We start from the raw sequence: 56,807 nt of genomic DNA on the forward strand, positions 1-56,807 counted from the left end.
AGCCGGCGGTGTTGGGCAAGAGCGTATAGCGCGCAGGCGACACGGTATCCAGCAGGTTGGGTGCGTCCGCATCCTGGCCGAGGTTGGTACGGCGTACGGCAAAAGTGACAATCTCGGCGCCGCTTTCGGCAATCGCCGCACCGGTTTCGTCGACGTCTTTATATTTGCCGGTGCCAACGAGCAGGCGAGAGTTGAACTCGCGGCCGGCAATTGTCAGCGGCGTGTCGATGAGCTGTGTCATGGTGAACTCCTTAAAAGTGAACGCTGCAAAAACGCTAGCCGCCGCCAATGGCGTGGACGATTTCGATCTCATCGCCCTCGGCTAAGTGTGTCTCGGCGAGCTGGCTTTTGGGCACAATCGCTTCGTTAATTTCGACAGCGATGCGGCGGTCGCTAAGCCCCAACTGCTCAACCAAGTCAGCGGCTGAGGCAGGGGTGTCGACGGTACTTTCAAGTGTGTACGGCTCGCCATTGAGGCGAATCTGAATAGTGGACATGGCGTTGGGCACGAGTTGGCGGGTGCATGTATCCGTTAATATGGGCGCTATTGTAGCGGTTTCAACGCGGTCAAACAGCTATAAAACACCACACAAAGGCAGATGAGGAGATAATCGGTGCAGCAAGTGAATAAGTGGGCTTGGGTCGGCGTGGCGCTCTCCGGGGCGATAACGGTGGCGCTAGGCGCTTACGCCGCCCATGGGCTGAGTGCTCGCGTCAGTACTAATCTGGTCAGCGCGGTGGAAACCGGTGTGCGCTATCAAGCGTGGCATACGCTTGCCATTATGGTGCTTTTGGTGTGGCAAAGCGTGCGTCCGCTCGCCGGGCAGCGTTGGGTGATAGCTCTATGGGCGCTCGGCGTTGCGTGTTTTTCTGGCTCGCTTTACCTAATGGCGTTGGTCGGGCTGAATTTGGGAATTATCACTCCCTTCGGCGGATTGCTACTGATCGCGGGTTGGTTGACGCTTGCAGGTACGGCCTTGTTAAGTGACCGCTAGCTGGCGGCTTTATTCACGACAGCAGCATACGCAACGGCATCCATAGCCCCATGGCAATCATTATTAGGTTTTCAGTGAGCGAGACAAAGCCTAGAGGCACGTTGCTGTTGCCGCCTACACAGGCGCATTTGAGCTCGCGCTTATCAATATATACAGCTTTAAAGACGGAAACGGCCCCCACGGTACCGACAAATAGTGCCAAAGGGGCGGCGATCCAGATAAGAGCGCCTGCCACCATGAGAACGCCAGCCAGCGTCTCGGCATAGGGGTAAACGTAGCTATAGGGGACGTAGCGCTGGGCGAGCAGGTCGTAGTTGAGAAACATATTGCTGAAGCTTTCGACATCTTGCAGCTTCTGCAGGCCTAACAGCGCCATGGCCGTGGCGATGGCGTACTCTGGCATACGGATGGATAATAGCGTGCCTTGAGCCGCCCAGCTGATGGCCAAACCGATGAACAGCGCCGTGGCAAAAATCGCGATAACCGGGCGATAGGTGGTGGCATCGGCATCCGGAACACCCATCCCCAAATACTCGCGGAGCGCTTCGTAGCCGCCGACATGCTCATCGCCGACGTAAACTTGCGGGGTGGTATCGACGTTTTCCCGCTCTTTAAACGCCTCGATTTCTTCCCGCGAGGTCAAGGGGTTGTCCTTTACTTCAAAGCCTTTGCGCTTGAGTAGATCGACGGTCTTCATACCAAAAGGGCAAAGATGATCGGGCGTTTTCATCCGGTAAACATGCGCAATAGGGCGATTGCTGGATTCCATTTTCAGCCTCCTTGAGGGGTATTCCTTGCGATTACGACTCCTTTTTCAGCTTAGTCGCTGGTGCCGCCCTTAGGTCAAGTTTTCGCGATGGCCGCCCGGAGGCTAAGCCTTATCCGGCAGAACGTAGCTTGCCGTGACGTGGATCACCGGCTTGGACTCATCGGCGGCGGAGACAATCAGCACTTCGCCTACTGCGAGGCGGCGGCCGAGTTTGATGAGTTTGGCGTGGGCGATGATGTCGTGTTCACCCGAGGCGGCGCGCAGAAAGTGGCAGTTCAAGTCGCTGGTCACGGCCATCGGCTCGGGGCCGATTTGCGCCAGAATCGCGACATAAAGCGCGACATCGGCGAAGCCCATCATCGTCGGGCCGGAAACCCGGGGGCCGGGGCGCAAATGCTCATGGCCGATGTTGAGCCGCATGGTGGCGCACATTTCACCCACGCTTTCGATTTTGCCCATGTGCTGGGGGAAGACGTCATCGAGAAAGTGCTCGATTTGTTCAACGGTCATGACGGTCATTGTTATTTTCCTTTCATTGTTCTTTGTTTCTTACTGGAACGTAAACGTTAACTTTGCCCTAAGCTAAACAAAAGCCCCTTAAGGTGCGAGGCCTTAAGGGGCTGATAGCGACTATGGTCTAGTGCGCTCTGTCGGGCCTAGCGATTACTTCGCTTTGTGGACCTGGCGCCATTCGTGCAGCAGCGGCTCTGTGTAGCCGGATGGCTGTACGCGGCCTTTGAAGATCAAATCCGAGGCGGCTTTAAACGCCGTGGAGTCGTCAAAGTTAGCGCTCATGGCAGTGTACGTCGGGTCACCGGCGTTTTGCTCATCGACGACTTTGGCCATACGCTTCAAGGTCTCTTCGACGCGCGGTGCATCCACGATGCCGTGATGCAGCCAGTTGGCAATATGTTGGCTTGAGATACGCAGTGTGGCGCGGTCTTCCATCAGGGCGACGTTGTGGATATCTGGCACCTTAGAGCAGCCCACACCGTGCTCAACCCAGCGCACAACATAGCCAAGAATACCCTGGCAGTTGTTATCCAGCTCTTGCTGAATCTCGTCATCCGACCAGTTGGTGTTTTCCGCTACCGGTACGGTGAGCAGGTCATCCAGGTAGTCCGGCTCGCCCAGGCCTTCGAGCTCGCGCTGAACGTCGGTGACGTTCACCTGATGGTAGTGCAGCGCGTGCAGGGCCGCCGCGGTGGGCGACGGCACCCACGCGGTGTTGGCACCGGCTTTCGGGTGGCCGATTTTCTGCTCCAGCATGTTGTGCATCAAATCGGGCATCGCCCACATCCCTTTGCCGATCTGGGCGCGGCCACGTAGACCACAGGCGAGGCCAACCTGGACGTTGTTCTTCTCATAAGACTGAATCCACGCGGCGCTTTTCATATCGCCCTTGCGCACCATCGGGCCGGCTTCCATCGCGGTGTGCATCTCGTCGCCGGTGCGATCGAGGAAGCCGGTGTTGATGAACACCACGCGCGAGGTGGCCTCGGCGATACACGCCTTGAGGTTGACGGTGGTGCGGCGCTCTTCGTCCATGATGCCCATTTTCAGGGTGTCGCGGCTCATGCCGAGGATATCTTCCACACGACCAAAGATCTCGTTGGAGAAGGCGACTTCTTTGGGGCCGTGCATCTTGGGTTTGACGATGTACACCGAGCCTGTACGCGAGTTGCGCGGTTGGTCGGCATCTTTCTTAAGATCGTGCAAGGCAATCAGCGAGGTCATGACCGCATCGAGCAGGCCTTCCGGCAGTTCGTTGCCGTTTTCATCCAAAATCGCTGGCGTGGTCATCAAATGGCCGACGTTACGCACGAACATCAGCGAACGGCCAGGCAAGGTAACGCTGCTGCCATCGGTGGTTTGCCAGGTGCGGTCGGCGTTGAGCTGACGCTTGAAGGTCTTATCGCCTTTCTCGATATTCTCTTCCAGGTCGCCCTTCATCAGGCCGAGCCAGTTGGTGTAAACGCCAACTTTGTCTTCTGAATCCACCGCGGCGACGGAGTCTTCGCAGTCCATGATGGTTGTCAGTGCCGCTTCGACGACGACGTCTTTCACATGCGCCGGGTCGGTTTTGCCGATTGAGTGTTCCGCGTCGACCTGAATTTCAACATGCAGGCCGTTGTTGGCCAGTAGGATCGTGTCGGGCTTGGACACTTCGCCGGTAAAGCCAATCAGCTTACCCGGGTCTTTCAGACCGGTTTCGCGGCCGCCTTCCAGCGTTACGATCAAGTGCTCGTCGCGGATGGCATACTTCACCGAGTCACGGTGCGAGCCGGTGGCCAGCGGTGCGGCGCGGTCGAGCACGCCACGGGCGTAGGCGATGACTTTTTCGCCGCGCTTGGGGTTAAAGCTTGTCCCCTTCTCGGCGCCGTCTTCTTCGGAGATGGCATCGGTGCCGTAGAGCGCGTCGTACAGACTGCCCCAGCGCGAATTGGCGGCGTTCAGGGCGTAGCGGGCATTGCTCACCGGTACAACCAGCTGCGGGCCAGCTTGCACGGCGATTTCCCGGTCAACATTGGCCGTGGTGGCCTTAACGTTGGCGGGGGCGTCCGTGAGATAACCTATCTCTTTCAAAAAACCGCGGTAGGTCGGCATGTCTTTCACCGGGCCGGGGTTTTCGCGATGCCAGGTGTCGAGCTTTTCTTGTAGCGCGTCGCGTTCTTCAAGTAGCTGCTGATTTTTGGGGGTCAAATCGTGAAACAAGGCATCCACGCCAGCCCAGAAAGCGTCTTGGTCGACGCCGGTACCCGGCAATGCTTGTTCGTTGATGAAACGGTCTAGATCGGTTGCCACCTGTAAACGGTGGCGCGTGATACGCTCGCTCATAGGGAGTTCTCCTGTTTAGGGCATTAAGCTTGCTCGTTAGGGCCTACTTAATGCGGTAGAATGATTTATGGAAAATACTTCCACATCTGTGATGGCATGTAAACAGCGTAGACCGTAAAGCGCGACGATGCTCGACCAAAAGATAGGGCTTGACCCAAAGATCGGTCAGGCAGCGTTGCCAAACGAAGCCGTGGGAGTAGCGAAAGCGTGAACATGCACGATTTTCATCACCTGGAAGCGCTATTTCGCCGCGCACCAGGAGAGGCGACGTTATCTCGGTTGCAGCCGGGCGGCGCTTTGGCACAAGCGCTGGAAGGTTACTTTTGCCATTACGGGCTGAGTGCGCTACTCAGCGATACCCGCGAAGTGCACGCCGGCTTTCTGGATACCGGGCGCTTTTCGCTCTGGTGCCAGGTGTGGAGCCCGCCCGAGCCAGTGGGCACGGCGTTTGTGGTACACGGCTACTTTGATCATCTGGGGCTTTACCGTCATCTGCTGGAACGCTTGTTAGCGCAAGGTTGGCGTGTGGTGCTGTGGGATCTGCCGGGCCATGGACTTTCGAGCGGCGCTCGCGCCTCAATCGACGATTTTGCTGACTACCAACACTGCTTAACGGCGCTGCAGGCCCGCTTGCGCGAGGAAAACCTAGCGCCAACGCCGTGGTTAGGGGTGGGGCAGAGTACGGGAGCGGCCATTTTAGCGACCCATGCGTTAAGCCAAGGGGAGCCTTCTCCGTGGGCGGGGCTGGTGCTATTGGCGCCGCTGGTGCGGCCTTGGGGCTGGCATCAATCGAGTTGGCTGCATTTGATCGCGAGCCCGTTTGTTAAAGAAATCCCACGTAAGCACCGGGCTAACTCTAACGATGAGGCGTTTACTGTCTTTTTACGCGATCACGACCCGCTTCAACCCGACAAGCTCAGTGTGGCGTGGATAAGCGCGATGCGCCGTTGGATGCCGCAGCTTTTGGCGCGAGAACCGGTCTCCGTACCGACGCTTATCCTGCAGGGCGAACAGGATCTCACCGTCGATTGGGCGTGGAACTTGCAGATTCTGGCAAAGAAATTTCCTCAAGCAGAAATTCACCGTCATCCTGCGGCGCGCCACCACTTGGTCAATGAGACTGAACTTATCCGCGGGGAGTTATTTGTCGCCATTGACGTCTTTGTCGACAGGCTATCGCGACCATAGTTTGTACAACCGCTGTCGGTGACGGAAGATACCGTGATGTTCTCACCATGATGATGGATGACAAGGAGACAAAAATGGCACAACCGAAAGTGATGGTATTTGCTGGAAGCGCTCGGGTCGGTTCGCTCAACAAACGCTTTGCGAAGCTTGCCGCCGAACGCCTGGACGTGTTGGGCGGCGCGGCCACGTTCGTGGATTTGAACGACTACCCCTGCCCGCTATTCGATGAAGAGATCGAAGCGCAAGGCACACCGGAAAATGTGCTTAAACTGCGTGAGCTGCTCGCCGAACACGATGGCGTATTGATCGCCTCACCCGAATACAATGGCTTTATCACGCCCCTTTTGAAAAACACCTTGGATTGGCTCTCGCGCCCGCATGGTGATACCCCCGGCCTGGCGCTCTTTGCGGGCAAGCCCGCGGGGCTGATTGCCGCCTCGCCTGGGGGCTTAGGCGGTATTCGCGCGCTGCCGGTTGTGCAGCACTTGCTGCACAACCTCAACCTAGTGGTGATTCCGCCCGCGATGTCGCTCCCCGGCGCCGCCGACGCATTTGACGACAATGGCGCCCTGAAAGACGAGGCTAAAGCCCAACAGCTCGACGCCCTTTGTCTACGTCTTATTAAAGCGATGCGCTAACGTCGTTTTAGACTCCGCTTAACCACCCTTCAATAGCCTATCCAGTTGGCGGTAGCCGATGGCTTCGATCAAGTGCGGCTGGGTAGGTTTGGGTTCCCCTTGCAAGTCGGCAAGCGTCAGCGCGACGCGCAGTACGCGGTGGTAGGCGCGGGCGGAGAGTTTGAGTTTTTCGAGAACCCCGGCGAGCCAGGCGCGCTCGTTATCGTCTAGTGCGCAGGCGGCCTCCAACGCTTTGCCGCTGAGCTCGCTGTTGAGCGCGCCACGGGCCATTTGGCGCTCCCGGGCGGCCATTACCCGCTCGCGCACCGCGCTAGAGGGTTCGCCTTCGGTTTGTGCCGTCAGCTGCTCTGGCGGCAGCGCCGGAACTTCCACTTGCAGGTCGATGCGATCAAGCAGTGGGCCGGAAAGCCGCGCCTGATAGCGCTGAATCTGGCTAGCGGTACACTGGCAGCGTTGGCGCGGGTCGCCCAAGTGCCCGCAGGGGCACGGGTTCATGGCGGCAACCAATTGAAATTGGGCGGGAAAACGCCGTTCGTGACTGGCGCGAGCCAAATGAATTTCCCCCGTTTCCAGTGGCTGGCGCAAAACCTCTAACACGTGGCGGGAAAATTCCGGTAGCTCATCAAGAAACAGCACGCCCTTGTGCGCGAGCGAAATTTCGCCGGGTTTGGGCTTTGAGCCGCCGCCGACCAGCGCGGCGGCGCTGGCACTGTGATGGGGTTGGCGAAACGGACGCTGCCCCCAGTGCTCGTCAAGCGATAGCCCACACACTGAACGCACGGCGGCCACTGCGAGGGCGTCTTCTTCAGAAAGCGGCGGCAGAATGCCGGGCAGGCGGCTCGCCAACATGGTTTTGCCGGTGCCAGGCGGGCCAGCGAAAAGCAGATTGTGACCTCCCGCAGCGGCGACTTCCAGCGCGCGGCGCGCCTGCTGCTGGCCGCGGACTTCTGAGAGGTCGGCCATGGGCGCTTTGGCGGTGGGCGGTACACTCAGCCGGTGTGGGGGAATGCGCTCCTGGTCAAGCAGGTGAGACACCACTTCCCACAGCGAATCGGCGGGCAGCACCGGCAGCGATTCACCCGCGAGCGCGGCTTCATCGGCGCAGGGGCGGGGTACAATCAGCGTACGCCCAGCGGCTTTGGTGGCAAGTGCGAAAGGCAGTACGCCGGGTACGGCGCGCAGTTTGCCATCCAGCGCTAACTCGCCCGCGCACTCCATGCCTTCCAAGGCTTCGACGGGGACCTGGCCCGAGGCGGCCAGAATACCCAGCGCAATGGGCAAATCGAAACGTCCGCCCTCCTTGGGTAAATCTGCAGGCGCTAGGTTTAAGGTGATGCGCCGGGTGTTGGGGAAATCAAAGCCCGCATTAACGAGTGCACTGCGTACCCGCTCGCGGCTCTCTTTAACGGCGGCTTCGGGCAAGCCGACGAGCGTGAGCCCCGGGAGTCCATTGGCGAGGTGGACTTCCACCTGCACCGGCGGTGCTTCCAGGCCTAGCCCCGCCCGGGTGGCCACAATGGCTAATGTCATGATGTGCGCTCCTTCGCATTAACAACTTACCGATGCAGCCAACTTAGCCTATTTCGCCTTGGCTGGGTAGCAGAGCAAGCGCAGCAGCGTCAAAACGCCCGAGTGATGGCACTTTAGCGCATTAGTCGTCATGTTGTGTCTCTAGCGCGGTTACCAGCGTACGCGCGAAGCGCTGCGCTGAAGGCAGTGCACCAAAACTCCACACTGGTGGTAACGTGATCACCCTCTCCTCGCGCACGCTTGGCAAGTGCTGCCATAAGCCGCTTTTTGCAAGCTGCTCTTCGACCCCGGCAGGCAGCGGCTTGACCACCACCAGTTGGGCATCGGGGTGCGCCGCTAACGCTTCAATCCCCACCAGCGAAAATCCCCAGGCGTTGGTGGATTGATCCCAGGCATTGGGCAGTTCCAGTTGCTCCAGTACGGCGTTATATAAGCTGTTTTCCCCAAACACCCGCACATGGCGGGCGTCCATGAACTGCACCATGAGTAGTGGTGAGGTCTCCGGCCGGGATTCACGTAGGGTGGCTATCAAGGCTTGGGTGTCTTCGATCAGCTGCTCGGCCTGGGGCTGGTGCTCGGTTAACTCGCCTAACTGGCGGGTCAGCGTTTGCATCTCTTGCCAGGTATCGGTGCCGGGGGAGTAGAGCGCGAATGAGGTGACTGGGGCGATTCGCTCCAGGCGCGGCGTCAAACCGGAAAACATAGGGGAAATCAGCGTCTGCTCTGGGGGCGCCTGGGCCAGAAGCTCCAGGTTGGGCTGGGTGCGAAGTCCCATATCGGTGGTGCTTTCGGGTATGCGCGGCTCGCCCACCCATTGGTGGTAGTCACTCTGCTGGGCGACGCTGCTGACAGGCGCGTCAATCGCCAGCAAAGTTTCGGCAATCGTCCAGTCCAGCGTTGCCCACTGCGAGGATGCCAAACTGCTTTGCGGACCAACTAACATCAACAAAAAGTACGTAATGAAAGCCGGTAAAAGGCGTAACGGCATGCGCATCAAACCATCACCGCCGTGTCGGTCATCCGAAAGCCTGCGGCATTGACGTCAAACATGGTGGCTCTCCTGCCCGTTAACGCAGCGATATGTGGACTCGTTGGCAAGACGGATTCTAATCAAATAAAACTATTTATCAAACGCATTTGTGTATGAGGATGGTTAGCGTTGCCATTTTTAATGGCAGTGATTATCATTTAATACCGAGTAATCACCCACAACGATATCAACAGAGGCCTGCGTCTCATGTTTTACTCTTTGTTCACCGTTGTTTCACCGTCCCCGCAATTAGCACCGCATAAACCGCTGGCCATCGCCATTCGATGGGCGCTGTGCGCCTCAGCGGCCGGTAGTTTTGCTCTTGGTGCGTCGCCTGTGCTGGCCCAAGAGGAGAAGGGAGAAAACGACACCATGGTGGTGGTCGGCTCGCGCACGCCCACCCAGATCAACCAGATCCCTGGCACTGTGTGGATGGTTGACGATGCGCAGCTACAAGAGCAGATCGAAAGCGGCGCCGATCTAAAAACTGCGCTGGGCAAGTTAGTGCCGGGACTCGACCTTGCTCCCCAAGGGCGCACTAACTATGGTCAGAACCTGCGCGGGCGCAGCGTACAGGTGCTGATTGATGGTGTTTCGCTTAATAGCTCCCGAGGCTTGTCTCGTCAATTCGATTCTATCGATCCCTTTAACATCGAACGCGTGGAGGTTCTCTCCGGTGCAAGTAGCCTCTATGGCGGCGGAGCCACCGGTGGGATCATCAATATCATTACACGCAAGGGCGATGCAGGTGGTCCCGCTTGGCGCACCGAGGTCGGTCTCACCACGAGCTTCAATGCCAGCGACGATTTCAATAAACGCATCGCTCAATCCGTCAGTGGTGGCAACGAGCGGGTTCAGGGGTACCTCGGTGTAGCGCTGCGAGACAATGGACGTCATTATGACGGCAACGGCGACGAGATTTTTCCAGACATTGCCCAGACTGATCTGCAGGATAATCGCAGCATTGACGTGCTGGGTAACCTAAACGTGAACCTAGCTGCCGACCAGACACTGGAGCTCGGCGCGCAGATTTATCGTTCACGCTTCGAGGGGGATCGCGGGGTCTACTTCCCCAACCTGGATGCCGCTACCCCCAATCTTGATGACGCTAAGATCCGCGATGGATATCAATCGGATCGTGATCCGGCCACTGATCGCCACATGGTCAACCTGCAGTATCATCACGCCGATCTACTGGGCCAGAATTTCTATCTGCAAGCCTTCCATCGCGAAGAGGAAGCCAGCTTCCAGGCGTTCCCTTACCCGGTTAGCGGCGGTTCCGAGTTTCGCGCGTCTAAGCAAAATACCAAGTTGAGCGGATTAAAGGCGCTATTTGATGTTGAGCTGACCGGCAGCGTCTCGCTCACCTATGGTACGGACTATGATCGCGAGCGCTTCGATGCTAACCAGATGATCTTTGACAAGAGCGACTCGGATGCCACCGGCGGGCTCGTTCAAGACGCTGTCAATGTCGTGCCGCGCTATCCTGATTATCGGGTCGATACGCTCGCGGCTTTTGCCCAGGGTGATTGGCAGGCGACAGAGAATCTCGCACTCTCAGCGGGCGTGCGGCGACAGCACACGGATGTTGAGGTGGGCGACTTCAATGCCATTCCCGGCGGTGAGAACGATTATGATGCCACACTGCTAAACGCCAGCGCCTTATATGACTTCGGCAACGGCCATCAGAATTGGCTGCGCTACAGCCAAGGCTTCGAGCTGCCCGACCCGGCCAAGTACTATGGCAAAAGCGCCGAGGTCAGTGTCGCCGAAAACCCGCTATCCGCCATCGAGACGGACCAGATCGAACTCGGCTGGCGTTACCAGGGCGGCGATTGGATGACGCAGGCTGCGCTTTATTATGCTTGGTCCGACAAGGCCGTCGAAAATGCCCAGGACCTGAGCGTCACGGTGGTTGACGACAAAAAGCGTGATTATGGACTCGAGGGTGCTGTAACCCGCTACTTCGACAACGGCTTTGAAGTTGGCGGCACGCTGCATCTGGTGCGTTCCGAACAAAAAGCCAATACGGGCAGCTGGAAGAAGCGCGATGCCCGCTATGCCTCTCTTTCCTCCGCCACGGCCTTTATCGGCTGGACAGACTACGTGCGCTCGGCGCGCCTGCAGGCCAACCACGCCTTTGATCTGGAAGACGCCGCCGACCGTGAAATCGATGGCTATACCACCCTTGATCTCGCGCTGAGCAAGCAGACGGATGTTGGCAAGTTCAGCCTCGGCGTGCAGAACCTGCTTGACGAGAGTTACTCCACGGTTTGGGGACAGCGCGCCACGATGTTTTATTCGCCCTATTATGGTCCAGAATATCTCTATGATTATCAGGGGCGAGGTCGTACCTACAACGTGACTTGGTCGCTGGCGTACTGAGGCGGCCCGTCGCTATCACTTCTAATCCACGATCGTGATCAGTATACCGCCGCCCGAGCCTTGCCGGGGGCGGTGTTTGAAAGGAATAAGAGTTTGTAGGGAATGAAAAACACTTCATTGTTAATCTAAATAGTAATAATTACTATGTGCGAATTGCCTGGATGGTATCGCCCGCTGCAACTCCTTGTCGTCCCTGAACAGAGGCATGTCCTGATGTCCCCCTCCCGTATTATTGTCGGCTTACACCCGCTGACATTCGCTATTCGCTGCGCCTTCGGTATTACTGCCGCTGGTGCCTTTGCCACCCTACCAATTCAGGCTCAAGCCCAAGAAGAGATAGGAGAAAACGACACCATGGTGGTGGTCGGCAGCCTGGCGTATCGCTGGTGAGTTTGACCCGCGGCACCGTTCGCCAACATACCCCGCGCGATCTGCAGGTCTATGGTCGGCGTTATGGTCTGGAGTACCGAGTGCCAGCACTTTCACTTCAGGCCGATGTACCAGTGTTGCGTGGCGTGGTGCAGGAGCGTGTTTTAGGGCCGGGGATGCAACTGGTCGCCTCCGATGTGGAGGTGTTGCATCGCTACGAATCCTGTTCCCGGACGACGTCTCCGCTATCCATCATCGTCCTACTGGAAGGGCATGCCGAGGTTAACTTGGCGCGCGAAACCCTGGCTCTTACACCGGGCATGGCCTTGAGTGTTCGCCTTGATGCTTATCATGGCTTACAGGCTGTCCAGCCGGCAGGTCAGCGCCTGCGCGCCCTTACCCTGGGGCTCGACGAGACGCGCCTGAACCAGCTGGGCGAGAGGGCTTCAAACGAGCATAACTCGCGCATGCGCTCTTGGCACCTGCCGCCTGCTTTGCGCGAAAGCCTGGAACAAGCCCTGGCAGTGCCTCTGGCAAGCCCAGCGCAGGGCTTGCTTCTTGAAGGCCTTGGGTTGCAACTGTTGGCCCATGGTCTCTTTCCTGGGGAGCCCGCCAAGGGCATTTCGTTTTCAGCCCCCGGTGAGCGTCAGCGCCTGGAACGGGTGCGCGATACTCTGCGCCATGACCCAGCCCAGTCTTACTGCCTTGAGGCCTTGGCCGAGCTGGCCGTTATGAGCCCTGCCAGCCTGAGACGTAAGTTCCGCGCAGCCTTTGGCTGCTCGGTGTTTGATTATCTGCGCGAATGCCGGTTGAGCCTAGCCTGCGGCTACCTTCACAAGGGGTACAGCGTACAGCAGGCGGCGCACTTCTCCGGCTATCGTCACGCTAGCAACTTCGCCACCGCCTTTCGGCGTCGCTTTGGTTACTCGCCAAGTTCCCTGTCGCGTATAAGCTGAGCACCGCGCATAGCCGGTTGAGCATCTTGCATACCTTGTTTGGCCTTCAAAAAGTAACAATTCTCATTACACGCGAAACCCTTTTCACTATGCAGGAAACGTCCCTATGCCGATTCCACGCCCTGTGGCGCTGGCGGTATCGCTTGCCGCTTCAAGTACTGTCCTGACGGCCAACGCCCAACAAAATGACGAACTCGACCCGCTTACCGTCACGGCTCAGGCGGCCACGAAGACTGAGACACCGTTCGTCGAGACACCCCAGACGGTATCCGTGATTGAACGCGAGACCTGGGAGACGAGGGGAGCCGAGACCGTCCAGCGTGCCGCCAGCTACACGCCCGGCGTCTACACCAACCAGATCGGCGCCTCCAATCGTTACGATTACCTCGTCCTGCGCGGCTTCACCGATGGCAGCGTCAGCAACACCTATCTGGATGGTCTCAAGGTGATGAGCGATGGCGGCTCTTTCAACTCGCTAGTCATTGATCCCCACTTCCTGGAGAGCATCGAGGTGGTCAAGGGGCCGGCCTCGGTGCTCTACGGGCGTGCCTCACCCGGCGGCCTGGTAGCCCAGACCCGAAAGCGCCCCGAATTCGAGCATAGCGGCGAGTTGCGGCTTGGCGTAGGTAATAACGACCATCGCAGCGTTGCCTTCGATCTCACCGGGCCACTGGATGCCGAGCGTCGCGTCGCCTTCCGCTTGACCGGCCTCGGCCGCGCCGCCGATACCCAGTTCGGCCCCGCGGAGGAGCAGCGCTATGCCTTGGCGCCACAGCTGACCTGGGACATCACTGATGCCACCAGTCTCACCCTGCACGCTTATCTGCACCAGGATCCGGAAGGCGGGTATCACTCGGGATTGCCCTTCGAGGGCACGGGCGAGGATCGCAACGGCCGCCGGATTGCCAACACCTTCTTTGAGGGCGAAGACGATTTCGATAAGTTTGAGCGCGACCAGACCATGCTCGGCTATGAACTGGCGCATCGCTTCAGCGATAACCTGACCGGCCGTCAGTCGTTGCGCTACACGGAATCTGACGTCGAACTCGAGCAGGTCTATGCTTTCGGCTGGGCCAATGCCACCGAGCTGAATCGCTACTACTCCAGCGGCGACGAATCGCTTCAGGCGCTAGCAGTGGACAATCAGCTTGAAGCGAACCTGACCACCGGCTTTGTGGAGCATACATTGCTGGCTGGTCTTGACTACCAGCAGCGGGACAATGACGTCGTCTGGGGCTCGGGTGCGTTTCCTGCCATCGATGCTTTCGACCCGCAATATGGCGCCGACCCCACTGCCATGTATGCGGACAACCGCCGCCAACGCGAGCTCGAACAAACTGGCGTTTATCTCCAGGACCAGCTGGCCCTGGGCAACTGGCGCCTGAACCTGGGTGGTCGCCACGATTGGGTGGATATTGCCAATACCGATCACGACAGCGGGGCTAAGAGCGAGCTGGACGACACCCAGTTCAGTGGTCGCGCAGGCGTGCTCTATTTATTTGACAATGGCCTGTCGCCCTACGTCAGCTACACCACTTCCTTCAGTCCCAATTCTTCCGTCGACCAGAATGGTGATCTGATAGAACCTTCCGAGGGCGAGCAGGTCGAGACCGGGCTGAAATACCAACCGGTTGGTACCCAGGATCGTTACAGCCTGTCGCTCTTCCACATTACCCAAGAGAACCTGGCGACTAAGCGTGCCAGTGAGACCTTCTTCCGTGCCACCGGCGAGATTGAGTCGCAGGGCGTTGAATTGGAAGCGCAACGCCAGCTTACCGACAACGTAAGTCTGCAGGCCGGCTACAGCTATACCGACGTGACCCTCGAGAAGACCAGTGATGCCAACGAGGGCAATACTGACAACTGGGTGCCCCGTCACAAGGCTTCGGTATGGGGTCAGTACCGCTTCCAGGAAGGTGCCCTCGCGGGCTTGGATGCTGGCCTCGGCGTACGTTACTACGCTGACATCTACGTAGACGAGGCCAATACCGAGAAGCTGCCTGACTACACCCTGGTGGATACCACCCTGGGCTATGACCTGAAAAAGGTGGGTCTTGACGGTGTTTCGGCGCGGCTCAATGTTTCCAACCTGCTCGACGAAGACTATGTAGGCGGCTGCAATAATCTGAACTTCTGTTACTTCGGCGCCGAACGCAGCGTCAAAGCGACAGTCAGCTACAACTTCTGAGCCTAATTAGCGCTCTCAAACGGCCCTTCGGGGCCGTTTTGGCATGTTACTTATCTTTAGAACGTTGGTCTTCAGAACGCTGCTCTTCGGCACGGGAGCTTTCTGGGCCGTTTTCTGCGGTGTCGCTTTCGCTGGGCGTTGGTTCGCTCGTGCGCCCTTCTTTGGCATCGATAGCGGCCTCCAGTGCAGCAACTTGGCCTTCCAGCGCTTCGACGCGAGAGCGGGTGCGCTGCAGTACGTCCATCAAGATGTCGAAATCCTCCCGCGAGACAAGCTCCAGGCGATCAAAAGCGCCGCGCACGACTTGATGCACCCCTTTTTGAATATCTTCCGGCGCTTGCGAGGCGTTCTGCAGGCGGTCGCCGATTTGCTGCGCCAGCTGGCCGATACGGTCGTGAGGCATCATGGCTCTCTCCTTTCTCAGTGGTAAGTCACTCCCGTAAGGATACGCAACCCGGGGCTTTCGCGCATGCTCCCGGCGGTGAATCGGGCAAAATTATCGTGTGGAATTCGCTGCATTGTAATGGTGCAGGGCAGTTGGGGCTTTGCGTTTTTTTGGTGCGTTAGAAAAACATGTGACGCGGCATGGTGCTTTTTATGGCATACACAGCCTAAATGATGGTTTTTATATTTTTGTTTTTGAAAGATTTTTTTTTATGTGGCACGCAATACGCATTAGGCAGGGCAAGCACCTGGCGCAGGCAGCCCATGCTGCTTTTGCCAGCACTTGTTAACCACGCAAGGGAGATACGGGATGAAACTCATCACCGCCATCATCAAGCCGTTCAAGCTCGACGACGTGCGCGAAGCGCTGGCCGATAACGGCGTTCAAGGCATTACCGTGACCGAGGTAAAAGGCTTTGGCCGTCAGAAAGGCCATACCGAGCTTTATCGTGGCGCGGAATACGTTGTCGACTTTTTACCCAAAGTCAAAGTAGAGGTCGCTGTCGATGACTCGCGCCTGGAAACAGTACTCGATGCTATCTGCAGCGCGGCGAACAGCGGCAAAATTGGCGACGGTAAAGTGTTCGTTACGCCGCTGGAAGACGTGATCCGCATTCGTACCGGTGAGCGTGGCGGTGACGCCGTATAAAGCTCGCCAACGCCTCTTTTCTAGTCAGATGGAGAACTTCATATGAATGAGTTTGCTGAGCTGAGTTACGCGCTCGATACCTTTTATTTCTTAATCTGCGGTGTGTTGGTGATGTGGATGGCCGCCGGCTTCTCCATGTTAGAAGCAGGGCTTGTGCGCTCCAAAAACACCGCCGAAATCCTGACCAAAAACGTCGCGCTGTTTGCGATTGCGTGCACTATGTACTTGGTGGTGGGCTATTACATCATGTACTCCAGCAGCGCAGGCGGCTTTTTGCCCAACTTAGGCTTCTTGCTCGGCGGTGAAAATAGCGTCGATGCGGTAACCGCGGGCGGTGACGACGCGCCGTACTACTCTATGCGCGCTGACTTCTTCTTCCAGGTGGTCTTTGTGGCGACGGCCATGTCGATTGTGTCTGGTGCGGTGGCCGAACGCATGAAACTCTGGGCGTTTCTTGCCTTCACGGTGGTGATGACCGCCTTTATCTACCCGGTGTCTGGCTACTGGACTTGGGGTGGTGGCTGGCTCTCGGCCGTTGGTTTCTCTGACTATGCCGGTTCAGGCATCGTCCACTTAGCCGGTGCTGCCGCTGCCTTCGCAGGTGTGCTGGTGCTCGGGCCGCGCAAAGGCAAGTACGGCAAAGACGGCTCTATCCGCGCGATTCCTGGCGCCAACTTGCCGCTCGCGACACTGGGTACCTTCATCCTGTGGATGGGTTGGTTTGGCTTCAACGGTGGCTCTGAGCTGAAAGTTTCCGATGTGTCCTCGGCCAACAACATGGCGCAGGTGTTGGTGAACACCAATGCCGCCGCTGCGGGTGGTGTGATTGCCGCGCTGATTCTGGCCAAGCTGTGGTTCCGTAAGGCGGATCTCACCATGGCGCTTAACGGTGCGCTGGCCGGGCTGGTAGCGATCACGGCTGAGCCGCTGGCGCCTTCTGCCATTGGCGCGATGCTGATCGGTATGGTCGGTGGCGTGATCGTGGTGGCTTCCATCGTGATGCTCGATAAGCTCAAGTTGGACGACCCCGTCGGTGCGATCTCAGTACACGGCGTGGTCGGTATCTGGGGCTGTCTGGCGGTGCCGCTCTCTAATGACGGTGCCAACTTCGGCGCGCAGATCATCGGTATCGTCGGTATCTTCGCCTGGGTCTTCATTGCCAGCCTGATCGTTTGGCTGATCATCAAGGCGATCATGGGCGTCCGCGTGAGCGAAGAAGAAGAATACGAAGGTGTCGATATCGCCGAGTGCGGTCTCGAAGCCTACCCTGAGTTTGGCGTGGGGAAGTAATTTCCTAGCGCTAACCGAGTGAGCTGGCGTGCTCCTCTTGGCCTCCCTTCGGGGAGGCTTTTTTATTCTTGTGCGATGGCGGTGTATGCTTGATAGGTTAACGTAAACGTGTGACTCACAAGCGCTAGAGGACATCTTCCATGAAACTAATTTCTGCCATTATCAAGCCGTTCAAGCTTGATGACGTGCGCGAATCGCTCTCCGATATCGGTGTGCAAGGTATTACCGTGACGGAAGTGAAAGGCTTTGGCCGCCAAAAAGGCCACACCGAGCTCTACCGAGGCGCCGAGTACGTGGTGGATTTCCTGCCCAAGGTGAAGCTGGAAGTGGCCGTGGACGACGACATGGCCGAGCAGGTGATCGATGCCATTACGCAGGTAGCGAATACCGGCAAAATCGGCGATGGCAAAATCTTTGTCATGCCGCTTGAGCAGGTGATCCGTATTCGTACCGGTGAAACGGGCAAAGACGCGGTTTAAATTTGTGAACTGTGAACTGTAAGAAGTGAGTAGGGAGTGGTGAGTAGTAAGTAGGGAGTAGTAAGTAGTAGAAAGTAGTAAGTGGTAGGAAAAAGTAGTACGTAGCACAAAGCCCCTGTGGATCATCTCCAGCAGGGGCTTTGTATGCGTGATGCGATCATTATAGCGGCTAGACTTTTTCTATTCACCACTCACCACTTACCACTCACCATTGACGCCTCACTTCTCGACAAACGCACGTTCAATAACGTAGTCACCCGGCTCGCCCATGCGTGGCGAGATATTCAAGCCAAGCTCATCGAGCAGGGCGCTGGTGTCGTCGAGCATGGCGGGGCTGCCGCAGATCATAGCGCGATCCTGGCGTGGGTCGATGGGCGGAAGGCCGGTGTCTTCAAACAGCTTGCCGGTACGGATATGGTCAGTGAGACGGCCCATGGTGTGGAAATCTTCACGCGTTACCGTGGGGTAGTAAACGAGCTTCTCGGCGATTTCTTCGCCCAGGTACTCATGGGCTGGCAGCTCCTTGGTGATAAAGTCGGCGTAAGCCAGCTCGGAGACTTCGCGCACGCCGTGGACCAGCACGACTTTTTCAAACCGTTCGTAGACTTCCGGGTCTTGAATCAGGCTCAGGAAAGGCGCAAGGCCGGTGCCGGTGGATAGCATGTACAGGTTGCGGCCGGGCAGCAGGTCATCGGTCACTAGCGTGCCGGTGGGCTTGCGGCTGACCATGATTTGGTCGCCCACTTTTAAGTGCTGCAAACGCGAGGTGAGCGGGCCATCTGGCACCTTGATGCTGAAAAACTCCAAATGGTCTTCATAGTTGGGGCTGGCGATGGAGTAGGCGCGCATCAAGGGTTTACCGTTGACTTCCAAACCAATCATTACAAATTGGCCGTTTTTAAAGCGCAGGCTGCGCTCGCGCGTGGTGCGAAAGCTGAATAGCGTGTCATTCCAGTGGTGAACACTGAGCACTTCTTCCAAGGCAAATTTGCTCATAATGGCTCCTCATGTATGCCGCGCTAACGCACCGGCTCAATATGCTTAAAAAGAATAAGAAATAGTTTAAGTGTTGCTGCTAAGTCTAAAAAAGCATGGTATATCTGTTAAGCGAATTATATTGATAACGTTTATCTAGTATATAGATATAGGTCAGTTTTTATGCACTTTACCTTGCGCCAGCTTGAAGTCTTTGTGGCGGTGGCACAGCACGAAAGTGTTTCCCATGCAGCAAAGGCATTGTCGCTTTCCCAATCCGCCGCGAGCACGGCGCTGGCTGAGCTTGAGCGCCAGTTCGATTGCCTGCTGCTTGATCGTTTGGGCAAGCGCTTAAAGCTCAATGCGCTAGGCTTTCAACTGTTACCCAAAGCGGTCGCGCTGCTTGATCGTGGTGAGGAGATTGAAGAGCTGCTACGCGGCCAAAAGGGCGTGGGAGAGCTGGATGTGGGGGCCACGCTCACTATCGGCAACTACTTGGCGACACTGCTGATTAGCGACTTCATGCAGCGCCACCCAGGGAGCCGGGCGCGGTTGGCGGTGCGTAATACCCGCCATATTATCGAGGGGGTGCGCCAGCACACGCTCGATGTCGGCCTGATTGAAGGGCTGTGCGACGATGAGCGGATTATTAGTCAGCCTTGGGTCGAAGACGAGCTGTGCGTGTTCTGCTCACCGCGACATCCGCTTGCCGGACGCGAGCATTTAGAGCTCGATGAGTTACTGCGCGAGGACTGGATCATGCGCGAGGAGGGCTCTGGCACGCGGCTAACCCTGGAGCAGGCCGCCCGCCATCGCCGGGGGCGTTTTAACACCTTGCTTGAGCTTGAGCACACCGAAGGCATTAAGCGGGCGGTGGAGTCCGGCTTGGGGATTGGCTGTATCTCCCGGCTCGCGCTGCGCGACGCCTTCCGGCGTGGGAGCTTGGTACCGCTACCCACGCCGGAGCTCGATTTGAAGCGTCAGTTCACGTTTATTTGGCACCGACAAAAGTACCTCACCACCGGGGTACGCGAGTTTTTGCGCTTGTGCCGCGAAATGACCGCGGGCGCCAAGCGCAGCGATGACATTACACTGCCGCCAATTCCCTAGTCGCCCCAAGGCGTTTAGATTGCGCTAAGCTTTGCCCAGCCATTTCCCCAGACCCAGAGCGTTCTCCAGAGCTGTTCTCAACACCTTCCCCAACGCTTGGCGCCAATGACGCCGGTGAGTGTTGAGCCAGTTTTTGAAATGGATTTTGAGACAGCTTGAAGCTGCTAATGGTGCCCGCCAGGTGATCGGCCTGTTGTTTCAGCTGTTCAGCGGCGGTGGCGGATTCTTCCACCATGGCGGCGTTCTCTTGGGTCATGTGATCCAACTCAGCAACTGCGGTGTTAACTTGTTTAATGCCATCGCTTTGCTCACTGGTCGCGGCGTTGATTTCCTCAAGTACATCGCTCACCCGGGTAATATGCACGACGATATTTTCCATGGTAGCGCCTGCATTTCGCACCAAAGTAGTGCCGTTATTCACCTTGCTTTGAGAGTCTTCAATCAGTTTTTTAATATCGTTGGCGGCATCGCTACTGCGTCCCGCCAATTTGCGTACCTCATCAGCGACTACGGCAAAGCCGCGGCCATGCTCGCCAGCACGGGCGGCTTCCACCGAGGCGTTGAGTGCCAGCAGGTTGGTTTGAAACGAAATACTGTTCATTAACGTGACGATGTCACCGATCTTATCCGACGCGTGGGTAATGTCTTCCATGGTGGTCACTACATTCGCTACGACCTTTCCGCCTTCGTTGGCTACCCCTGAGGCGGTTTGAGAGAGCTTATTGGCTTCCTGTGCCGAGGCAGCGGTGTGTTGCACGGTGCTGGTAGAGGCAGATGTTTTAGCAACAGCGCAGTGACGGCGATAATAGCCAGCAGTGTCATCGACGAGGACTTCACGATGGCGCGCAGGCCGGCGGTGGCCTCGTGTTCGTCCAAGGCCACGCCGAGCTCCCAATTGGTGCCGGCGATGGGGGTTACCGATAGCCGCTTGGTCTGCCCGTCGACCTGAACGGACTCCCAGGCCTCTTGGGTAGCGCTCAGCTGTTCGATAGCGGCGGGGGTCAAGGCCTCGCTGATTTGGCTCAGCGGCTCAGGTCAGCGCAGCGTCGGGGTGAGCGATTAACGCCTCGCCACCGATAACGCCATATAGGTGCCCATCACGCTTCACCGGCGTGGCAAAGGTCACCACCATGCGGCCACTGTTAGCGTCCACGTAGGGCAGCGAGACAAAAGTTCTATCCTTTTCCGTGGCCGTTTGGTACCAGGCGCGCTGGCGTGGATCATAGTCATCGGGCGGTATACAGCCATCAGAAGACAGGTGACTGCCATCGGGTTGACCGTAATAGGCGGCGATAAACCCGCCTGACTGGGCTAACTGTTTGAGGGGGGCGAGTGAGTCATTTTCGATCACGGGCGTGCGAGCCGCTTCCAGCATGGCGGCGCGGGCGGCCACCCATTCTTCGATAGCCAGGGCGTTACCCTGTGCGATGGATATCAGTTGCCGGGTATCTTAGGTCACGTTAATGAAGGACTCATGACGACGCGGGGCCTAAAACAAGGCCTCGGTAGGTGGGAGTGGATTGTTAGCGGTTGCGTGAACCACCGTCGGGGATCAAGTGAAGTGTAATCTTAGCGGCGTGCTTCCGGCGCGGGTAACGCTGAGCCCTGACGGCCCGATTCCAGAGTAAACCCACTGACTAGCTCGGCAAGGTGGTCGGCCTGGTCTTTTAGCTGCTCGGCAGCGGTGGTCGATTCCTGCACCATGGCGGCGTTCTGCTGGGTCATTTGGTCCAGGTCGGTAACCGCCGTGCTGACCTGACTGATACCGTCATTTTGCTCGCTGGCAGCGGTGCTGATGTCGCCCAGCATCTGCGTGACTCGGGAGACGCTATCAGCGAGCTCGTGCATGGCGGCTTCGGCATCGCGCACCATTTTGGTGCCGCTTTCTACCTTACTGGCCGAGGCGTCGATGCGTTGGCGAATGTCCTTGGCGGCGTCGCTGCTGCGTGAGGCCAACTTGCGTACCTCATCGGCGACGACGGCAAACCCACGCCCGTGTTCGCCGGCGCGGGCGGCTTCCACCGAGGCGTTCAGGGCGAGCAGGTTAGTTTGGAAGGCGATGCCGTCAATTACGGAGACGATGCTTTGAATCTCACCGGAAGTGGTTTGAATATCATCCATAGTGGCCACTACCTGCTCAAAGGCCGCATCGGTGCGTCCCGCCAATTGCGAGGCGTTTTGTGAAAGGCCGCTGGCTTCTTGCGAGGCGCTGGTGGTGTGGGCCACAGTACTGCTGATTTCCTCCATGGCAGAGGACGTCTGTTGCAGGCTGGCAGCCGCTTGCTCGCTGCGACGTGATAGATCGCGACCGCCCTGGGTGATTTCATTGGCGGCGTGGTTCACCGAGGCGCTGCTGCGCTGAACGTCGAGCAGGATGGTTTGGATCTTTTCGGCAAACGCATTGAACTGTTCCGCTACCGCCGCGCTTTCGTCGCGGCCATGTACCGGCAAGCGTTGAGTAAGGTCACCGTGGCCTGATGCGATCTCTTGCATACGGCTGGCGAGACGCTTGAGCGGGTGGGCAATACGGCCGCCTATCCACCACAGCGCCAATAGCCCCAGCGCGGTGACGATGAGGCCTACCAAGGTCATGACCATGGTATCGTGCCGACGCTGCTCACTCAGCACGTTTTGCAGGGCGTTAATGTCGGCCAACACGGCTTCTTCAGGCAGCTGTACCATTAATACCCAAGGCAATTCGCTGTCGCCGATAGTGATCGGCTGGTAGCGTTCCATCATGCCGTCGTGCGTCCCCCTTTGTAGGCGCTGTTGTTGAGCCGTGGTGGTCACGCGCTCCAGCACGTTGTCGTCAAGCACAGCCTCGGCATGCTCACCCAACGCCTCGGTGCCTTGGGTGTCCGCCACTAGACCGCCTCGGCCGGCCACCAGCGCCATCCGTCCAGCGCCGTCGTAGAGCGATTGGTTGGCCTCTTCAAGGAGTTCCTGAATGAAGTTGAGTGATAGATCCACGCCTGCAGAGCCGCGAAATTCGCCATCCACTACTATCGGCGCGTTGAAGGAAGTCACCAGTAGCGTCTCGCCGTCGTAGTCGTAAGACGCGGGATCGATGATGCACGGCGCCAGCGTTTCGCGGGGGCAAAGGTAGTATTCGCCTTCGCGTACGCCTGAGGCCATCAGCGATTGGCTTTCCATGGTGTCGCCTAGCGGCAGCACCGCTAACTCGCCGTCGTCGGTGCGGTACCACCAGGGCATGAAGCGCCCGCTGCCGTCGTGGCCGTAGCGCTCGTCACCGGCAAAGCGCTCATCGTTGCCGAAGGCGTCGGGCTCCCAGCCAATGAAGGCATCCAGCAGCGCGGGGTTTTGCGCAACAGTGTTGCGCACCAAGTTGGACAGCTGGCGGCGGCTCAACCACAGCGCTTTCAGGCCTTCATCGTCCTCCTGGCTGATCAGCGCATTGGTGTCGGCCAGCTGGGTGGCCAGCGTCATAGCGTTGTCCAGTTCGCGCCGGATGCGCTCACCCTCAGCGCTGGCCACCGCGTCCAGGCGGGCTCCCAAGGCGCTTTCCAACAGCTCGCTGGTGTGTTGTTCCACGGTCTGCTGGGTGCGCGAGGTGGCGATCAGGTTGTAAACCACCAGGACCACCACAATCGCTAGCAAACACGGACCGGCCAGGGCGAGGACGAAGGTGCGTAACGAACGAAAGTGCATCAACGACCTCCCAATCAATACGCTTTAGGGGCATTGAGTGCTGGCGCTGAATCGCTCTGCGATAGCTTAAAGCGGCTGATGGCATCGGTGAGATGATCGGCCTGATCTTTGAGCTGCTCGGCTGCGGTGGTCGACTCCTCCACCATGGCGGCGTTTTCTTGCGTCATCCGATCAAGATCGGCCACTGCCACGTTTACCTGGCTGATACCGTCGCTTTGCTCGCTGGCGGCGGAGGTGATTTCCCCCAGCACATCGGTCACGCGGGTGATGTGGGTAACGATTTCTTCCATGGTTGCGCCGGCGTTTTGCACCAGCGTGGTGCCATTTTGAACCTTGCTTTGGGAATCTTCGATCAGGTTTTTGATGTCGTTAGCTGCGTCGGTACTGCGTTGTGCCAATTTACGGACTTCTCCCGCCACCACGGCAAAACCGCGGCCTTGTTCACCGGCGCGTGCCGCTTCCACCGAGGCGTTGAGCGCCAGCAGATTGGTTTGGAAAGCGATGCTATCCATCAGCGTGACGATTTCGCCGATTTTCCCCGATGACTGGGCGATGTCTTCCATCGTCGACGTGACCTGCGACACCGCCTGACCGCCTTTAGCTGCCACGTCCGATGCAGCCTGCGACAGCTGGTTGGCTTGCTGGGCGGACGACGAGGTGTGCTCGACCGTGCTGGTAATCTCCTCCATTGAGGCGGAGGTTTGTTGCAGGCTAGAGGCGGTATTTTCGGTACGGCGCGATAAATCCTGGCCGCCGTTGGCGATTTCCGTGGCCGCGTTGTGAACCGCTTCACTACTGGAACGAACATCCAGCAGCACCGCGTCCATGGTGGCGACAAAGCGGTTAAACGCTGCGGCGATTTGGGACACTTCGTCGTTGCCCTCTTCGGGTAAACGTTGGGTGAGGTCGCCCTCGCCCGAGGCAATGCTGTTCATGGCATCGCGCACGGAAAGCAAACGCCGTAGCAGCAACTTGAGCAGCAGGCTAAGCACGACAGCCGTTAAGGCAGCCACAACCACGAGCGTGATGGTGGAAGTAGTGGCGATAGCGCGTAGCCCCGCAGTGGCTTCATGTTCGTCGAGTGCCACCATTAACTGCCAGCCGCTGTCACCGCCGATGTTGCCACCTAGCAGGCGTTTATCGCTGTCTTCAAGTGTCATGGGCGTGGGTTGGTCGGCTTGGGTAATGGCGCGCAACTTATCAGGCGTTAAGGCGCTACTGATGACGTCGGCGCCCTCTAAGGTGAGTTCCGCATTTGGGTGGGCCACCAAGGTGCCATCGGCGGTGGTCAAAAAGGCGAAACTTGAATCCGTCGGGGCGATATTGGCTACGATCTCAACCACCTCGTTAATGGTGATGTCGGCGCCAATCACGGCGGTGAGTTCGCCGTCTGCATAATAAGGTCTGGCAAAGGTCACCACGAGATCGCCGGTCTGTGCATCTACATACGGTGCCGTAATGATGGTGTCCCGCTTGGAAACGGCGGCCTTGTACCACGGGCGCTCGCGTGGGTCGAAGTTACTCGGAGGCTGCCAGCCGTTAAAAAAGATCGTCTCGCCTGTATCGGCGTAGCCAATGTAAGTGGCCATAAAATCGCCGGAGGTGGTGAGCTGGCGCAGGGCGGCGCGTGGATCGTCGCTCTGGGCTGCTTCATCCATGCTTTTGAGCATGGAGCGGCGTGCATTAAACCACTCGTTAAGCGCTTGCGTGTTGCCATTGACGACCGCGTTGAGATTGCGGCTAATTTGGGCGTTGTTGTGATGTTTTACCGTGGAATAGCTAACGATGCCATTGGCGATAAGGGCGAAGGCGACCGCCGCTAGAGCAGCGAGCAGGATGCGGACTCTTAGGGATGCAAACATGGTGGCTCTCAGGATCAGGAGGCAAGAAAAAGCCGCGCGTGTGCCACGCGGCTTTGACGGAAACCCCCTATATCGGCCGAGATGGCCACTTCTTTAGTTGTAAGCGAAAAACGGTTTATGTCATTAACGCAGATCCCTAACAGCGTCTTGAATATTCGCCAGCGAAGACTTGGTTAAGTCTTTTGACAGCGTGTGAATGATGAGCTTTTGTGTGGTTGCGTCGATTTTTTCACGCAATAGACCTAAGAACTTGGGTGGGGCAACCAGTACAAGCTTGCTGATCTGGTTTTCTGTGCGCGCGCTATAGAGACGCTGGGCGACCTCCTTGGCGAATAACTCGTTTTCATGCTGTGACGCGCTACCTTCTTCACCGGAGGAGCGTGAGGTGGAGGACATGGATTCGTGGACATCCGCACCGCGACGGTCGGTGATCAAATCGCCTTCGTGTAGGCGTCCTTCTGCGTGGACTAAGCTCTCCTGTTCTTCTAGCGTTAATGCGTCGCGGGTAAAAATGCGTGCGCGTGCGGCGTCAGCTACCACGATGTAGGTTGTCATCTTACGCTTTCTCCTTTTCTTCGCTCATGCTTACCTTCGTCTCTCTTACCATGGCAAGCGTTTGTAATTTGGTCAAACGTAAGCGAACAGCGCTAATGCAAATTAACCTTACTGTGCTAGGCTCAATGCGTTGAACAATGCTGAGACGCGTCTGACTATGCCCGCTCCTCTTACTCCCGATGCCCCACGTTTACTCGATGCGCTTGCTACCGGTAGCGCGGCGTTACTGCAACGGCGTTTTTGGAGCAACGGGGTGAACCAGCTGTTGGAGGCGCTGGGTGAGGCTTCGGGCGTTAGCCGCGTATGGATTTTTCAGCTGTTAGAGCGCTCTGCTAGCGGCGTGCTCCAAGACTACGTGTTTGAGTGGGTTGCCACGCCTGGCTACCGCCAGTTGACGCAAAAGCGTTTTCGCTTTTTCACCACGGCGATTGATGACCCTGAGTACGCCGATATGGTCACGCGCCGGGCGCGCGGTGATGCCCACACCTGCATAGTCTCTCAACTGCCTAATGGCTCGCTGCGCGAGCACCTAGAGAGCCAGAGCATTCGCTCTATGGTGACGGTGCCCATTATGCTCAACGGCCAGTGGTGGGGCACACTCGGGTTTGACGATTGCGAGCACGAAGTGGCTTGGGAAGGCCCCGGGCTGCAAGCATTAACCATTGCCGCGGAGCTGATTGCCTCAGCGATCTACCGCCACCAGCTCAATAGTCGCAAGCGGCAGGTCGATTTGCTCCAACGTGTTGCCGCCTGCGGCGCCTGGGAAATTAACCCCGCCAGTGGCGCTACTTGGTGCTCTTCGGGACTGTTAGCCACCCTTGGCTACCCGCCGGATTACGCCCGGCTGCCGCTACGGCGGCTTTTAGCTCATATCGTGCCAGAAGACCGTCGCGCGCTATGGATGCTTTTGCGCCACTGCTGCGGTGTGTGTAACAGCAGTTGCCGTTTAGATGTGCGCCTGATCGACCAGCAAGGAGAAATCCGCTGGCACGAACTGGTGCTGGAAGCCAATTACGTCTCCGGCGGGCGGCTCGCGGATATAGCCGGCTTGGCGATTGATATTTCGCAGCGCAAACAAGGCGAAGTGCAGGCGCAGACCGAGGCCGAGTTTGATGAGTTGACCGGCGCGCATAACCGCCGTGGCATGGTGCGTTATATTCGTGAGCTATTAGATAGCCAGAAGTGCCAGCGCCCGTATTTACTGCTGCTGGACATTGATCACTTCAAAAGCATTAACGACCGCTACGGCCACCCCGCCGGCGATGTGCTGCTCAAAACACTCGCCAAGCGCCTCGCCGGGGAACTTCGTCCTGATGACTGCCTGGTGCGCTTAGGTGGGGAAGAATTTGCCGTGGTCGCCGCTGAGCTGGGTGAAGCCCAGGTGCTTCAGCTCGCTGAGCGCCTGCGCAACTGTATTGCCGAGGACCCGTTTGTGCTCAATGCCCTGCCCGGCATTGGGGGCACACTGAATGCTCGCAAGGTCAGTGTGCCGATGACGGTCAGCCTGGGCGTGGCCACCATGATGCCGGGTGGGAGTGTCGGCCACTGCCAATCGATGGCCATCGCCCAAGCGGACCAAGCGCTTTACATCGCCAAAGAGAGCGGCCGTAACCGTGTGGTCGCCTATTGGCAGCGCTAGGCGTAAGTTAATGCCCCAGAATCTGGCTTAAGAACAACTGAGTACGTTCAGACTGGGGGTTATTGAAGAACGGCTCAGGTGCGTTTTCTTCAATGATTTGCCCCTGATCCATAAAGATCACCCGGTCGGCCACGGTTTTGGCGAAGCCCATTTCGTGGGTAACACAGATCATGGTCATGCCTTCCTCGGCCAGCTCCACCATGACGTCCAGCACTTCTTTGATCATCTCGGGATCAAGCGCTGACGTTGGTTCGTCGAACAGCATTACGTCCGGGTGCATGCACAGCGAGCGGGCAATCGCCACGCGCTGCTGCTGACCGCCGGAAAGCTGCCCCGGGTACTTGGTGGCCTGCTCGGCAATGCGAACCCGCTCCAGGTACTGCATGGCCAGTTCTTCCGCTTCTTTGCGCGGCTTTTTCTGCACCCACATTGGCGCGATGCAGCAGTTTTCCAGCACCGATAAATGCGGGAACAGGTTGAAGTGCTGAAACACCATGCCGACGCTGCGGCGAATCTGCTCAATACGCTTGACGTCTTGGGTCAGCGGCACACCGCCCACGACGATGTCCCCTTTTTGGTGCTCTTCAAGGTGGTTGATACAGCGAATCAGCGTTGATTTACCCGAGCCCGAGGGGCCGCACACCACGATACGCTCGCCGCGCTTGACCTCAAGGTAGATATCTCGCAGTACGTGGAAATCGCCGAACCACTTATTGACGTTGTTCATCTCGACCATCAGGTCGGAGGCGTTGGTGGCTGCTTGTGTCATATTGAAATCCTACTCAAAACCTGAAGGTTTAAACGTATAAAAGCGACATTACTGCTTATGACCGGTATTTAGCTTGCGTTCCAGGTACTGGCTGTACCGCGACATGCTGAAACAGAAGATCCAGAACACGAACGCGGCAAAGACATAGCCCTCTATCGAGAAGCCCAGCCAACGTGAGTCGGAAAGCGCCGCTTGCACGATGCCCAACAGATCAAACAGCCCGATGATCATCACCAGCGTGGTGTCTTTAAACAGCGAGATAAACGTATTGACGATACCGGGAATCATCATCTTTAGCGCCTGGGGCATGATGATCAGGCCCATGCGCTTCCAATACGTCATCCCCAGCGCCGCCGCGGCTTCATCCTGGCCTTTGGGTATTGCCTGCAAGCCACCGCGAATGACCTCGGCCATGTAGGCACTTTGGAACAGCGTTAAGCCGATCAAGGCACGTATGAGACGGTCGATGTTAATCTCTGAGGGTAAAAACAGCGGCAGCATCACCGACGCCATGAACAGGATGGTGATGAGCGGTACGCCGCGCCAGAACTCGATGAATATCACACAGAAGGTTTTGACGATGGGCATGTTGGAGCGTCGTCCAAGCGCTAACACAATGCCAATGGGTAACGCGCCAATCATCCCCACGCTTGCCAGCAGCAGCGTCAGCATCAAGCCGCCCCAGCGGTGGGTGGAAACGCGCGGAAGGTCAAAATAGCCGCCGTGTAAAAGCACATAGGCAACAACCGGGAAGCCCAACAAGGCAAACACGGTTACCCAGCGCTTAAACGGCAGGCGCGGAATCACCATCCAGGCAATAATGCCCGCGAACATGGCAAAGACAATGTTGGCGCGCCAATACTCCTCGCTGGGGTAGAGGCCGTAAATGAACTGCGAAAAGCGGGCATTGACGAATACCCAACAGGCGCCCACCCGTGAACAGTCCTCACGGCTATCGCCTATCCAGTCGGCATTAATAAACGCCCATTGGATCGTTGGCACCAACAGCAGATACAGAACATACAAGCCTAATAGCGTGAACAGGCTATTGATGGGGCCGTTGAACAGGTTGCCGCGTAGCCAGCCGATGGGGCCAATGGTGCCTTTCGGGGCCGGCTGCTCAGGTATCATATCTTTGTTGTGAATCATAAAGTCGCCTCCGGCCTAGCGTTCGACCAGCGCAACGCGAGCGTTGAACCAGTTCATGAACATGGACACCAGCAAGCTGATGATCAGATAAACCGCCATGGTCATGGCAATCACTTCGATGGCCTGACCGGTTTGGTTAAGCGTGGTGCCAGCAAACACCGAGACGAGGTCGGGGTAGCCGATGGCGGTGGCCAGTGACGAGTTTTTAATCAGGTTGAGATATTGACTGGTAAGCGGTGGAATAATCACCCGCATGGCTTGGGGAATCACCACCAGACGTAGCACTAACTTGCGCGGCAAACTGAGTGCCTGTGCCGCCTCCGTTTGGCCATGGGGAATGGCCTGGATGCCCGAGCGCACAATTTCGGCAATGAACGACGCGGTGTAGATAGAAAGCGCCAACCACAGGGCTAAAAATTCGGGAATGATGGTGATCCCACCGCCAAAATTAAAGCCGCGCAGTACCGGCATCTCCCAGGTGACCGGTACGCCGGTAACGACCAACACCAGCAGCGGGAGGCCAAAAATAATCACTAGCGACATCCAGAAAACCGGCAAGCGCTTGCCGGTGGCTTCGTGGCGTCGCTTGTTCCAGATAACCAGCGCGATGCTAGCCACGATTGCCACAATGAACGTGGCCGGGATCAACCCGAACCCCGACTCAAACAGCGGTTGAGGTAGGTACAGCCCGCGCACGTTCAGAAAAATAGCCTCGCCGAACGCCATGCTCTCTCTGGCGCTGGGTAAGGTACGCAGGACGGCGAAGTACCAGAAGAAAATCTGCAACAGCAGCGGAATATTACGGAAGGTTTCGATGTAGGCGTTGGCTAGCTTAGCGATCAGCCAATTGGGCGATAACCGCGCAATACCGACGATAAAGCCAATAATCGAGGCGGCCAGCACCCCCAATCCACCCACCAACAGCGTATTGAGCAAGCCAATCACGAAGGTGCGGCCATAGCTGCTTTGGGAAGAGTACTCGATTAAGGTTTGGCCAATACCAAAGCCGGCTGTGTCACTCAGGAAGCCAAAGCCGGTGGTGATACCGCGGGCCTCCAGGTTGGCTTGGGTATTGCCAATAATGTAGATCAGGAAAGCCGCGACAACGGCGACTAAAATGAGCTGAAAAATAAGCGCGCGTTTAGCGCGGTCTCGCCAAAACGGCGGCTTGTGGCCGGCGGGGCGAGCGTCGTTGGGTCGTACAGACATGGGTGGCGTCTCCGCTATACGGAAGGTCAATCAGATGGCCCGCCATGCACTTGAACAAGAGCGGCGGGCCAGGGGTCAAGCGAGACGCTTAGCGAATCGGCGGTGCGTACTGTAAGCCACCTTCGGTCCAGAGCTTGTTGATGCCGCGCTCAATTTCCAGCGGTGAGTCCATGCCCACGTTGCGGTCGAAGCTTTGGCCGTAGTTGCCTACTTGGCTGATGATGTTGTAAGCCCAATCGGCTTCAAGGTTCATGCCTTCGCCATAGTTGCCGTCTTCGCCCAGCAGACGCGCGATATTGGGGTTTTCAGATTCCAGCATCTCGTCCACGTTATCGCTGTTAACGCCTAACTCTTCGGCGTTAAGCATCGCGAACAGCGACCACTTGACGATGTTGAACCAAGTGTCGTCGCCTTGGCGAACCACAGGGCCTAGCGGCTCTTTGGAGATAACGTCCGAGAGAATCATAGAGGTTGAGGGATCGCTAAGCTGAATACGCAGCGCAGCCAGTTGCGATGTATCGGAGGTCAGCACGTCACAGCGGCCGGCTTGGTAGCCACCTACGGTTTGCTCCGAGGTATCAAAGACGATGGGGTTGAATTCCATGTCATTGGCACGGAAGTAGTCGGCCAGGTTCAGCTCGGTGGTGGTGCCGGACTGGATACAAATAGAGGCGCCGTCGAGTTCATCAACACTGGTAATGTTCAGGTCGCTAGGCACCATGAAACCCTGGCCGTCGTAGAAGGTAACGCCGGTGAAGTTAAGGCCCAGAGTGGTATCGCGAGTGGTGGTCCAGGTGGTGTTGCGTGAAAGCACGTCAACTTCGCCAGACTGCAGCGCGGTGAAACGCTCCACTGCGTTGAGTGAAATGTAGTTAACCGCCTCTGAGTCGCCGAGTACTGCTGCTGCTACAGCGCGGCAAACGTCAACGTCGATCCCTTGCCAGTTACCGTCGTCATCCGGTGCAGAAAAGCCGGGCAAACCATCGCTGACGCCACACTGGACGGCACCGCGTTCCATGGTGTCTTCCAAGGTATCGGCTTGAGCGGTGGCGGCACCGGCTAACGTAATGGCACCCGTGGAGGCCAGTAGGACTAGGTGTTTCTTGTTCAACATGGTCGTTCCCCTTACTCGATTTAATGTCGTTATGCATGCAGATGCATGACACTAAAAACTAGCAAGGAATGTGCCAAAGAAGATACGCCGGCGAATTCAGCGGTTTTCAACGTAAAGTCAGCGATGTTGCACGTAGGTATTGTTGCAAAACGTGCATCGGGTGGCTAAGCGCTGCACTTTATTGGTGCGTGTGCGTGCAGCGCGCCGCTGGACTTATTAGGCGAGGGCGTTGCGCATAAAGGGCGGTAACACGAGCGCGCCGCGATGGGCATCACGTGTGTAGTACTGCAGCGGCATGTCGTGATCCGCAGCGGCATCTTCGCGAAAGTGGTTCACATCGGTTTCTTTACCCGCCAGCGTCACACTCCACCAGCCGGAGGGGTAAACCGGCTGAGGGAAGGGCAGCGTGGCCACGCTATTAAAGCCTGCTTCGCGCATATCGTGGCGCAGCTCACGGATGATCGAGCCGCTGTGATAAAGCGGCGACTCACTTTGCTGCACCATCACGCCGCCGTTTTTCAAGATGCGGTGGCAACGTTTTAGAAAGTCGGTTTTAAACAGCCCTTCGGCGGGGCCGACGGGATCAGTGGAGTCGATGATTAGCACGTCGATGCTCTCACCGGGCGCATCGTCGACCCACTTGACGCCATCGGCAAACAGCAGCTCGGCGCGGGGGTCGTCATTTGACTCTACCAGCGACGGGAAGAAGCGCTCGGCGGCTTTGGTGACTTCTTCATCGATATCGATCTGCGTGACGTGTTCAACACCCGGGTGGCGTAGCACCTCTTTTAAGGTGCCGCAGTCGCCGCCGCCAATGATCACCACGCGCTTGGGGTCTTGGTGAGTAAACAGCGCCGGGTGGGCGATCATCTCGTGGTAGAGGAAATTATCGCGGTCGGTCAGCATCACGCAGCCATCGAGCACCATCAGGTTGCCGTAGGTTTCGGTGGCGTATACTTCGAGGTGCTGATAAGGGCTTTGCACGTCGAGTAGCTTTTCGCTCACTTTTAGCGAAAAGGCACTGGCATGGCTGTCGAAGACTTCGGTAAACCATGCGTCATTCGGTAACGGGTTCATTGTGTCGCGATCTCCCGATGATACTGCGGGCTGAGATCATGCAGCGCATCCATAAAGGCGGTGACGTGATCGGGGTTGGTGAACTGGTTAATGCCGTGGCCAAGGTTGAACACATGGCCGGGGCCGGGGCCGTAGCTCTCCAAAATCCGTGCGACTTCGGCGCGAATCGCTGACGGGCGAGCAAACAGTACGTTGGGGTCAAGGTTGCCCTGTAGCGCCACCTTATGCCCCACGCGAGCGCGCGCATCGGAGAGCTCCGTTGACCAGTCTAGCCCCACGCCGTCTGCGCCCGCACAGGCGATATGCTCAAGCCACTGGCCACCGTTTTTGGTGAACATAATCACCGGCACGCGACGACCGTCGTGCTCGCGAATCAGGCCGGCGGCAATTTGCTCCATATAGCGTAACGAAAACTCCAAGTAGGCCGGCGTTGAGAGCGCCCCGCCCCAGGTGTCGAAAATCTGCACCGCCTGGGCGCCTGCGCGGATCTGAGCGTTCAGGTAGTCGGTTACCGCGTAGGCCAGCTTATCGAGCAGCTGGTGCATGGCTTCCGGCGTATCGTAAAGCATGGTTTTCACGTGGCGGAAGTCTTTGCTGGAGCTGCCTTCCACCATGTAGGTGGCGAGTGTCCAGGGGCTTCCGGAGAAGCCGATCAGCGGCACGCGGCCGTTGAGTTCGCGGCGAATGGTTGAGACCGCGTTCATGACATAGTCCAGATCGCGCTCAGCATCGGGCACTTTCAGCGCGTCGACTTCTTCCGGTGTGCGCACGGTTTTTTTGAATTTCGGCCCCTCGCCGGTGACGAAGTAGAGCCCTAAATCCATCGCATCGGGAATTGTGAGGATGTCCGAGAATAGGATCGCCGCATCCAGCGGGTAGCGCTCAAGCGGCTGCATGGTGACCTCACAGGCTAGGTCTTGGTTGCGGCACAGGTCCATAAAACTGCCCGCATCGGCGCGGCTAGCGCGGTACTCCGGCAGGTAGCGGCCGGCCTGGCGCATCATCCACACGGGGGTGCGGTCGACGGGCTGGCGGGCCAGCGCACGGAGAAAACGGTCGTTTTGTAACGCTTGAGACATAATAGGGCTCTTGAAGTCGTGGGGCCTAGAAAGAGAAACGCGAAAAAAATAAACAGTGGCGTCGATTATAGGGCAGCAGGGCGGCCGGATGATACGCCAAGCGCTCATCGTATTAGGCGTTCAGCGCGGCAATTGCTGTCGGTTCCTGCTAAAATAAGCGTCCATTTTGTTAACACGCTTTTCATGTACGGGTGTGCTGATCACCGAGGTAACCTGTGACCATTCGCTTTATTGCCGCTTCCCAGCTGCCCACCCCTTGGGCTACGTTTACCATGCACGGCTTCGAAGACGAGGCGACGGGCAAAGACCATATTGCCTTGACGCTAGGCGATGTTGCCGGTGAGCCGCCGGTGCTGGGGCGTGTTCACTCCGAGTGCCTAACCGGCGATGCTTTGTTTTCCATGCGCTGTGACTGCGGCTATCAGTTACAGGAGGCGCTTAAGCGCATTGCGGCTGAAGGACGGGGCGTGCTGCTTTATCTCCGCCAGGAAGGCCGAGGCATTGGCCTTTTAAACAAAATCCGCGCCTACCATTTACAAGATCAAGGCGCCGATACGGTCGAGGCCAACGAGCGGTTGGGCTTTGGCGCCGATATGCGCCGTTACGACCTATGCGTGCCGATGCTGGACCATTTGGGTGTTACCGCGCTCAAGCTGATGACCAACAACCCGCGCAAGGTCGATGCCTTAACCCGCGACGGCGTTAATGTGGTCGAGCGTTTGCCGATCACCACCGGCTTGAACCCGCATAACGAGCAGTACCTCACCACCAAAGCCGGTAAACTCGGCCATATGATGGTACTAGGCGATTTCACCCAAGCCAGCGATGTGGATATTGAGCGTAAGGAGTGATATTGCGAGGGGCGTTAGATGAGGAGTGCCCTGCGATGAAGATCGAACGTGAAGAACTGGGTGAAGTACCGTGCGAATTCAGTGTTCTTGAAGAGCGCCTAAACAGTATTAGCCACGGTATCGGTGCCGTGCTTAGCCTGGTGGGAATGGCGGTACTCTTGGTAGTCGCGAGCTTAGCGAATCATGTTGACCCGTGGAAGATAGTTGGTCTAAGCCTATACGGCACGACGCTGGTACTGCTTTATACCGCCTCGACGCTGTATCACAGCGGGCCTCTCCAGCGCTGGAAGCGGCATTTTAAGTTACTTGATCACTGCTCGATTTACCTACTCATCGCCGGGACATACACCCCCTTTCTGCTCGTTAATATGCGCAGCACCACGGGGTGGGTGTTGTTTGCCGCCGTGTGGGGGCTGGCGCTGATGGGCATTAGCGGTAAACTGCTTTGGCCCGAGCGTTTCGCGGTATTACGCGTGGTGATCTATCTGCTCATGGGCTGGATGATCGTGCTGGCCGCCGACAAAATGGCCGCCAGTTTATCGTCGACCGGCATTGTCCTGCTGGCCGTTGGGGGAGCCTTCTACACGCTGGGGGTTATCTTCTACGCCGTGCGCGCTATCCCTTTCAACCACGCGATTTGGCATCTGTTTGTGATCGCCGGCAGCGTCTGCCACTACTTTGCTATTTATAACACCGTATTGCCCCACACAGCGGTGACTTAAGCGTTTGGCGGCGACCACCTAAGCGTTCAGCGATGTTTCAGCGTTCAGCGATGTTTTAGTGTTCCGCAGCGGATTTTTCACGATCCATGGCTTTGGCCATCGCCGGGCGCTTGGCATGACGCTCGCGGTAAATGGTAAGCGGCTCTGGCAGGCGGTGTTTCATGCTCGCCGCCCAAGTGAGCGTGTGGGTGAGAAACAGATCAGCCAGTGTGAAGGTGTCGCCGACCAGGTTTTCCCGACCGTGAAAGCACCGCTCCAGCGCTTTCAACGCGCGCTGAAACTCCCAGGCACAGGTCGGTAAAACGGCCGGAATGCGTTTCTCCTGGGGAAGCGCAAATTGGTGCTTGGCCTGAGCCCACAGTGGCTGCTCCAGTTCGGTGACGATAAAGCTAAGCCATTGATCGACCTGCGCGCGGGCGGAGAGGTCGTGGGGTAATAGCGCGCCATCACCATACTTCTCAGCCAGGTAACGGCAAATGGGCACCGACTCGAACAGCGTGAACTCGCCGTCCTCCAGCACTGGCACCTTGCCGTCGGGGTGGCGCGCCAAGTGTTCGGGTGTCTGCCCCTCACCTTTATCTAACGCGACGTGCCGGCAACGGTATTCGACACCGAGCTCCTCGAGCGTCCAAGTGGCGCGTAGCGAGCGGGAGTTGGGGTAGCTGTAAAGCGTGATCATGGTGCCTCCTGCAAGGGGGTCTTGAAAGGGTGTCGGCTAAAAGCGTAGCAAACCCTCAATCTAGCGGCTTCCTTACTGCCTGTCACGCGGGGCTATTCCCGCGCTTTACAAATCCGCTCATAGGCGTTGGCGATTTCGCTGGTGCGCGCCTGCGCCACGTCGCGCATGCTTTCGGGGAGCCCTTTGCCCGCCAGTTTGTCCGGGTGGTTCTGGCTCATCAGGCGGCGATAGGCCTTTTTGATGTCGGCGTCGCTGGCGTCTTCCGAGACGCCGAGCACCTGGTAGGCGTCTTTAAGCGCTTCTTCGCTGGCGCCTTGGGAGTTGGCCGCCGCACCGTGCAGCATCGCTTCGATTTGTTGCACTTCGGTCTCGCTGCAGCCCACGCCCCGGGCCACGCGAAGCATCATCTCGTGCTCGCTGTCGTGCAGCACACCATCGGCGGCAATCGCTGATAGCTGAACCTGCAGGAACACCTGGCGCATGACGGGCTGGTGGCGGGTAAGGCGGTTCACGCTGGCAAGCTCGGCGTCTAGGTCGAAGTCGTCAGCGCGGCCGCGCTCAAACGCCGCGCGTGCCCGCTCGCGCTGTTCACCTTGCAGGCGCATCTGGTCGAATAACTTCTCGGCAATGCCCAGCTCGCCGTCGGTCACTTTGCCGTCGGCTTGGCATAGGCAGCCCATCACCGAAAAAATGGAGTCGAGAAAGCCCTCTTGAAGGCGTTGTCGCGCAACATTCAGACGGCGTTTGAGGCGTCGTCCTAGCCACCAGCCCAGGCCGCCGCCAATCAGCAAGCCAAGTGGGCCGCCAATGGCAAGGCCGATCAGCGCAAACACAATAATCAGAAATAACATGGCAGTCTCTATAAGTCCTTAAAGCTTGGTCAGTTTTGCAACGATCACGCGTTGAAATCGCTAGCGTCGGTGAATCGTATTTGACAACATCTCAGGTTACGGCAGCCGGGCGCGGATGGCACGCTCAATCCCCTCGGCATCCAGCCCACAGTCGCGCAGAAGCTCCGCCGGAGTGCCATGTTCAACGAAGGCATCCGGCAAGCCCAGGTTTAACACTTCTATTTGAACGCCTTCGGCGGCCAGTAGTTCGTTGACCGCGCTGCCGGCGCCGCCAGCAATCACGTTTTCTTCCAGCGTGACTAATAGCTCGTGCTCATCGGCGGCGTGGAGTACCGCGTCGCGGTCGAGCGGTTTGATCGAGCGCATATTGATATGCGTGGCGTTTAAGCACTCGGCGACCTCGGCGGCGGGGCCGTTTAGGCTGCCAAAGGCGAGTAGCGCGATGCGAATGCCCTCGACGCCCTGGGCGCTGCGGCGGATGTCGGCCTGGCCGATGGGGATTGGCTCAAGGTGCGCGGGAATCTCGGCGCCCGGGCCGGTTCCGCGTGGGTAACGTACCGCTGCGGGGCCGGGGTGATGGTAGGCCGCACTCAGCATCGCGCGGCACTCAGCTTCATCCGCCGGTGCTAAAATCACCATGCCGGGTACACAGCGTAGATACGAAAGGTCCATGCTGCCGTGATGGGTGGGGCCGTCTTCGCCCACCAGCCCCGCGCGGTCGATGGCAAACGTCACGTCGAGCTCTTGCACCGCGACGTCGTGAATCAATTGATCATAGCCACGCTGTAAAAAGGTCGAGTAGATCGCCACCACCGGCTTCATGTTTTCGCAGGCCATGCCGGCGGCGAGCGTCACCGCGTGCTGCTCGGCAATCGCCACGTCGAAATAGCGTTCGGGGTATTCCTGAGAGAAACGCACCAGGTCGGAGCCCTCGCGCATTGCCGGGGTAATCCCCATCAGGCGGCTATCCACGGCGGCCATATCGCACAGCCAGTCGCCGAAGACATTGCAGTACTTTTTCTTTGCCGGCGCTTTCTTAGCCTGCGGTTTCTTGTCGGCGGTCGACTTGGCTAGTGGTGCCGGTTGGGCGTCCTCGAGTTTTTCCAGCTTGGTAATCGCGTGGTAGCCAATTTGGTCGGCCTCGGCAGGGAGGAAGCCTTTGCCTTTTACCGTTTTGATATGCAGAAACTGCGGGCCGTCAAGCTCGCTTAGGTGGGTCAACGCCTGAGTGAGCGAGTCCAGGTCGTGACCATCGATAGGGCCGACGTAGTGAAAGCCCATCTCCTCGAACAAGGTAGCGGGGCTGACCATGCCTTTCATGTGCTCTTCGGTGCGCCGCGCCAGCTCCAAAGCACCGGGCAGGTGCGAGAGTACCTTTTTGCTCTCTTCGCGCATCTTGAGATACGGCTTGCTGGACAGCACCCGTGCTAAGTAGGTCGCCATGCCGCCAACGTTTTCGGAGATCGACATCTCATTGTCGTTGAGCACCACCAGCATGTTGGCGTCGACATGCCCGGCGTGGGCCAGCGCCTCGAACGCCATGCCCGCGCTGAGCGCGCCGTCGCCAATAATGGCGCACACGCGGCGGTTTTCGCCCTGGGCGCGAGCGGCGAGCGCCATGCCGAGCGCGGCGGAAATCGAGGTGCTCGAATGGCCCACGCCGAAGGTGTCGTACTCGGATTCGGCGCGGCGCGGGAACGCCGCGAGCCCGCCGTGCTGGCGAATGCTGAGCATCGCTTCGCGCCGCCCGGTCAGCACCTTGTGCGGGTAGGCCTGATGGCCCACGTCCCATACCAGACGGTCTTGCGGGGTGTGAAAGACGTGGTGCAGCGCCACGGAAAGCTCCACCACACCTAAACCGGCGCCAAAGTGGCCGCCGGAGACGCCGACGCTGTACAGCAAATAGGCGCGTAGTTCATCGGCGAGCTGCGCAAGTTGCGCCGCGTTCATGGCCCGCAGTGCTGCGGGATGATCAAAAGAGTCGAGCATCGGCGTGGCCGGGCGCTCGCGGGGAATCTCGTCGAACAGCTTCATGGGCACTCGTTTATCAGATCGCTAATGGTCGCGCTTGATCATGTAATGGGCTAAATCGGCTAGCGGCGCGGCGTTCTCGCCCAGCGGGGCTAGCGCAGCGATGGCCTCGTCGATTAGGGTCCGGGCTTTACGCTGCGCGCCCTCAAGCCCGAGCAAACTGGGGTAAGTGGGCTTTTCCCGGGCCGCATCCGCGCCGGAGGCTTTACCCAGCGTTGCCGTATCGCCAGTGACATCCAATACGTCGTCGTGAATTTGAAAGGCGAGGCCAATCGTGCGCGCGTAGCGAGATAGCGCCTCTAGGCGCGGGTCCGTTTCAGCCACGGCGATCAAGCCGCCTAAGCGCACGGCGGCTTCGATCAGCGCGCCGGTCTTGTGCGCGTGCATGTGCGCGAGGGCGTCAACCTCCGGGTGGCCACCCACGGCGTCTAAATCCAGCGCTTGGCCAGCCACCATACCATCGCGACCGGAGGCGGTGGCCAGCGTGCGCACAAGGCTACCTAAGCGCGGGTGGGGCGTGCTGGCCAACACCTCAAACGCCAGCGTCTGCAGCGCATCGCCAGCAAGAATCGCGGTGGCTTCGTCATAGGCGATGTGGACGGTGGGCTGGCCGCGGCGCAGGTCGTCGTCGTCCATCGCCGGCAGGTCATCGTGAATCAGCGAGTAGGCGTGGATCAGCTCAATGGCGGCCGCCGGGGCATCCAGCGCCTCGTCATCGGCGCCCAGGGCGCGGCCCGCGAGGTAAACCAGAAGCGGACGCAAGCGCTTGCCACCGACCAGTAGACCGTGGCGCATGGCCGCCTCTAACCGCGGGGCGGTGGCCGGACGCGCCTCGAACAGCGCGGAAAGCATGGCATCGACGCGGGCATTGCTCGCGTGGCGCAGGGTTTCCAAAACGGGCACCTGGGTGGCTACCATGGCGGGTTCTCCTCACCGGAGGCGTCATCGTCCGGCGCGTTAAACGGCGTCACCGCCAGCCGGCCGTCGCCATCTTCGCTTAGCGCGCGCACTTTCAGCTCGGCGTTATCCAAGCGGTTTTGTGCCTCGCGGGTAAGTCGCACGCCCTGTTCAAACGCCGTGAGCGAATCCTCAAGCGACAGCGCGCCCGATTCCAACCGCTCAACGAGCGCTTCTAGCTGCTCCACCGTAGCCGCAAAATCCTGCGGGGAGGAAGGTGTCGTATCACTCATCGCCGATGCCTGCCGTCTCTCAAAGCTCACGTTTGTTTAAGACCAGTGTCATGGAAAATGGCCGCTCAGTATACACCGACCACCCCCCGGCGCGTCTGCCCGCGTTTGGACGAATGTCGTTAAACGCTTAGGTGGATGCATCGCGTTCATGCTGAGCGCGTAGACTTTTCATCTGCGCCGCCCCGCGCGAGCGCCGTGGCTGTGCTAATATACGGGCCTTTCGTGAACCGATACACGGCGCAAGCGCCGACTAATGAGGTTGATTCAGCCATGGCTAAAACGTCCCTGGACAAGAGCAAGATCAAGATCCTGCTACTCGAGGGCGTCCACCAAAGCGCGGTGGACAATTTTCATAACGCAGGTTACGAGAACATTGAGCACCTGCCGACATCGCTAGATGAAGAAACGTTGATCGAGAAGATCCGCGACGTTCATTTCATCGGCCTTCGTTCGCGCACGCAGCTCACCGAGCGCGTGTTTGCGGCGGCAGAGAAGCTCGTTGGCGTTGGCTGTTTTTGTATCGGGACCAACCAGGTCGATCTGGATGCTGCCCTCAAACGCGGTATTGCGGTCTTTAACGCGCCGTACTCTAACACCCGCTCGGTGGCCGAATTGGTGCTGGCCGAAGCGATCATGCTGCTGCGCGGTATTCCCGAAAAGACCGCCCGCGCCCATGAAGGTGGCTGGCTGAAATCGGCGAAAAATTCTCACGAAGCGCGCGGCAAGACGCTGGGTATCGTGGGTTACGGCAGTATCGGCGCGCAGCTTTCGGTACTCTCGGAGTCGCTCGGTTTTAACGTCATTTATTACGATGTCATCGCCAAGCTGGGCATGGGCAACGCCTCCCAGGTCGGCAGCCTCGAAGAGCTTCTGAGCCGTTCCGATGTGGTCAGCCTGCACGTGCCGGATTTACCCTCGACTCGCTGGATGATCGGCGAGAAAGAGATCGCGGCGATGAAACCCGGCGCGATTTTCATCAACGCCTCGCGCGGTAGCGTGGTCGAGATCGAACCGTTGGCCGAAGCGCTAAAAGCTGGCAAGCTCAACGGCGCGGCGATTGACGTTTTCCCAGTCGAGCCGAAGAGCAACGAAGAAGAGTTTGAAAGCCCACTGCGCGGCTTGGCCAACGTGATTTTGACCCCGCACATTGGTGGCTCGACTTTGGAAGCGCAGGAGAATATCGGCGTCGAGGTCTCCGAGAAGCTAATCACTTACTCTGACAACGGCACCACCGTGACCTCGGTTAACTTCCCCGAAGTGGCACTGCCCGCTCACCCGGACAAACACCGCCTGCTGCATATTCACGACAACGTGCCGGGCGTGCTCTCCGAGATCAACCGCGTGCTGTCGGAGAACGGCATCAATATTTCCGGTCAGTATCTGCAGACCAACGAAAAAGTCGGCTACGTGGTGATCGACGTGGACAAAGCCTACGGCCCGCAGGCGCTAGAAGCGTTGAAGGAAGTCTCGCACACGCTGAAAATTCGCGCGCTCTATTCGGCGCAAAACAGCTAGCTTGGTCCAAAATGACTAAACGCTGAGTGACTTTCGCTGTCATACCTGACGCCCCACTGATGTGGGGCGTCGTTGTTAATGGTCCGCCCTTTACGGGGGCGACAACCAGGAGTTTTACATGCCACACCCTACCGAAACGCCGCCCATTGTGGTCGCGGCGATGTACAAATTTGTCACGTTGGATGATTTTGAAGCGCTGCGCGAGCCACTGCGCCAAACCATGCTGGATAACGGCGTCAAAGGCACGCTGCTACTGGCTAAAGAAGGCATTAACGGCACCGTCGCGGGCACCCGCGAGGGAGTGGAGGCGCTGCTTGCCTGGCTCACCGCCGACCCACGCTTGAGCGATATTCCCCATAACGCGGCGCACTATAAAGAATCGTACTGCGACGAGATGCCGTTTTACCGCACCAAGGTCAAACTCAAAAAAGAGATCGTGACGCTTGGCGTGCCGGGGATCGACCCCAACGATACGGTCGGCACCTACGTCGAGCCCGAGCAGTGGAACGACGTCATCTCCGACCCGGAAGTGCTGGTGATCGATACCCGCAACGATTACGAGGTCGATATCGGCAGCTTCGAAGGCGCAATTGACCCCAAAACAGCGACCTTCCGCGAATTCCCCGACTACGTGCGCGAGCATTACGATCCTACCCGGCACAAAAAAGTTGCCATGTTTTGTACCGGCGGCATTCGCTGCGAAAAAGCCTCCAGCTTTATGCTAAAAGAGGGTTTTGACGAGGTGTACCACCTGAAAGGCGGCGTGCTGAACTACCTGGAAAAAGTCCCTGAAGAACAGTCATTATGGCGTGGCGAATGCTTTGTGTTTGATAACCGCGTCACCGTGCGCCACGATTTAAGCGAAGGCGAATTTGAGCAATGCCACGCCTGTCGCCGACCGATTTCCGCCGAGGACATGCGCTCGCCGGATTACGAGCCGGGCATCAGTTGCCCGCACTGCATCGATTCGCTGCCGGAGAAGACCCGCGCCGCGGCGCGCGAACGCCAGCGCCAGATTGAGTTGGCCATCGCGCGCGGCAAGCCGCACCCGCTTGGGCGCGACCCGCGCGATACCAAGCGATAGAAGAACAATAAGCGATAGGAGAACAATGATAATGACGCAAACAACCGCGGATACGCTGCTAACACGCGACGATAACCAAGGCGTCGTAACCTTGACGCTCAACGCCCCCAAAAGCTTCAACGCGCTTTCGGAAGCCATGCTCGGTGCGCTGCAAAGCGCGCTCAATGAGATCAAAACCGACGACAGCGTGCGCTGCGTGGTGCTCGCCGCCGAAGGTAAAGCCTTTTGCGCCGGGCACGACTTAAAACAGATGCGCGCCAACCCCGATAAGGCCTACTACCAAGCGCTCTTTACCCGCTGCGGCGAGGTGATGAAATCCATCGTCGAGCTGCCCGTGCCGGTGATTGCCAAGGTGCAAGGCATCGCGACCGCTGCGGGCTGCCAATTAGTCGCGAGCTGCGATTTAGCCGTAGCGGCTAAAAGTGCGCGCTTTGCCGTGTCCGGCATCAACGTGGGGCTTTTCTGCTCGACGCCGGCGGTGGCGCTGTCGCGCAACGTGCCGCGCAAGCGGGCGATGGAAATGCTGATGACCGGCGAGTTTATCAACGCCAACACCGCCGCCGAGTGGGGCCTGGTCAACCGTGTCGCCGAGGACGATAACGTGGATGAGGCACTTGCCGCGCTCACCGACAGTATTCGTGCTAAAAGCGCAGTGGCGGTGCGAACCGGCAAGGCCATGTTTGCCCGCCAGCTCGCCATGCCGCTCGATGAAGCCTACGCCTTCGCCGGTGAAACCATGGCCTGCAATATGCTCGCCGACGATGTCGCCGAAGGGATCGATGCGTTTATTGAGAAGCGCCCGCCCGAGTGGAAGCACTGCTAAAGCAGCTCATATCACTTGTGCCTTTTGTTGGAAAGCGTTTCCGTAAACGCGACAGTCGGCGTTAAAGCGGGTTATCCTGGCGCCTTTTGCGCCGTTAGGAGAAACCAGGGTGAGTGAGGTTAAGCGCAGAGTCGCCGGGCGGCCAGCAAGTGCCGCCAAAGCAAGCGGTGGCCATAGTCAATCGTTGGTACGCGGGTTGACGCTATTAGAATTCCTTTCGCAAAGCCCGCGCGGGCTGTCGCTCTCCGAGGTGGCGGAAATGGCGGAACTTGCGCCTTCTACCACCCACCGGCTGCTGCAAGCCCTGCAAAGCCAGGGGTTTATCACCCAGGAGAACGAGCAGGGGCTGTGGCGCATCGATGTCAAAACCTTCCGCATCGGCAATAGTTTTCTCGAAGCGCGGGATTTTGTCGCCACCAGCCGACCGTTTCTGCGCCGCTTAACCCAAGCCACCGGTGAAACCGCCAACCTCGGCATTCGCGACGGTGCCACGGCGGTGTTTCTCGCCCAGCACGAATCCCCCCAGATGATGCGCATGATCACCCGTTTAGGCTCGCGGGCGCCGCTGCACGCCTCCGGCGTGGGTAAAGCGCTACTGGCGTGGATGCCCGCCGATGAGCGTGCGCAGCTGCTCGAAGGGCACGAGCTGGTTCGAGTCACCGACAACACCCTCGCCAACCCCGCCTCGTTGCAAGATGAGATGGCCCGCATTCGCGCCGTTGGCTTTGCCTGCGACCGCGAAGAGCATGCCATTGGCCTGCACTGTGTGGCTGCCTGCATTTACGACGAGCACGGCAGCCCCTTGGCGGCGATTTCGGTTTCCGGCCCCATGGCGCGGATTCCCGAAGCGCGGCTACAGGAGCTCGGCGGTTTGGTGCAGGCCACGGCGGCGGAAATTACCGCGCAGCTGGGCGGCCACGTGCCAGCGTAGTAGCTCTTGGTTAGCCTGTTTTTTATTGCGCTCGCGAGCGCCACGCTCCTGCCCGGCGGCTCGGAAGTGTGGCTGGCGCGGCAGTGGTGCCTGAACGAGCCCGCGCTCGCGCTGTGGGTGGTGGCTACGTTGGGCAATACATTGGGCAGTTTAGTCAACGTGGGGCTTGGGCGTTACGCTCGCCATTTTCAAGACCGCCGTTGGTTTCCCGCCTCAAAACAAGGGCTCGCCCGTGCCGAGCGTTGGTATCACCGCCTGGGCGAATACAGCCTGCTGCTCTCTTGGGTGCCGGTAATTGGCGACCCACTCACCGTGCTGGCCGGCGTGTTTCGCCTGCCGTGGTGGCGCGCACTTTTATGGATTTTGCTGGCGAAGGGCACGCGCTACGCCCTGGTGCTGGTTTTGGCACAAACATGGCTGTTGCCGCTATGCTAGCGCTCGTTAAGGGCGCGAATATCGCAAAACAGCGTGTTAGGCTATCGCGCTATTAGCTTCTCAATGCTCATATTTGAAGCTCGACTTAATAATTTAGTTATAACGGTTTTTAAAGCTCGATTTTAAAAACCAGGTCTTAAAACTCGTTCTTAAAAAAACCGTCTTAACCCCCAGACGTAAAAACAGGTAGCAATAGGGAGATACAGGTGTGACGCGATTACGATTCTTGCCTTGGCTTAGCGTTTGGCTATTCGCGCTCTTAGCGCTGATGGTGACGCCGGCAATGGCACAAACCGCTAGTGAAGCGGGCAATGGTAGTGAAGTCTCTTTAACGAACCTGGCCGACTTGCTGGAAAATGAGCAGTCGCGTCAGGAGTTGATCGACTTGCTGCGAAGCCAAGCGGCTGATGTCTCAAGCGAGGCTGAAGCCGCTGCGGAAGGCAGCGATATGGTAGCCGAAGACGTCTCGCTGCCGCGCCAGCTAGCCCAGCTCACCAGCCGGGTGGTGAGTGATGTCGGCGGGCAGTTAGAGCAATCGGTGGCTATTGTCAGCGAACTGTTCAGCGGCGCTGGCGCCAGCACGTTTGAACTGTCGGCGTTCACGACGGCGGCGATTAACTTGGGGCTGGTGGTTCTGGCCACCTTTGTGCTTTTTATGCTGTTTCGCCGGCTGTGCAAACCGCTATTTGGCAAGATTAGCCTCTGGTCGCAAAACGGCACCGGTTTAACGCCGGTACTGCGGTTGATTGTGTGCGTGGCCGTGGCCGCGTTGGTCGATGTCCTGATCGTCGCCTTTGCTTATGTCGGTGGTAACCTCATTGCCACTTTTGCGGTGGGCGAGAGCGGCGATCTTTCCACCCGCGCGTCGCTATTTCTCAACGCCTTCCTGATGATTGAGCTGATCAAAGCCGCGGTGCGGATGCTGTTTTCTTCGCACTACGAAGGGCTGCGGTTGCTGCCGATTTCTGCGACCGAGGCCTCCTACTGGAACCGCTGGTTGGCGCGCCTTGTCGGCATGGTCGGCTACGGATTGATGGTGGTCGTGCCGCTGGTGAACTTCTACGTGGCGCCCGCCCTCGGCCAAGCGCTGGGCACCTTGGTCATGGTGGCCGCGTTCATTTATGCCGTGGCGGTGATTTTGAAAAACCGCGTGCGCCTGCGCGACAACTTAACCGTAATGTCCGCCAACGCCAGCTTTACCGCTAGCCGCGTGTCGCTACAGCTCTTTGCTCGCAGTTGGCACTTGTTTGCGCTGCTCTACTTTTTGGTGGTGTTTGTTCTGACACTGACGCGTCCGGGTGATGCGCTGCCCTTTGTGATGTTTGCCACACTGAAAACGCTGGTAGCGGTTGTGATAGGGCTTTTGGCCTCGTCATTTCTCACGCAGACCATTGGACGGCGAATTCAGCTTTCGGCGGATATGCGTCGCAAGCTACCGCTGTTGGAAAAGCGCCTAAATAGCTATGTCCCCAACGCCCTGCGGATTCTACGCACAGTGATCGGCATCGCGGTGATCATGGTGGTGCTCGATGCCTGGGGCGCCTTTGATCTGGCGACCTGGTACGCCTCTGAGAGTGGCGCCAACCTAGTCGGGAATCTCACCAGCGTCGCGGTGATTTTGATTTTCGCGCTGGGCGCGTGGCTGGGGCTGGCTAGCCTGATTGAGCACAAGCTCAACCCGGAAACGGGCTACGGTGAACCGTCCGCCCGTGCCAAAACCCTGCTGAGCCTGTTCCGTAACGCACTAGCGATTGCCATGGTGACCATCACCGGCATGATCGTTTTGTCCGAAATCGGCATCAACATCGGTCCGCTGATCGCCGGTGCCGGTGTGCTCGGTTTGGCCATTGGTTTTGGTGCCCAGAAGCTGGTGCAGGATGTCATCACCGGGATCTTTATTCAGGTGGAAAACGCCATGAATACCGGCGATGTGGTCACGGTGGGCGGCATTACCGGCACCGCCGAGAAGCTGAGCATTCGTTCGGTGGGGATCCGCGATCTCTCTGGCACCTTCCACTTGATTCCGTTCTCGAGCGTGGACACCGTGTCCAACTACATGCGCGAATACGGCAACCACGTGGGTGAGTACGGCATCGCCTACCGCGAGAGCATCGATGACGCCGTGGATCAGCTTAAACTGGCCTTTGAAGACTTGAAAGCCAGTGAAGAGCACGGTCACAAGCTGCTGGATGAACTAACCGTCGCCGGTGTCACGGCGCTGGCAGATAGCTCGGTGAATATCCGCGTGGTGATCAAGTCCACGCCGGGCGACCAGTGGGCCGTGGGCCGCGCCTACAACCGCTTGGTGAAACTGCGCTTCGATGAGGCCGGCATCGAGATTCCGTTTCCGCATACCACGCTCTACTTCGGCGAGGACAAAGAAGGCAACTCACCGGCGGCGAATGTGCGGGTGCTTCAGGCCCAGGGTGATCGCACGACCTCCCAAGCGATCAGCCACGACGATCCGGAGCACGGTGTGCAAACCTCCGCCGAGGATGATCACACCAAACCCACCGACGATGACGTGTCCTAAATCGCCACGTTCGGTACGCAAAACGGGCCGCCCAATGGGGTGGCCCGTTTTGTTTGATGCGCGGTTTGTTTTGGCGTTTATTGGGGAGTTAAGCGTGTGAGCTTGAGAGATAGTTCTCCGAGTGGCGCCCCTCCACGTTGATCGATTCGCCGCCATCGACAAACAAAATCTGCCCGGCCACAAAGGGGTTCTCCAGCAAATAGTGAAGCGCGGCCACGAGATGCTCCGGGTCGCCTTGGCGCTTGGCGGGAATACCGTCGATGCGCCACTGAATATAGTCGCTGGTGCGCTGCGAAGCGGGCAGCACCACCCCGGGGGCGATGCCGTTGATGCGGATACGCGGGGCAAACTCCAAGGCCGCCATGCGGGTCATCTCGGCCAGACTCTTTTTAGATAATAAATACGCTGCATAGGGGTACTGGTGGTAAGCGATTTTGTTATCGATGATGTTGACCACGCAGCCCTCTTCGACGGCCTCGGCAAAGTGGCGCGTGAGCAACAGCGGGGTGAACATATTGACGCGAAACTGCGTTTCCAGCATGCCCAAATCCGTGTCGGCAAGCTTCGCGGGCTCGTACGCCGAGGCGCTGTTAACCAGCAAACTCAAGCCGGTAAAGCGTGTTTTAACGTTTCTTATCAACGTGCCAAGATCGTCTTCGGGGGCATCGCTTAAAAAGTTGCAGGCGAAGACCTCGCACGCGCGGCCTTTGTCACGAATGCCTTGAGCGACCTCGTCGGCCTCATGGCGCGAGCTGTTCACGTGCAGGGCGATATCGTAGCCGGCGTCCGCCAGCGCTTCGGCAAAGTGGCGGCCTAGGCGTGTAGCGCCCCCGGTTACCAGTGCAGCGTTTGCGCTCATGTCAGTGTCCTCATGGCAAATGTCTTTATCACGATGGTTTTATCGTAGAAACCGCTACTCTCTGCGGCAGGATGGCCGTTGTCAATAAGTTGTACAGCACTTTCACAAACAGGGCTTGCACAAAAAAGAGGAAGCGCTAGGCTAGTAATCCAACCATACCACCCGGCCATGCCAAGGATGTTTTTATGCCTCACGCTTCAGCGACGTCTCCCACCTCAATGGCTACGCCGCCGCGGCACGAGTGCGTGATTTCGGTGGGCTCGAACATCGACCCCGAACATCACTACGCGCAGGTGATCGAGATTCTTAACCGAGAGTGCGAGCTGATCGCCCACACCACGCCCATTCTCACCACGCCGGTGGGCTATCAGGCGCAGCCGGATTTTCTCAATAGCGCGGTGCTAGTGGCCACATCGCTCACCCGGGCGGACTTCAAAGCGTATCTTAAGCGCGTGGAGGACCGGCTAGGCCGTGAGCGCGGGCCGATTAAATCCGGCCCTCGGACGATGGATTTGGATATCGTCGCCTGGGATGGCGAAGTAATCGACGATGGCTACTACCAGCACGCCTACGTGCGCGAACCGGTCGATGAGCTGCTAGCCGAAAGCGGCCGCACGCTGAGCGATGGGTGTTGACACTTGATGTTGGTGAGGTGATAGGCCCGTATCTGGCGATCAACGTGGCATTCGGTAGGTGGTCAATAACAGATAGCGTATATAATCGCTAACGTGAACAAAAGAAAAGGGTGATTTTATAAACGTGTTCAGTGGTGCATGCTGAGACTAGGTCTCATAGCGATGGAGCTGGACACATGTTTGGACTAAAAAGCAAGACACCCCTGCAAGCCTCGGAGGACGCGACAAAAGAGCGCTCCTCCACTACCGAGCTTAACCAGCATTACTGGATGCCGTTCAGCTCGAATCGCGATTTCCGCGCCAATCCGCGGGTAATTACCGGTGCGGAAGGCCGCTATTACATTGATGATCAGGGCCGTAAGCTGTTCGATTCGCTGTCCGGCCTCTGGACCTGCGGCGCGGGCCATAACCGCGAAGAGATCCAGAAAGCCGTGGCCGCGCAGTTGGGCAGCCTCGACTTTGCCCCCGGCTTTCAGATTGGCCACCCGCTGGCCTTCAAGCTTGCGGAAAAGGTCGCAAGCCTCACGCCGACCGGTCTGGATCATGTCTTCTTTACCAACTCCGGCTCGGAAGCCGCCGACACCTCAGTCAAGATGGCCAAGGCCTACTGGCGGTTGAAAGGCAAACCGGAGAAGACCCGCATGATTGGTCGGGCCAAGGGCTACCACGGGGTGAATATCGGCGGCACTAGCCTCGGCGGCATTGGCCCCAATCGTAAGCATTACGGCCCGTTGATGGACGTGACGCACCTGCCGCACACGCTCCAGGCGGGTCATGCCTTCACGAAAGGCCAGGCGGACACCGGCGCTGAGCTCGCCGATGCGCTGCTCGATCAGATCGCGCTCCACGACGCCTCGACCATCGCGGCTGTTATCGTCGAACCGATGTCCGGCTCGGCGGGGGTGATCGTGCCGCCCAAAGGCTACCTGGATCGGCTGCGCGAGATCTGCACCGCCCACGATATCCTGTTGATTTTCGACGAGGTGATCACCGCCTTTGGGCGCAGCGGCGCCACCACCGGTGCCGAAGCCTTTGGCGTGACGCCGGATATCATGAACGTGGCGAAGCAGATCACCAACGGCGCTATCCCCATGGGGGCGGTGATCGCCTCCAGCGAGATATTCGACACCTTCATGCACGCGGGCGGCCCCCAGCACGCGGTTGAATTCCCCCACGGCTATACCTACAGCGCCCACCCGGTGGCCTGCGCCTCGGGGCTCGCTGCGCTTGAAATGATGGAGCGTGACAACTTCCCCGCTCAGGTGAATGCCATTGCACCCACCTTTGAGCAGAAGCTGCACGCGCTGAAAGGCCGTAACCATATTGTCGATATTCGTAACTACGGCCTGGCCGGGGCGATTCAGCTAACGCCCCGCGACGGCGACCCAACGATCCGCCCTCGCGATGCGCACATGGCGCTCTGGGAGGCAGGCTTCTACGTGCGCTACGGCGGCGACACGCTGCAGTTTGGCCCTCCGTTTGGCACCACCGAAGCCGAGCTGGAGCGCCTGTTCGACGCGGTGGCGACCACCCTAGATTCGCTGGCATAAATTATTTCGGAGAGTAGAACATGAGTGTTGTTTCCCACCTGATTAACGGTGAGCTGGTTGAAAGTCAGCGCACGCTGGACGTGACCAACCCTTCCACCGGCAAGGTGATCCGCCAGGTGGCGGATGCCGATGCCGCCGACGTGGAACGCGCGATTGCCGCCGCCCAGGCGGCGTTTCCCGCTTGGCGCGATACGCCGCCCGCCAAGCGCGCCCAGGTCATGTATCGCTTCAAACAGCTGCTCGAAGATAACGCCGACCGCCTGGTGCAGCTGGTCAGTGAAGAGCACGGCAAAACCCCGGAAGACGCCATGGGCGAGCTCAAGCGCGGCATCGAGAACGTCGAGTACGCCTGCGGCGTGCCGGAGCTTTTAAAAGGCGAGTACTCCCACAACGTCGGGCCGGGAATTGATGCATGGTCCAACTTCCAGCCATTGGGCGTGGTGGCGGGCATTACCCCGTTTAACTTCCCCGCCATGGTGCCGCTGTGGATGTACCCCATGGCCATCGCCTGCGGTAACACCTTTATTCTCAAGCCGTCAGAGAAAGATCCTTCGGCCTCTCACGCTGTGGCGGAATTGCTGTTAGAGGCAGGTTTGCCCAAAGGCGTGATGAACGTGGTGCACGGCGGTCGCGAAGCGGTAGAAACGCTGCTGGATGCCAAAGCCGTTAAAGCGATTTCGTTTGTTGGCTCAACGCCGATTGCCGAGACCATCTATAGCCGTGGCTCGGCGGCTGGCAAACGTGTTCAGGCACTGGGCGGGGCGAAAAACCATGCCGTGGTACTGCCGGATGCGGACCTGGAAAACGCCGCCAACACGCTGATGGGCGCGGCATTTGGCAGCTGTGGCGAGCGCTGCATGGCGATTTCGGTCGCCGTATGTGTGGGCGACGAAACCGCCAATCGACTGGTGGAAACCATGCTGCCCAAAATCGCCCACCTCAAAGTGGGCCCGGGCACCGAGAAAGGCCTGGATATGGGGCCGCTGGTCACCGCCGAGCACCGCGATAAGGTGCTGGGCTTTATCGAAGACGGCGTGAAAGCTGGCGCGACGCTGGTCGCTGATGGGCGTAAGCTGACAGTGCCGGGCCATGAAGAAGGTTACTTTGTCGGCGGCTGCCTGTTCGATAACGTCACCGCCGAGATGCGCATTTACCAGGAGGAGATCTTCGGGCCGGTGCTGTGTGTTGTTCGGGTGGGTAGCCTGGATGACGCCATGCAACTGATCAACGACCACGAGTATGGCAACGGCACCTGCCTGTTCACCCGCGATGGCGAAGCCGCCCGCCGCTTTACCGATGGCATCGAAGTTGGCATGGTCGGGGTCAACGTACCGCTGCCGGTACCCGTGGCCTACCACAGCTTTGGTGGCTGGAAGCGCTCGCTGTTCGGCGACCTGCACGCCTACGGGCCTGACTCGGTGCGCTTCTATACCCGCCGCAAAGCCGTGTCTCAGCGCTGGCCATCGGCGTTTGAAGCAGTGCATGCAGATTTTAATTTCCCTTCGTAAGCAGTTTAAAAGATGCGGGCTCTACTGAGTCCGCGGTTTATTCAGGAGATGGAGAGAACTTATGTTTGGTTTGCCGACTTCAACATCGTGGTTGGTGCTAGGTGTGCCCATTTTTTGGGTTTTGTACACATTGGGTTTTTTATGGAAAACGCGCAATTGGCCGGGGCTGAAGCGATCTGAAAAAGGAAATATAAAATAAACCAGTCTCCTAGCAGTACAATTTAACAATTAAGGAGCTACTAATGGACTTAACCGTTTTACTTTTCTTACTTCTCTATTTTTTGGGTATGTTAGCTGTTGGCGTTATATCTATGCGCCGCGGCGGAGCAAGTTCAATGGAGGGATATTATTTAGGTGGTCGTAATGTCGGGCCGCTTGTCACGGCAATGACAATGCAATCCACTTCAATGAGTGGCTATATGTTTTTGGGAGCAGGCTCTCTGGGCTATACACAAGGCTATTATGGCTTTTGGTATGCCGCTGGTGATATTGGTGGTGGTGTAGTCAATCTTTCAGTGCTTGGTCGAAAAATGCGTAAGCTATCCCAAATAATGGGTGCCCTTACATCGATTGAATATTTAGAAAAGCGATATCCAAGCAAATGGGTAAGGCTGTTTGCCGCCGTACTATCCGTATTTTTATTAGGCGCTTATGTATTAGCGCAATTTATCGCCGGTGGTAAAGGTTTGGAGTTGGTCACTGGACTGCCTTATGAAGCTGCTTTAGCCATTGCAGTAGCTGTTATTTTGGCTTACACCCTAATGGGTGGTTATGGCGCTGTCGCTTATACTGATTTGTTGCAAAGTTTTGTGATGATCATTGGTATCGTCTGGATTTTGATTGCGACTTTACAAGAAGTAGGTGGTTTTACAGCAGCTAACGAGGCACTAGGCTCATTGGATCCAACATTGCTTTCTGTGTGGGGGCGTGACTTAGCTTATGAGGGTCAATGGGGGATCGTACTTGGGGCGCTATTGATTTTTTCGATTGGTTATATGGGCTGGCCGCATGTAGTGACACGGCATATGGCTATGCGTAACCCGTTCCATGCTCGCCGTGCGGGTGTTTATTCCACGCTGTGGAACCTGATTTTTGTAAGTGCCCCTTATATTTTAGGCGTGCTGGCAATTTTAGTATTGCCGGACCTTGACGATCCTGAACAAGCCATTTTTGCTTTGGCTCAAAACCTTCTTCCTTCTGCAGTAGTGGGCATTGTCATGGCTGCTATAATGGCAGCCATCATGTCAACTGCAGACTCTATCTTGTTACAGACTGGTAGCATCGCTGCTCGTGATTTATACGAACGATTCATCAACCCCAATATGAAAGAAGTTCAGATGGTTCGTGTTTCACAAATCATTGTGCTCCTGGTGGGCATTGCATGCGGTCTAATAGCTTTATTTGAACCGCCAGCTGTGTTTGCGGTGGTTGTTTTTACTACTTCTGTTCTAGGTAGTGCTTTTCTGCCAGCCTACGTTTGCGCAGTGTGGTGGGAAAAGGCTAATACGCCGGGAGCGTTGTCTTCTATGATTGTTGGGAGCGGCGTGGCATTTATCTGGCAATACTTCCAGCTTGATGGTGTGACAGAAATTCACCCAATGCTTGCCGGTTTAGTATTATCTAGTCTGACAATGTTTTTGGTTAGTTTGTTAACACAGCGCAGCCATCCTGTTCCAGAACATATTTTAACTGCGATTAGGGAGACTGATGAGTTAAGGCCATTGCCAAACCGATTAAAGGCCCAGCAAGATTTTGCTTTAGCAAATGAGGCTTATTGTGTGAGCTATTCTTCGGGAGGGCGATAGCTATGTCTCATCAAGGTATCGTTTCTGCTAATTGTGAAATGGAAGAAGAGGTTTGGTTGGAAGCTAGGCTTGCTCAGGATGACGTAAATAAACGCGTGGCTATGATTAATAGGGCCTTTCAGATGACTCGCTTGCAGGCTGTAGGGTTTCCGTATCTGGTAGTCGCTTTTTGCTGGCATTGGCGACGCTTTGGGATTTTACGGCACGGATTGTTGCACTGTGCTGTTGATCGCTGCCAGGGCACTAGTATTACGATGGAACAGCTACCTCTTGGTGCTCCTATTGCTGATGCCGAACTTGTCCAACCGAGGCTGGATACCGGCTTGCTTCATCAAAAGGCTTACCGGCACGTCACCCAAGCCCGCCGACATCATTTGAAACAGCGTCAAGCTACATCTTTACACGTCTCATCAGCACGATTAATCCGTAAACCGCTTTGGAAAGTAGACGTTTCACACGCCAAATACGGTGAAATGGCTCTGCTTCTTGATGGCCTTACTGGAGGTTATTATGTAATGCCTTGAGTACCGCTATCGTTTTATTTGACGTAGCATTACTTACTGCTTCATCTTCTCAGCACCATCGCCCGGCGGTGGTGCTTTTTTTGGTGCGTACTTCAGGCGTAAAAGGGACGAGGACAGCGTGGCGAGAACCCAGGACGAAATTCGGCAAACCAACGTAAAAAAGATTCTCCAGGCGGCCGAGCAACTGTTTGCTGAAAAGGGCTACGCAGGCGCTTCCATGGGGGAGATCGCCCAACTGGCCGATATTCCCAAATCCAACGTTCACTATTATTTCGCGACCAAAAAAGCGCTTTACCAGGATGTATTGCTGGAGCTTTTGGAGGTGTGGAAGCAGGATGCGCTGTGCTTTGAACTCTACGATGACCCCCGCGTGGTGCTCACCAGCTATATTCGCGCCAAGATGAACCACTCGCGTAACCGCGCCCACGGCTCCAAGGTGTGGGCGGCCGAGGTGATGCAGGGCGCGCCGATTCTCAGGGAGTGCCTGCGCGACAACCTTTATGAATGGACCAAGCTCAAAGAGGCCAAGATCAGCGAATGGATTGAGACAGGCCAGATCAACCCCGTCGAACCTTCCTACCTGCTCTATATGATCTGGGCCTCGACCCAGCACTACGCCGACTTCGACTATCAAATCTACCTGCTCAACGATGATCAACCCCTCGACGAACTGCAGTTCGAAAAAGCCGTACAGTCAGTCACCACAGTGATCTTAAGGGGAATTGGATTGACGGCGTAGTGCTTGTCCCGGAAGCGCTGCTCGTTCTTGTGGAATTGAATCCCTGGTTTGCCGATGAGGTGAGCCGCCCGACCAGTGAATAACTCACCATGGAATTATTCACTGGTACAAGGCACGAGGTGTTGTCAACTCGCCGCCCGGAAGGGGTTGCGCGGGTCGTCATCCCAGGCGAGGAAGGGCTTGCCGGTTTCCTGGGGCACCATGGTGATGCAGTTTTCCACCGGGCAGGTGATCTGGCACAGGTTGCAGCCCACGCACTCCTCTTCTATCACTTCGTAGCGGCGCGCGCCGTCCTTTTCGGTGAGCTTGGCGATCGACTGGTGGGAGGTATCCTCGCAGGCGATATAGCAGCGGCCGCACTCGATACACAGGTCCTGGTCGATCTTGGCGATGGTCTTGAAGTTGATATCCAGGTGCTTCCAGTCGGTGGTCTGGGGGATCGCCTTGCGCGAGAACGCCTCAATCGACTCGTAGCCTTTTTCCGCCATCCAGCGGGAAAGCCCGTCTTTCATCTCCTCCACAATGCGAAAGCCGTTGAGCATCGCCGCGGTACACACCTGCACGCTTCCCGCCCCCAGGGCGATAAACTCTGCCGCATCCCGCCAGGTGGAAATGCCGCCAATGCCGGAAATGGGCAGCGTTGGCGTGGCCGGGTCGCGGGCGATTTCCGCTACCATGTTCATGGCGATGGGTTTGACGGCGCTGCCGCAGTAGCCGCCGTGGGTACTTTGATGGCCGACGGTGGGTTTGGCGACCATATTGTCCAGGTCGATACCGGTGATCGAGTTAATGGTATTGATCAGCGACACCGCATCGGCGCCGCCCCTTAGTGCTGCCTGAGCGCCCACGCGAATATCGGTGATATTAGGCGTGAGTTTGACGATCACCGGTTTGGAGTAGTGCTTCTTGCACCAGTAGGTGACTTTCTCGATCAGGTCCGGGTTCTGGCCTACCGCCGCACCCATGCCGCGTTCGGGCATGCCGTGGGGACAGCCCAGGTTGAGCTCGATACCGTCCGCGCCGGTGGCTTCCACGCGCGGCAGAATATAGGCCCAGGCTTCTTCATTACAGGGCACCATGATGGAGACGATCAGCGCGCGGTCGGGCCAGTCCTTCTTCACCTGGGTGATTTCTTCGAGATTGACCTCCAGCGAACGGTCGGTTATCAGCTCGATGTTGTTAAAGCCGATCACCTCGCGGTTCTTGCCGTAGTGGGCCGAATAGCGCGACGACACGTTCACCGCGGGCGGCTCTTCGCCAAGGGTTTTCCACACCACGCCGCCCCAGCCCGCTTCATAGGCGCGTACCACATTGTAGGCTTTGTCGGTAGGCGGGGCGGACGCCAGCCAGAAAGGGTTGGGGGCTTTGATGCCGGCGAAATTGACCGATAGATCAACGCCGTTGACCACGCTATCGCCGCTGTCGTGCTTGCCCGGTGGGGTAAAGTTTAAGGTGTTCATGCGGCCTCCTGCTTGGCGACGAGCGCCTGATGAATGGCGTGGGCGGCAAGCTTCCCGTGCTGTACGGCCTGAACGGTGAGATCCTGGCCGGGTTTTACACAGTCACCCCCGGCGTAAACATTGGGCA

General features: G+C 57.8%; 52 protein-coding genes and 1 pseudogene (2 of these 53 running past the window's edge). 26 read left to right on the top strand and 27 right to left on the bottom strand.

What is annotated here, in order from left to right; translation table 11 throughout:
* Positions 1–241: the beginning of a thiazole synthase gene (locus HZS81_RS10410; protein WP_179930495.1), read on the bottom strand. The gene continues 554 nt to the left of window position 1, outside the view; only the first 241 of its 795 coding nucleotides appear in the window; it begins with the start codon at positions 239–241; its stop codon lies off the left edge, out of view.
* 34 nt (positions 242–275) lie between these two features.
* A complete protein-coding gene (thiS, locus tag HZS81_RS10415; RefSeq protein WP_179930496.1) occupies positions 276–497 on the bottom strand; it encodes a sulfur carrier protein ThiS in 222 nt (73 codons plus the stop codon).
* Positions 498–614: 117 nt separating this feature from the next.
* On the opposite strand from thiS, the gene HZS81_RS10420 reads away from it, so the two are divergent.
* Complete coding sequence (locus tag HZS81_RS10420) at positions 615–995, top strand: DUF423 domain-containing protein (protein ID WP_179930497.1); 381 nt, start codon at positions 615–617, stop codon at positions 993–995.
* Between the two features lie 13 nt (positions 996–1,008).
* Here the strand turns inward: HZS81_RS10420 and HZS81_RS10425 are convergent, their stop codons facing one another.
* The 3 genes from HZS81_RS10425 to HZS81_RS10435 form a co-directional block, all read right to left on the bottom strand.
* On the bottom strand, positions 1,009–1,764 hold the full coding sequence (locus HZS81_RS10425; RefSeq protein ID WP_206679548.1) for a glutaredoxin: 756 nt from the start codon (positions 1,762–1,764) through the stop codon (positions 1,009–1,011).
* Between the two features lie 102 nt (positions 1,765–1,866).
* A complete protein-coding gene (locus HZS81_RS10430; protein ID WP_179930498.1) occupies positions 1,867–2,283 on the bottom strand; it encodes a PaaI family thioesterase in 417 nt (138 codons plus the stop codon).
* Between the two features lie 144 nt (positions 2,284–2,427).
* Entirely contained in the window at positions 2,428–4,602 is a 2,175-nt protein-coding gene (locus HZS81_RS10435) for a malate synthase G (protein ID WP_179930499.1), read from the bottom strand.
* A 213-nt stretch (positions 4,603–4,815) separates the two neighbouring features.
* Here HZS81_RS10435 and HZS81_RS10440 point away from each other — a divergent pair, with 213 nt between their 5' ends.
* Positions 4,816–5,790 (top strand): alpha/beta hydrolase, encoded by a 975-nt coding sequence (locus tag HZS81_RS10440; protein WP_179930500.1) that lies wholly within the window; start codon positions 4,816–4,818, stop codon positions 5,788–5,790.
* A gap of 74 nt (positions 5,791–5,864) precedes the next feature.
* Positions 5,865–6,428, top strand: a complete 564-nt coding sequence (locus HZS81_RS10445; protein ID WP_179930501.1) for an NADPH-dependent FMN reductase — start codon at positions 5,865–5,867, stop codon at positions 6,426–6,428.
* 18 nt (positions 6,429–6,446) lie between these two features.
* Here HZS81_RS10445 and HZS81_RS10450 read toward each other — a convergent pair whose 3' ends face one another.
* Both HZS81_RS10450 and HZS81_RS10455 read right to left on the bottom strand, forming a co-directional pair.
* Positions 6,447–7,958: a YifB family Mg chelatase-like AAA ATPase gene (locus HZS81_RS10450; RefSeq protein WP_179930502.1), complete on the bottom strand. Its 1,512-nt coding sequence runs from the start codon at positions 7,956–7,958 to the stop codon at positions 6,447–6,449.
* Between the two features lie 121 nt (positions 7,959–8,079).
* The gene (locus HZS81_RS10455; protein ID WP_241697464.1) at positions 8,080–8,901 is read right to left on the bottom strand and encodes an ABC transporter substrate-binding protein; all 822 of its coding nucleotides are present in this window, start codon (positions 8,899–8,901) and stop codon (positions 8,080–8,082) included.
* Positions 8,902–9,195: 294 nt separating this feature from the next.
* Here HZS81_RS10455 and HZS81_RS10460 point away from each other — a divergent pair, with 294 nt between their 5' ends.
* The 4 genes from HZS81_RS10460 to HZS81_RS10475 all read left to right on the top strand — a co-directional run bounded on the left by HZS81_RS10460 (position 9,196) and on the right by HZS81_RS10475 (position 14,886).
* Positions 9,196–11,373 carry a TonB-dependent receptor gene (locus HZS81_RS10460; protein ID WP_179930503.1) on the top strand — a complete coding sequence of 726 codons (2,178 nt, stop codon included), beginning with the start codon at positions 9,196–9,198 and terminating at the stop codon, positions 11,371–11,373.
* Between the two features lie 213 nt (positions 11,374–11,586).
* Entirely contained in the window at positions 11,587–11,763 is a 177-nt protein-coding gene (locus tag HZS81_RS10465; protein ID WP_179930504.1) for a hypothetical protein, read from the top strand.
* Positions 11,760–12,698 (top strand): helix-turn-helix domain-containing protein, encoded by a 939-nt coding sequence (locus HZS81_RS10470; protein ID WP_179930505.1) that lies wholly within the window; start codon positions 11,760–11,762, stop codon positions 12,696–12,698. The genes HZS81_RS10465 and HZS81_RS10470 overlap by 4 nt, the downstream gene beginning before the upstream one ends.
* A gap of 106 nt (positions 12,699–12,804) precedes the next feature.
* Positions 12,805–14,886 (top strand): TonB-dependent siderophore receptor, encoded by a 2,082-nt coding sequence (locus HZS81_RS10475; RefSeq protein WP_179930506.1) that lies wholly within the window; start codon positions 12,805–12,807, stop codon positions 14,884–14,886.
* Positions 14,887–14,932: 46 nt separating this feature from the next.
* Here HZS81_RS10475 and HZS81_RS10480 read toward each other — a convergent pair whose 3' ends face one another.
* Positions 14,933–15,292, bottom strand: a complete 360-nt coding sequence (locus HZS81_RS10480) for an accessory factor UbiK family protein (protein ID WP_179930507.1) — start codon at positions 15,290–15,292, stop codon at positions 14,933–14,935.
* Positions 15,293–15,640: 348 nt separating this feature from the next.
* On the opposite strand from HZS81_RS10480, the gene HZS81_RS10485 reads away from it, so the two are divergent.
* The 3 genes from HZS81_RS10485 (at position 15,641) to glnK (ending at position 17,748) form a co-directional block, all read left to right on the top strand.
* Positions 15,641–15,979, top strand: coding sequence for a P-II family nitrogen regulator (locus tag HZS81_RS10485; RefSeq protein WP_075880249.1), 339 nt, complete (start codon positions 15,641–15,643; stop codon positions 15,977–15,979).
* Between the two features lie 42 nt (positions 15,980–16,021).
* The gene (locus HZS81_RS10490) at positions 16,022–17,269 is read left to right on the top strand and encodes an ammonium transporter (protein WP_179930508.1); all 1,248 of its coding nucleotides are present in this window, start codon (positions 16,022–16,024) and stop codon (positions 17,267–17,269) included.
* A gap of 140 nt (positions 17,270–17,409) precedes the next feature.
* Positions 17,410–17,748, top strand: a complete 339-nt coding sequence (glnK, locus tag HZS81_RS10495; protein WP_009098335.1) for a P-II family nitrogen regulator — start codon at positions 17,410–17,412, stop codon at positions 17,746–17,748.
* Between the two features lie 219 nt (positions 17,749–17,967).
* Here glnK and HZS81_RS10500 read toward each other — a convergent pair whose 3' ends face one another.
* Complete coding sequence (locus tag HZS81_RS10500; RefSeq protein WP_179930509.1) at positions 17,968–18,744, bottom strand: ferredoxin--NADP reductase; 777 nt, start codon at positions 18,742–18,744, stop codon at positions 17,968–17,970.
* 162 nt (positions 18,745–18,906) lie between these two features.
* Between HZS81_RS10500 and HZS81_RS10505 the strand changes: the two genes are divergently transcribed.
* Complete coding sequence (locus HZS81_RS10505) at positions 18,907–19,833, top strand: LysR family transcriptional regulator (RefSeq protein ID WP_179930510.1); 927 nt, start codon at positions 18,907–18,909, stop codon at positions 19,831–19,833.
* Here HZS81_RS10505 and HZS81_RS18170 read toward each other — a convergent pair.
* The 4 genes and pseudogenes from HZS81_RS18170 to HZS81_RS10525 all read right to left on the bottom strand — a co-directional run.
* A pseudogene (locus HZS81_RS18170) lies at positions 19,811–21,280 on the bottom strand (methyl-accepting chemotaxis protein); the annotation flags it as partial. The gene HZS81_RS10505 and the pseudogene HZS81_RS18170 sit on opposite strands and share 23 nt — an antisense overlap.
* A 122-nt stretch (positions 21,281–21,402) precedes the next feature.
* Positions 21,403–23,502: a methyl-accepting chemotaxis protein gene (locus HZS81_RS10515; protein WP_179930511.1), complete on the bottom strand. Its 2,100-nt coding sequence runs from the start codon at positions 23,500–23,502 to the stop codon at positions 21,403–21,405.
* A 14-nt stretch (positions 23,503–23,516) separates the two neighbouring features.
* Complete coding sequence (locus HZS81_RS10520; protein WP_179930512.1) at positions 23,517–25,364, bottom strand: methyl-accepting chemotaxis protein; 1,848 nt, start codon at positions 25,362–25,364, stop codon at positions 23,517–23,519.
* Positions 25,365–25,487: 123 nt separating this feature from the next.
* The gene (locus HZS81_RS10525) at positions 25,488–25,919 is read right to left on the bottom strand and encodes a host attachment protein (protein ID WP_179930513.1); all 432 of its coding nucleotides are present in this window, start codon (positions 25,917–25,919) and stop codon (positions 25,488–25,490) included.
* Positions 25,920–26,076: 157 nt separating this feature from the next.
* Between HZS81_RS10525 and HZS81_RS10530 the strand changes: the two genes are divergently transcribed.
* On the top strand, positions 26,077–27,558 hold the full coding sequence (locus HZS81_RS10530; protein ID WP_179930514.1) for a sensor domain-containing diguanylate cyclase: 1,482 nt from the start codon (positions 26,077–26,079) through the stop codon (positions 27,556–27,558).
* Positions 27,559–27,565: 7 nt separating this feature from the next.
* Here the strand turns inward: HZS81_RS10530 and HZS81_RS10535 are convergent, their stop codons facing one another.
* The 6 genes from HZS81_RS10535 to hemE all read right to left on the bottom strand — a co-directional run bounded on the left by HZS81_RS10535 (position 27,566) and on the right by hemE (position 33,955).
* On the bottom strand, positions 27,566–28,327 hold the full coding sequence (locus tag HZS81_RS10535; protein ID WP_277814989.1) for an amino acid ABC transporter ATP-binding protein: 762 nt from the start codon (positions 28,325–28,327) through the stop codon (positions 27,566–27,568).
* A gap of 48 nt (positions 28,328–28,375) precedes the next feature.
* A complete protein-coding gene (locus HZS81_RS10540; RefSeq protein ID WP_179930515.1) occupies positions 28,376–29,476 on the bottom strand; it encodes an amino acid ABC transporter permease in 1,101 nt (366 codons plus the stop codon).
* A 15-nt stretch (positions 29,477–29,491) separates the two neighbouring features.
* Positions 29,492–30,685, bottom strand: a complete 1,194-nt coding sequence (locus HZS81_RS10545) for an amino acid ABC transporter permease (RefSeq protein WP_179930516.1) — start codon at positions 30,683–30,685, stop codon at positions 29,492–29,494.
* 88 nt (positions 30,686–30,773) lie between these two features.
* Positions 30,774–31,799 carry an amino acid ABC transporter substrate-binding protein gene (locus HZS81_RS10550; protein ID WP_179930517.1) on the bottom strand — a complete coding sequence of 342 codons (1,026 nt, stop codon included), beginning with the start codon at positions 31,797–31,799 and terminating at the stop codon, positions 30,774–30,776.
* Between the two features lie 216 nt (positions 31,800–32,015).
* On the bottom strand, positions 32,016–32,876 hold the full coding sequence (speE, locus tag HZS81_RS10555; protein WP_179930518.1) for a polyamine aminopropyltransferase: 861 nt from the start codon (positions 32,874–32,876) through the stop codon (positions 32,016–32,018).
* On the bottom strand, positions 32,873–33,955 hold the full coding sequence (gene hemE, locus HZS81_RS10560; protein WP_194249347.1) for a uroporphyrinogen decarboxylase: 1,083 nt from the start codon (positions 33,953–33,955) through the stop codon (positions 32,873–32,875). The genes speE and hemE overlap by 4 nt, the downstream gene beginning before the upstream one ends.
* Positions 33,956–34,170: 215 nt before the next feature.
* Here hemE and ribA point away from each other — a divergent pair, with 215 nt between their 5' ends.
* On the top strand, positions 34,171–34,806 hold the full coding sequence (ribA, locus tag HZS81_RS10565; RefSeq protein ID WP_179930519.1) for a GTP cyclohydrolase II: 636 nt from the start codon (positions 34,171–34,173) through the stop codon (positions 34,804–34,806).
* Between the two features lie 35 nt (positions 34,807–34,841).
* On the top strand, positions 34,842–35,528 hold the full coding sequence (gene trhA, locus HZS81_RS10570; RefSeq protein ID WP_179930520.1) for a PAQR family membrane homeostasis protein TrhA: 687 nt from the start codon (positions 34,842–34,844) through the stop codon (positions 35,526–35,528).
* 55 nt (positions 35,529–35,583) lie between these two features.
* Here the strand turns inward: trhA and HZS81_RS10575 are convergent, their stop codons facing one another.
* The 5 genes from HZS81_RS10575 to HZS81_RS10595 form a co-directional block, all read right to left on the bottom strand.
* Positions 35,584–36,207 carry a glutathione S-transferase family protein gene (locus tag HZS81_RS10575; RefSeq protein WP_179930521.1) on the bottom strand — a complete coding sequence of 208 codons (624 nt, stop codon included), beginning with the start codon at positions 36,205–36,207 and terminating at the stop codon, positions 35,584–35,586.
* Positions 36,208–36,299: 92 nt separating this feature from the next.
* Positions 36,300–37,058: a co-chaperone DjlA gene (gene djlA / locus HZS81_RS10580; protein WP_179930522.1), complete on the bottom strand. Its 759-nt coding sequence runs from the start codon at positions 37,056–37,058 to the stop codon at positions 36,300–36,302.
* A 96-nt stretch (positions 37,059–37,154) separates the two neighbouring features.
* Positions 37,155–39,092, bottom strand: a complete 1,938-nt coding sequence (dxs, locus tag HZS81_RS10585) for a 1-deoxy-D-xylulose-5-phosphate synthase (RefSeq protein WP_179930523.1) — start codon at positions 39,090–39,092, stop codon at positions 37,155–37,157.
* Positions 39,093–39,113: 21 nt separating this feature from the next.
* Positions 39,114–40,007, bottom strand: coding sequence for a (2E,6E)-farnesyl diphosphate synthase (gene ispA, locus HZS81_RS10590; protein ID WP_179930524.1), 894 nt, complete (start codon positions 40,005–40,007; stop codon positions 39,114–39,116).
* A complete protein-coding gene (locus HZS81_RS10595; RefSeq protein ID WP_179930525.1) occupies positions 40,001–40,279 on the bottom strand; it encodes an exodeoxyribonuclease VII small subunit in 279 nt (92 codons plus the stop codon). Before HZS81_RS10595 ends, ispA begins: the two co-directional genes overlap by 7 nt.
* Before the next feature lie 270 nt (positions 40,280–40,549).
* Between HZS81_RS10595 and serA the strand changes: the two genes are divergently transcribed.
* The 6 genes from serA to ybiO all read left to right on the top strand — a co-directional run bounded on the left by serA (position 40,550) and on the right by ybiO (position 47,600).
* Entirely contained in the window at positions 40,550–41,794 is a 1,245-nt protein-coding gene (gene serA / locus HZS81_RS10600) for a phosphoglycerate dehydrogenase (RefSeq protein WP_179930526.1), read from the top strand.
* 118 nt (positions 41,795–41,912) lie between these two features.
* Positions 41,913–42,878: an oxygen-dependent tRNA uridine(34) hydroxylase TrhO gene (gene trhO, locus HZS81_RS10605; protein ID WP_179930527.1), complete on the top strand. Its 966-nt coding sequence runs from the start codon at positions 41,913–41,915 to the stop codon at positions 42,876–42,878.
* Positions 42,879–42,909: 31 nt separating this feature from the next.
* The gene (locus HZS81_RS10610; RefSeq protein ID WP_179930528.1) at positions 42,910–43,701 is read left to right on the top strand and encodes an enoyl-CoA hydratase; all 792 of its coding nucleotides are present in this window, start codon (positions 42,910–42,912) and stop codon (positions 43,699–43,701) included.
* Between the two features lie 109 nt (positions 43,702–43,810).
* On the top strand, positions 43,811–44,632 hold the full coding sequence (locus HZS81_RS10615) for an IclR family transcriptional regulator domain-containing protein (RefSeq protein ID WP_179930529.1): 822 nt from the start codon (positions 43,811–43,813) through the stop codon (positions 44,630–44,632).
* A 6-nt stretch (positions 44,633–44,638) separates the two neighbouring features.
* Positions 44,639–45,067, top strand: coding sequence for a YqaA family protein (locus HZS81_RS10620; protein WP_179930530.1), 429 nt, complete (start codon positions 44,639–44,641; stop codon positions 45,065–45,067).
* Positions 45,068–45,275: 208 nt separating this feature from the next.
* Positions 45,276–47,600 (top strand): mechanosensitive channel protein, encoded by a 2,325-nt coding sequence (ybiO, locus tag HZS81_RS10625; RefSeq protein ID WP_179930531.1) that lies wholly within the window; start codon positions 45,276–45,278, stop codon positions 47,598–47,600.
* A gap of 88 nt (positions 47,601–47,688) precedes the next feature.
* On the opposite strand, the gene HZS81_RS10630 is transcribed toward ybiO, so the two are convergent.
* Positions 47,689–48,459 carry an SDR family oxidoreductase gene (locus tag HZS81_RS10630; RefSeq protein ID WP_179930532.1) on the bottom strand — a complete coding sequence of 257 codons (771 nt, stop codon included), beginning with the start codon at positions 48,457–48,459 and terminating at the stop codon, positions 47,689–47,691.
* Positions 48,460–48,644: 185 nt separating this feature from the next.
* On the opposite strand from HZS81_RS10630, the gene folK reads away from it, so the two are divergent.
* The 6 genes from folK (at position 48,645) to HZS81_RS10660 (ending at position 55,220) form a co-directional block, all read left to right on the top strand.
* On the top strand, positions 48,645–49,094 hold the full coding sequence (folK, locus tag HZS81_RS10635) for a 2-amino-4-hydroxy-6-hydroxymethyldihydropteridine diphosphokinase (protein ID WP_179930533.1): 450 nt from the start codon (positions 48,645–48,647) through the stop codon (positions 49,092–49,094).
* Between the two features lie 176 nt (positions 49,095–49,270).
* Positions 49,271–50,644, top strand: a complete 1,374-nt coding sequence (aptA, locus tag HZS81_RS10640; protein WP_179930534.1) for an omega-aminotransferase AptA — start codon at positions 49,271–49,273, stop codon at positions 50,642–50,644.
* A 20-nt stretch (positions 50,645–50,664) separates the two neighbouring features.
* On the top strand, positions 50,665–52,152 hold the full coding sequence (locus tag HZS81_RS10645; protein WP_179930535.1) for a CoA-acylating methylmalonate-semialdehyde dehydrogenase: 1,488 nt from the start codon (positions 50,665–50,667) through the stop codon (positions 52,150–52,152).
* Positions 52,153–52,394: 242 nt separating this feature from the next.
* Positions 52,395–53,957 carry a sodium/proline symporter gene (locus HZS81_RS10650; RefSeq protein WP_179930536.1) on the top strand — a complete coding sequence of 521 codons (1,563 nt, stop codon included), beginning with the start codon at positions 52,395–52,397 and terminating at the stop codon, positions 53,955–53,957.
* A 2-nt stretch (positions 53,958–53,959) separates the two neighbouring features.
* Positions 53,960–54,481 (top strand): hypothetical protein, encoded by a 522-nt coding sequence (locus HZS81_RS10655; protein WP_179930537.1) that lies wholly within the window; start codon positions 53,960–53,962, stop codon positions 54,479–54,481.
* 118 nt (positions 54,482–54,599) lie between these two features.
* Entirely contained in the window at positions 54,600–55,220 is a 621-nt protein-coding gene (locus HZS81_RS10660; RefSeq protein WP_179930538.1) for a TetR family transcriptional regulator C-terminal domain-containing protein, read from the top strand.
* Between the two features lie 125 nt (positions 55,221–55,345).
* Here the strand turns inward: HZS81_RS10660 and preA are convergent, their stop codons facing one another.
* Together preA and HZS81_RS10670 are read right to left on the bottom strand one after the other, a co-directional pair.
* Positions 55,346–56,680, bottom strand: coding sequence for an NAD-dependent dihydropyrimidine dehydrogenase subunit PreA (gene preA / locus HZS81_RS10665; RefSeq protein ID WP_194249348.1), 1,335 nt, complete (start codon positions 56,678–56,680; stop codon positions 55,346–55,348).
* Positions 56,677–56,807, bottom strand: partial view of an FAD-dependent oxidoreductase gene (locus HZS81_RS10670; protein ID WP_179930567.1) — the final stretch only. It continues 1,249 nt past the right edge of the window; the window shows 131 of its 1,380 coding nt (coding positions 1,250–1,380); its start codon lies beyond the right edge, outside the window; it ends in the stop codon at positions 56,677–56,679. The genes preA and HZS81_RS10670 overlap by 4 nt, the downstream gene beginning before the upstream one ends.

The sequence above is a fragment of the Vreelandella salicampi genome (assembly GCF_013415105.1).
Classification (GTDB): domain Bacteria; phylum Pseudomonadota; class Gammaproteobacteria; order Pseudomonadales; family Halomonadaceae; genus Vreelandella; species Vreelandella salicampi.

What these genes read in the sequence shown, in the direction of transcription:
- thiS (WP_179930496.1), bottom strand. Translation starts at nt 497, where the DNA reads ATGTCCACTATTCAGATTCGCCTCAATGGCGAGCCGTACACACTTGAA.
- HZS81_RS10425 (WP_206679548.1), bottom strand. Translation starts at nt 1,764, where the DNA reads ATGGAATCCAGCAATCGCCCTATTGCGCATGTTTACCGGATGAAAACG.
- HZS81_RS10430 (WP_179930498.1), bottom strand. Translation starts at nt 2,283, where the DNA reads ATGACCGTCATGACCGTTGAACAAATCGAGCACTTTCTCGATGACGTC.
- HZS81_RS10435 (WP_179930499.1), bottom strand. Translation starts at nt 4,602, where the DNA reads ATGAGCGAGCGTATCACGCGCCACCGTTTACAGGTGGCAACCGATCTA.
- HZS81_RS10440 (WP_179930500.1), top strand. Translation starts at nt 4,816, where the DNA reads ATGCACGATTTTCATCACCTGGAAGCGCTATTTCGCCGCGCACCAGGA.
- HZS81_RS10445 (WP_179930501.1), top strand. Translation starts at nt 5,865, where the DNA reads ATGGCACAACCGAAAGTGATGGTATTTGCTGGAAGCGCTCGGGTCGGT.
- HZS81_RS10450 (WP_179930502.1), bottom strand. Translation starts at nt 7,958, where the DNA reads ATGACATTAGCCATTGTGGCCACCCGGGCGGGGCTAGGCCTGGAAGCA.
- HZS81_RS10455 (WP_241697464.1), bottom strand. Translation starts at nt 8,901, where the DNA reads ATGTTAGTTGGTCCGCAAAGCAGTTTGGCATCCTCGCAGTGGGCAACG.
- HZS81_RS10460 (WP_179930503.1), top strand. Translation starts at nt 9,196, where the DNA reads ATGTTTTACTCTTTGTTCACCGTTGTTTCACCGTCCCCGCAATTAGCA.
- HZS81_RS10465 (WP_179930504.1), top strand. Translation starts at nt 11,587, where the DNA reads ATGTCCCCCTCCCGTATTATTGTCGGCTTACACCCGCTGACATTCGCT.
- HZS81_RS10475 (WP_179930506.1), top strand. Translation starts at nt 12,805, where the DNA reads ATGCCGATTCCACGCCCTGTGGCGCTGGCGGTATCGCTTGCCGCTTCA.
- HZS81_RS10480 (WP_179930507.1), bottom strand. Translation starts at nt 15,292, where the DNA reads ATGATGCCTCACGACCGTATCGGCCAGCTGGCGCAGCAAATCGGCGAC.
- HZS81_RS10485 (WP_075880249.1), top strand. Translation starts at nt 15,641, where the DNA reads ATGAAACTCATCACCGCCATCATCAAGCCGTTCAAGCTCGACGACGTG.
- HZS81_RS10490 (WP_179930508.1), top strand. Translation starts at nt 16,022, where the DNA reads ATGAATGAGTTTGCTGAGCTGAGTTACGCGCTCGATACCTTTTATTTC.
- glnK (WP_009098335.1), top strand. Translation starts at nt 17,410, where the DNA reads ATGAAACTAATTTCTGCCATTATCAAGCCGTTCAAGCTTGATGACGTG.
- HZS81_RS10500 (WP_179930509.1), bottom strand. Translation starts at nt 18,744, where the DNA reads ATGAGCAAATTTGCCTTGGAAGAAGTGCTCAGTGTTCACCACTGGAAT.
- HZS81_RS10505 (WP_179930510.1), top strand. Translation starts at nt 18,907, where the DNA reads ATGCACTTTACCTTGCGCCAGCTTGAAGTCTTTGTGGCGGTGGCACAG.
- HZS81_RS10515 (WP_179930511.1), bottom strand. Translation starts at nt 23,502, where the DNA reads ATGCACTTTCGTTCGTTACGCACCTTCGTCCTCGCCCTGGCCGGTCCG.
- HZS81_RS10520 (WP_179930512.1), bottom strand. Translation starts at nt 25,364, where the DNA reads ATGTTTGCATCCCTAAGAGTCCGCATCCTGCTCGCTGCTCTAGCGGCG.
- HZS81_RS10525 (WP_179930513.1), bottom strand. Translation starts at nt 25,919, where the DNA reads ATGACAACCTACATCGTGGTAGCTGACGCCGCACGCGCACGCATTTTT.
- HZS81_RS10530 (WP_179930514.1), top strand. Translation starts at nt 26,077, where the DNA reads ATGCCCGCTCCTCTTACTCCCGATGCCCCACGTTTACTCGATGCGCTT.
- HZS81_RS10535 (WP_277814989.1), bottom strand. Translation starts at nt 28,327, where the DNA reads ATGACACAAGCAGCCACCAACGCCTCCGACCTGATGGTCGAGATGAAC.
- HZS81_RS10540 (WP_179930515.1), bottom strand. Translation starts at nt 29,476, where the DNA reads ATGATTCACAACAAAGATATGATACCTGAGCAGCCGGCCCCGAAAGGC.
- HZS81_RS10545 (WP_179930516.1), bottom strand. Translation starts at nt 30,685, where the DNA reads ATGTCTGTACGACCCAACGACGCTCGCCCCGCCGGCCACAAGCCGCCG.
- HZS81_RS10550 (WP_179930517.1), bottom strand. Translation starts at nt 31,799, where the DNA reads ATGTTGAACAAGAAACACCTAGTCCTACTGGCCTCCACGGGTGCCATT.
- speE (WP_179930518.1), bottom strand. Translation starts at nt 32,876, where the DNA reads ATGAACCCGTTACCGAATGACGCATGGTTTACCGAAGTCTTCGACAGC.
- hemE (WP_194249347.1), bottom strand. Translation starts at nt 33,955, where the DNA reads ATGTCTCAAGCGTTACAAAACGACCGTTTTCTCCGTGCGCTGGCCCGC.
- trhA (WP_179930520.1), top strand. Translation starts at nt 34,842, where the DNA reads ATGAAGATCGAACGTGAAGAACTGGGTGAAGTACCGTGCGAATTCAGT.
- HZS81_RS10575 (WP_179930521.1), bottom strand. Translation starts at nt 36,207, where the DNA reads ATGATCACGCTTTACAGCTACCCCAACTCCCGCTCGCTACGCGCCACT.
- djlA (WP_179930522.1), bottom strand. Translation starts at nt 37,058, where the DNA reads ATGTTATTTCTGATTATTGTGTTTGCGCTGATCGGCCTTGCCATTGGC.
- dxs (WP_179930523.1), bottom strand. Translation starts at nt 39,092, where the DNA reads ATGAAGCTGTTCGACGAGATTCCCCGCGAGCGCCCGGCCACGCCGATG.
- ispA (WP_179930524.1), bottom strand. Translation starts at nt 40,007, where the DNA reads ATGGTAGCCACCCAGGTGCCCGTTTTGGAAACCCTGCGCCACGCGAGC.
- HZS81_RS10595 (WP_179930525.1), bottom strand. Translation starts at nt 40,279, where the DNA reads ATGAGTGATACGACACCTTCCTCCCCGCAGGATTTTGCGGCTACGGTG.
- serA (WP_179930526.1), top strand. Translation starts at nt 40,550, where the DNA reads ATGGCTAAAACGTCCCTGGACAAGAGCAAGATCAAGATCCTGCTACTC.
- trhO (WP_179930527.1), top strand. Translation starts at nt 41,913, where the DNA reads ATGCCACACCCTACCGAAACGCCGCCCATTGTGGTCGCGGCGATGTAC.
- HZS81_RS10610 (WP_179930528.1), top strand. Translation starts at nt 42,910, where the DNA reads ATGACGCAAACAACCGCGGATACGCTGCTAACACGCGACGATAACCAA.
- HZS81_RS10630 (WP_179930532.1), bottom strand. Translation starts at nt 48,459, where the DNA reads ATGAGCGCAAACGCTGCACTGGTAACCGGGGGCGCTACACGCCTAGGC.
- folK (WP_179930533.1), top strand. Translation starts at nt 48,645, where the DNA reads ATGCCTCACGCTTCAGCGACGTCTCCCACCTCAATGGCTACGCCGCCG.
- aptA (WP_179930534.1), top strand. Translation starts at nt 49,271, where the DNA reads ATGTTTGGACTAAAAAGCAAGACACCCCTGCAAGCCTCGGAGGACGCG.
- HZS81_RS10645 (WP_179930535.1), top strand. Translation starts at nt 50,665, where the DNA reads ATGAGTGTTGTTTCCCACCTGATTAACGGTGAGCTGGTTGAAAGTCAG.
- HZS81_RS10650 (WP_179930536.1), top strand. Translation starts at nt 52,395, where the DNA reads ATGGACTTAACCGTTTTACTTTTCTTACTTCTCTATTTTTTGGGTATG.
- HZS81_RS10655 (WP_179930537.1), top strand. Translation starts at nt 53,960, where the DNA reads ATGTCTCATCAAGGTATCGTTTCTGCTAATTGTGAAATGGAAGAAGAG.
- preA (WP_194249348.1), bottom strand. Translation starts at nt 56,680, where the DNA reads ATGAACACCTTAAACTTTACCCCACCGGGCAAGCACGACAGCGGCGAT.